53 protein-coding genes (1 of these 53 only partly in view) are annotated in these 56,715 nt (G+C 70.9%); 39 read left to right on the top strand and 14 right to left on the bottom strand.

Going from position 1 to position 56,715, the window contains the following annotated elements:
- Positions 1 to 902, top strand: the 3' portion of a protein-coding gene (locus tag ACIO1C_RS08910; RefSeq protein WP_401860087.1) for a TerC family protein. It extends 94 nt beyond the left edge of the window; 902 of the gene's 996 nt are visible here — the last part of the coding sequence; its start codon lies off the left edge, out of view; its stop codon occupies positions 900 to 902.
- An 88-nt stretch (positions 903 to 990) separates the two neighbouring features.
- The gene (locus tag ACIO1C_RS08905) at positions 991 to 1,935 is read left to right on the top strand and encodes a cytochrome c oxidase assembly protein (protein WP_401860085.1); all 945 of its coding nucleotides are present in this window, start codon (positions 991 to 993) and stop codon (positions 1,933 to 1,935) included.
- A 26-nt stretch (positions 1,936 to 1,961) separates the two neighbouring features.
- Here the strand turns inward: ACIO1C_RS08905 and ACIO1C_RS08900 are convergent, their stop codons facing one another.
- Entirely contained in the window at positions 1,962 to 2,615 is a 654-nt protein-coding gene (locus tag ACIO1C_RS08900; RefSeq protein ID WP_401860083.1) for an MBL fold metallo-hydrolase, read from the bottom strand.
- 10 nt (positions 2,616 to 2,625) lie between these two features.
- On the bottom strand, positions 2,626 to 3,324 hold the full coding sequence (locus tag ACIO1C_RS08895) for a maleylpyruvate isomerase family mycothiol-dependent enzyme (protein ID WP_401860081.1): 699 nt from the start codon (positions 3,322 to 3,324) through the stop codon (positions 2,626 to 2,628).
- Between the two features lie 251 nt (positions 3,325 to 3,575).
- On the opposite strand from ACIO1C_RS08895, the gene uvrA reads away from it, so the two are divergent.
- Complete coding sequence (gene uvrA, locus ACIO1C_RS08890) at positions 3,576 to 6,479, top strand: excinuclease ABC subunit UvrA (RefSeq protein WP_401860079.1); 2,904 nt, start codon at positions 3,576 to 3,578, stop codon at positions 6,477 to 6,479.
- Between the two features lie 600 nt (positions 6,480 to 7,079).
- Here uvrA and ACIO1C_RS08885 read toward each other — a convergent pair.
- Entirely contained in the window at positions 7,080 to 8,006 is a 927-nt protein-coding gene (locus ACIO1C_RS08885) for a carbohydrate kinase (RefSeq protein ID WP_401860077.1), read from the bottom strand.
- Positions 8,007 to 8,195: 189 nt separating this feature from the next.
- Here ACIO1C_RS08885 and ACIO1C_RS08880 point away from each other — a divergent pair, with 189 nt between their 5' ends.
- The 15 genes from ACIO1C_RS08880 (at position 8,196) to ACIO1C_RS08810 (ending at position 26,304) form a co-directional block, all read left to right on the top strand.
- Positions 8,196 to 8,615, top strand: coding sequence for a Rieske (2Fe-2S) protein (locus tag ACIO1C_RS08880; RefSeq protein WP_401860075.1), 420 nt, complete (start codon positions 8,196 to 8,198; stop codon positions 8,613 to 8,615).
- A gap of 69 nt (positions 8,616 to 8,684) precedes the next feature.
- On the top strand, positions 8,685 to 10,730 hold the full coding sequence (uvrC, locus tag ACIO1C_RS08875) for an excinuclease ABC subunit UvrC (RefSeq protein ID WP_401860073.1): 2,046 nt from the start codon (positions 8,685 to 8,687) through the stop codon (positions 10,728 to 10,730).
- Positions 10,723 to 11,661, top strand: a complete 939-nt coding sequence (gene rapZ, locus ACIO1C_RS08870; protein ID WP_327237139.1) for an RNase adapter RapZ — start codon at positions 10,723 to 10,725, stop codon at positions 11,659 to 11,661. The genes uvrC and rapZ overlap by 8 nt, the downstream gene beginning before the upstream one ends.
- Positions 11,658 to 12,692, top strand: coding sequence for a uridine diphosphate-N-acetylglucosamine-binding protein YvcK (gene yvcK / locus ACIO1C_RS08865; protein WP_401860071.1), 1,035 nt, complete (start codon positions 11,658 to 11,660; stop codon positions 12,690 to 12,692). The genes rapZ and yvcK overlap by 4 nt, the downstream gene beginning before the upstream one ends.
- Positions 12,683 to 13,672, top strand: coding sequence for a DNA-binding protein WhiA (gene whiA / locus ACIO1C_RS08860; RefSeq protein WP_041990916.1), 990 nt, complete (start codon positions 12,683 to 12,685; stop codon positions 13,670 to 13,672). The genes yvcK and whiA overlap by 10 nt, the downstream gene beginning before the upstream one ends.
- 177 nt (positions 13,673 to 13,849) lie before the next feature.
- Positions 13,850 to 16,801: a M14 family zinc carboxypeptidase gene (locus ACIO1C_RS08855; protein WP_401860069.1), complete on the top strand. Its 2,952-nt coding sequence runs from the start codon at positions 13,850 to 13,852 to the stop codon at positions 16,799 to 16,801.
- Between the two features lie 211 nt (positions 16,802 to 17,012).
- Entirely contained in the window at positions 17,013 to 18,017 is a 1,005-nt protein-coding gene (gene gap / locus ACIO1C_RS08850; protein ID WP_401860067.1) for a type I glyceraldehyde-3-phosphate dehydrogenase, read from the top strand.
- A 114-nt stretch (positions 18,018 to 18,131) separates the two neighbouring features.
- Positions 18,132 to 19,343, top strand: coding sequence for a phosphoglycerate kinase (locus tag ACIO1C_RS08845; protein ID WP_401860065.1), 1,212 nt, complete (start codon positions 18,132 to 18,134; stop codon positions 19,341 to 19,343).
- A gap of 7 nt (positions 19,344 to 19,350) precedes the next feature.
- Complete coding sequence (gene tpiA / locus ACIO1C_RS08840; RefSeq protein WP_401860063.1) at positions 19,351 to 20,145, top strand: triose-phosphate isomerase; 795 nt, start codon at positions 19,351 to 19,353, stop codon at positions 20,143 to 20,145.
- Between the two features lie 125 nt (positions 20,146 to 20,270).
- Positions 20,271 to 20,501 carry a preprotein translocase subunit SecG gene (gene secG / locus ACIO1C_RS08835; RefSeq protein WP_327238748.1) on the top strand — a complete coding sequence of 77 codons (231 nt, stop codon included), beginning with the start codon at positions 20,271 to 20,273 and terminating at the stop codon, positions 20,499 to 20,501.
- A gap of 175 nt (positions 20,502 to 20,676) precedes the next feature.
- Positions 20,677 to 21,012: an RNA polymerase-binding protein RbpA gene (locus ACIO1C_RS08830; protein ID WP_078615979.1), complete on the top strand. Its 336-nt coding sequence runs from the start codon at positions 20,677 to 20,679 to the stop codon at positions 21,010 to 21,012.
- Between the two features lie 184 nt (positions 21,013 to 21,196).
- Positions 21,197 to 22,417 carry an MFS transporter gene (locus ACIO1C_RS08825; protein WP_401860061.1) on the top strand — a complete coding sequence of 407 codons (1,221 nt, stop codon included), beginning with the start codon at positions 21,197 to 21,199 and terminating at the stop codon, positions 22,415 to 22,417.
- Positions 22,418 to 22,474: 57 nt separating this feature from the next.
- Positions 22,475 to 24,127, top strand: coding sequence for a glucose-6-phosphate isomerase (gene pgi / locus ACIO1C_RS08820; protein ID WP_401860059.1), 1,653 nt, complete (start codon positions 22,475 to 22,477; stop codon positions 24,125 to 24,127).
- Positions 24,128 to 24,271: 144 nt separating this feature from the next.
- Positions 24,272 to 24,775 carry a PH domain-containing protein gene (locus tag ACIO1C_RS08815; protein WP_401860970.1) on the top strand — a complete coding sequence of 168 codons (504 nt, stop codon included), beginning with the start codon at positions 24,272 to 24,274 and terminating at the stop codon, positions 24,773 to 24,775.
- Positions 24,772 to 26,304 (top strand): PH domain-containing protein, encoded by a 1,533-nt coding sequence (locus ACIO1C_RS08810; protein ID WP_401860057.1) that lies wholly within the window; start codon positions 24,772 to 24,774, stop codon positions 26,302 to 26,304. The genes ACIO1C_RS08815 and ACIO1C_RS08810 overlap by 4 nt, the downstream gene beginning before the upstream one ends.
- Before the next feature lie 16 nt (positions 26,305 to 26,320).
- Here the strand turns inward: ACIO1C_RS08810 and ACIO1C_RS08805 are convergent, their stop codons facing one another.
- A complete protein-coding gene (locus tag ACIO1C_RS08805; protein WP_401860056.1) occupies positions 26,321 to 27,130 on the bottom strand; it encodes a class I SAM-dependent methyltransferase in 810 nt (269 codons plus the stop codon).
- Between the two features lie 59 nt (positions 27,131 to 27,189).
- Between ACIO1C_RS08805 and ACIO1C_RS08800 the strand changes: the two genes are divergently transcribed.
- The 3 genes from ACIO1C_RS08800 (at position 27,190) to ACIO1C_RS08790 (ending at position 29,640) form a co-directional block, all read left to right on the top strand.
- Positions 27,190 to 27,906 carry a GntR family transcriptional regulator gene (locus ACIO1C_RS08800; protein WP_401860054.1) on the top strand — a complete coding sequence of 239 codons (717 nt, stop codon included), beginning with the start codon at positions 27,190 to 27,192 and terminating at the stop codon, positions 27,904 to 27,906.
- A gap of 154 nt (positions 27,907 to 28,060) precedes the next feature.
- On the top strand, positions 28,061 to 28,741 hold the full coding sequence (locus tag ACIO1C_RS08795; RefSeq protein ID WP_401860053.1) for a hypothetical protein: 681 nt from the start codon (positions 28,061 to 28,063) through the stop codon (positions 28,739 to 28,741).
- Positions 28,742 to 28,800: 59 nt separating this feature from the next.
- Positions 28,801 to 29,640, top strand: coding sequence for a poly-gamma-glutamate hydrolase family protein (locus tag ACIO1C_RS08790; protein WP_401860051.1), 840 nt, complete (start codon positions 28,801 to 28,803; stop codon positions 29,638 to 29,640).
- A gap of 75 nt (positions 29,641 to 29,715) precedes the next feature.
- Here the strand turns inward: ACIO1C_RS08790 and pgl are convergent, their stop codons facing one another.
- The 5 genes from pgl to tkt are packed head-to-tail and all read right to left on the bottom strand — an operon-like array spanning position 29,716 to position 36,276.
- The gene (gene pgl, locus ACIO1C_RS08785) at positions 29,716 to 30,498 is read right to left on the bottom strand and encodes a 6-phosphogluconolactonase (RefSeq protein WP_401860049.1); all 783 of its coding nucleotides are present in this window, start codon (positions 30,496 to 30,498) and stop codon (positions 29,716 to 29,718) included.
- A complete protein-coding gene (gene opcA / locus ACIO1C_RS08780) occupies positions 30,495 to 31,514 on the bottom strand; it encodes a glucose-6-phosphate dehydrogenase assembly protein OpcA (protein ID WP_401860047.1) in 1,020 nt (339 codons plus the stop codon). The genes pgl and opcA overlap by 4 nt, the downstream gene beginning before the upstream one ends.
- Positions 31,511 to 33,043 carry a glucose-6-phosphate dehydrogenase gene (gene zwf / locus ACIO1C_RS08775; protein ID WP_401860045.1) on the bottom strand — a complete coding sequence of 511 codons (1,533 nt, stop codon included), beginning with the start codon at positions 33,041 to 33,043 and terminating at the stop codon, positions 31,511 to 31,513. Before zwf ends, opcA begins: the two co-directional genes overlap by 4 nt.
- A 4-nt stretch (positions 33,044 to 33,047) precedes the next feature.
- A complete protein-coding gene (gene tal / locus ACIO1C_RS08770; protein ID WP_401860043.1) occupies positions 33,048 to 34,166 on the bottom strand; it encodes a transaldolase in 1,119 nt (372 codons plus the stop codon).
- Between the two features lie 34 nt (positions 34,167 to 34,200).
- Positions 34,201 to 36,276: a transketolase gene (gene tkt, locus ACIO1C_RS08765; RefSeq protein ID WP_401860041.1), complete on the bottom strand. Its 2,076-nt coding sequence runs from the start codon at positions 36,274 to 36,276 to the stop codon at positions 34,201 to 34,203.
- Between the two features lie 294 nt (positions 36,277 to 36,570).
- On the opposite strand from tkt, the gene ACIO1C_RS08760 reads away from it, so the two are divergent.
- The 3 genes from ACIO1C_RS08760 (at position 36,571) to ACIO1C_RS08750 (ending at position 39,243) form a co-directional block, all read left to right on the top strand.
- Entirely contained in the window at positions 36,571 to 37,518 is a 948-nt protein-coding gene (locus tag ACIO1C_RS08760; RefSeq protein ID WP_401860039.1) for a heme o synthase, read from the top strand.
- Between the two features lie 109 nt (positions 37,519 to 37,627).
- Positions 37,628 to 38,041 carry a hypothetical protein gene (locus ACIO1C_RS08755; protein ID WP_401860038.1) on the top strand — a complete coding sequence of 138 codons (414 nt, stop codon included), beginning with the start codon at positions 37,628 to 37,630 and terminating at the stop codon, positions 38,039 to 38,041.
- Positions 38,042 to 38,118: 77 nt separating this feature from the next.
- Entirely contained in the window at positions 38,119 to 39,243 is a 1,125-nt protein-coding gene (locus tag ACIO1C_RS08750; protein ID WP_401860036.1) for an amidohydrolase, read from the top strand.
- On the opposite strand, the gene ACIO1C_RS08745 is transcribed toward ACIO1C_RS08750, so the two are convergent.
- From ACIO1C_RS08745 to ACIO1C_RS08735, 3 genes are all read right to left on the bottom strand, one after another.
- Positions 39,220 to 40,191, bottom strand: coding sequence for a heme A synthase (locus tag ACIO1C_RS08745; protein WP_401860034.1), 972 nt, complete (start codon positions 40,189 to 40,191; stop codon positions 39,220 to 39,222). The genes ACIO1C_RS08750 and ACIO1C_RS08745 overlap by 24 nt on opposite strands.
- Positions 40,192 to 40,308: 117 nt before the next feature.
- Positions 40,309 to 41,115, bottom strand: a complete 807-nt coding sequence (locus tag ACIO1C_RS08740) for an ABC transporter permease (protein ID WP_401860032.1) — start codon at positions 41,113 to 41,115, stop codon at positions 40,309 to 40,311.
- The gene (locus ACIO1C_RS08735) at positions 41,112 to 42,047 is read right to left on the bottom strand and encodes an ABC transporter ATP-binding protein (protein ID WP_401860030.1); all 936 of its coding nucleotides are present in this window, start codon (positions 42,045 to 42,047) and stop codon (positions 41,112 to 41,114) included. The genes ACIO1C_RS08740 and ACIO1C_RS08735 overlap by 4 nt, the downstream gene beginning before the upstream one ends.
- 178 nt (positions 42,048 to 42,225) lie before the next feature.
- Between ACIO1C_RS08735 and ACIO1C_RS08730 the strand changes: the two genes are divergently transcribed.
- The 8 genes from ACIO1C_RS08730 (at position 42,226) to ACIO1C_RS08695 (ending at position 48,908) form a co-directional block, all read left to right on the top strand.
- The gene (locus tag ACIO1C_RS08730) at positions 42,226 to 42,996 is read left to right on the top strand and encodes a helix-turn-helix transcriptional regulator (RefSeq protein ID WP_401860028.1); all 771 of its coding nucleotides are present in this window, start codon (positions 42,226 to 42,228) and stop codon (positions 42,994 to 42,996) included.
- Positions 42,993 to 44,414, top strand: coding sequence for a Fe-S cluster assembly protein SufB (sufB, locus tag ACIO1C_RS08725; RefSeq protein ID WP_401860026.1), 1,422 nt, complete (start codon positions 42,993 to 42,995; stop codon positions 44,412 to 44,414). Before ACIO1C_RS08730 ends, sufB begins: the two co-directional genes overlap by 4 nt.
- Positions 44,415 to 44,499: 85 nt before the next feature.
- A complete protein-coding gene (gene sufD / locus ACIO1C_RS08720; RefSeq protein WP_401860024.1) occupies positions 44,500 to 45,681 on the top strand; it encodes a Fe-S cluster assembly protein SufD in 1,182 nt (393 codons plus the stop codon).
- A 2-nt stretch (positions 45,682 to 45,683) separates the two neighbouring features.
- On the top strand, positions 45,684 to 46,007 hold the full coding sequence (locus ACIO1C_RS08715) for a non-heme iron oxygenase ferredoxin subunit (protein ID WP_401860967.1): 324 nt from the start codon (positions 45,684 to 45,686) through the stop codon (positions 46,005 to 46,007).
- 7 nt (positions 46,008 to 46,014) lie between these two features.
- Positions 46,015 to 46,779, top strand: coding sequence for a Fe-S cluster assembly ATPase SufC (sufC, locus tag ACIO1C_RS08710; protein WP_327237162.1), 765 nt, complete (start codon positions 46,015 to 46,017; stop codon positions 46,777 to 46,779).
- Positions 46,776 to 48,062 (top strand): cysteine desulfurase, encoded by a 1,287-nt coding sequence (locus ACIO1C_RS08705; protein WP_401860022.1) that lies wholly within the window; start codon positions 46,776 to 46,778, stop codon positions 48,060 to 48,062. The genes sufC and ACIO1C_RS08705 overlap by 4 nt, the downstream gene beginning before the upstream one ends.
- Before the next feature lie 10 nt (positions 48,063 to 48,072).
- A complete protein-coding gene (gene sufU / locus ACIO1C_RS08700; RefSeq protein WP_401860020.1) occupies positions 48,073 to 48,573 on the top strand; it encodes a Fe-S cluster assembly sulfur transfer protein SufU in 501 nt (166 codons plus the stop codon).
- Positions 48,570 to 48,908 carry a metal-sulfur cluster assembly factor gene (locus ACIO1C_RS08695; RefSeq protein ID WP_161310764.1) on the top strand — a complete coding sequence of 113 codons (339 nt, stop codon included), beginning with the start codon at positions 48,570 to 48,572 and terminating at the stop codon, positions 48,906 to 48,908. Before sufU ends, ACIO1C_RS08695 begins: the two co-directional genes overlap by 4 nt.
- Before the next feature lie 89 nt (positions 48,909 to 48,997).
- Here ACIO1C_RS08695 and ACIO1C_RS08690 read toward each other — a convergent pair whose 3' ends face one another.
- Positions 48,998 to 50,095, bottom strand: a complete 1,098-nt coding sequence (locus tag ACIO1C_RS08690) for a hypothetical protein (protein WP_401860018.1) — start codon at positions 50,093 to 50,095, stop codon at positions 48,998 to 49,000.
- A 57-nt stretch (positions 50,096 to 50,152) separates the two neighbouring features.
- Here ACIO1C_RS08690 and ACIO1C_RS08685 point away from each other — a divergent pair, with 57 nt between their 5' ends.
- The 4 genes from ACIO1C_RS08685 to dapD all read left to right on the top strand — a co-directional run bounded on the left by ACIO1C_RS08685 (position 50,153) and on the right by dapD (position 52,403).
- On the top strand, positions 50,153 to 50,473 hold the full coding sequence (locus tag ACIO1C_RS08685) for a multidrug efflux SMR transporter (protein WP_161310765.1): 321 nt from the start codon (positions 50,153 to 50,155) through the stop codon (positions 50,471 to 50,473).
- Between the two features lie 28 nt (positions 50,474 to 50,501).
- The gene (locus tag ACIO1C_RS08680) at positions 50,502 to 51,038 is read left to right on the top strand and encodes a TetR/AcrR family transcriptional regulator (protein ID WP_401860016.1); all 537 of its coding nucleotides are present in this window, start codon (positions 50,502 to 50,504) and stop codon (positions 51,036 to 51,038) included.
- An 82-nt stretch (positions 51,039 to 51,120) separates the two neighbouring features.
- On the top strand, positions 51,121 to 51,324 hold the full coding sequence (locus ACIO1C_RS08675) for a hypothetical protein (RefSeq protein WP_161310767.1): 204 nt from the start codon (positions 51,121 to 51,123) through the stop codon (positions 51,322 to 51,324).
- An 80-nt stretch (positions 51,325 to 51,404) separates the two neighbouring features.
- On the top strand, positions 51,405 to 52,403 hold the full coding sequence (gene dapD, locus ACIO1C_RS08670; protein ID WP_401860014.1) for a 2,3,4,5-tetrahydropyridine-2,6-dicarboxylate N-succinyltransferase: 999 nt from the start codon (positions 51,405 to 51,407) through the stop codon (positions 52,401 to 52,403).
- A gap of 52 nt (positions 52,404 to 52,455) precedes the next feature.
- On the opposite strand, the gene dapA is transcribed toward dapD, so the two are convergent.
- Positions 52,456 to 53,355 (bottom strand): 4-hydroxy-tetrahydrodipicolinate synthase, encoded by a 900-nt coding sequence (gene dapA, locus ACIO1C_RS08665; protein ID WP_401860012.1) that lies wholly within the window; start codon positions 53,353 to 53,355, stop codon positions 52,456 to 52,458.
- 142 nt (positions 53,356 to 53,497) lie between these two features.
- Here dapA and ACIO1C_RS08660 point away from each other — a divergent pair, with 142 nt between their 5' ends.
- The 3 genes from ACIO1C_RS08660 to ACIO1C_RS08650 all read left to right on the top strand — a co-directional run bounded on the left by ACIO1C_RS08660 (position 53,498) and on the right by ACIO1C_RS08650 (position 56,588).
- Entirely contained in the window at positions 53,498 to 54,178 is a 681-nt protein-coding gene (locus tag ACIO1C_RS08660) for a hypothetical protein (RefSeq protein ID WP_401860011.1), read from the top strand.
- 49 nt (positions 54,179 to 54,227) lie between these two features.
- Positions 54,228 to 54,803 carry an SMI1/KNR4 family protein gene (locus ACIO1C_RS08655; RefSeq protein WP_401860009.1) on the top strand — a complete coding sequence of 192 codons (576 nt, stop codon included), beginning with the start codon at positions 54,228 to 54,230 and terminating at the stop codon, positions 54,801 to 54,803.
- Positions 54,804 to 55,100: 297 nt separating this feature from the next.
- Positions 55,101 to 56,588, top strand: a complete 1,488-nt coding sequence (locus ACIO1C_RS08650; protein WP_401860007.1) for a hypothetical protein — start codon at positions 55,101 to 55,103, stop codon at positions 56,586 to 56,588.
- Positions 56,589 to 56,715: the final 127 nt, after the last annotated feature.

The raw sequence follows: 56,715 nt of genomic DNA, 5'->3' as shown, positions 1-56,715 counted from the left end.
TGTCGATGAAGGAGGCGGGCATCTGGACGGGTGTCTGGATCGCCCTCGCCGCGCTGTTCGGCCTCGGCCTGATGGTGTTCGGTACGGGCCAGGCCTCCGGCGAGTTCTTCGCGGGCTTCATCACCGAGAAGTCGCTCAGCGTCGACAACCTCTTCGTGTTCGTCCTGATCATGGCGAAGTTCTCGGTGCCCACCCACCTCCAGCAGCGGGTGCTGCTGATCGGGGTGCTGATCGCCCTGGTGCTGCGCGCCATCTTCATCGCCGCCGGGGCCGCGATCATCGCCAGCTTCTCGTGGGTGTTCTTCATTTTCGGCGCGTTCCTGATCTACACCGCCTGGAAGCTCGTCCAGGAGGCGCGCTCGGACGACGAGGAGGAGGAGTTCGAGGAGAACCGCCTGCTCAAGTCCATCGAGCACCGCTTCGGTGTCGCCGACAAGTACCACGGCACGAAGCTCTTCATCCGGAAGAACGGCAAGCGGGTGCTGACCCCGCTGATGGTGGTCATGCTCGCCATCGGCACCACCGACGTGCTGTTCGCGCTGGACTCCATCCCCGCGATCTTCGGCCTGACCCAGGACCCGTACATCGTGTTCACCGCCAACGCCTTCGCCCTGATGGGGCTGCGACAGCTGTACTTCCTGATCGGCGGACTGCTCAAGAAGCTGGTCCACCTCAGCTACGGCCTGTCGGTCATCCTGGGCTTCATCGGGGTGAAGCTGGTGCTGCACGCGCTGCACGAACAGGGCGTCGGTGTGCCGGAGATCTCCATCCCGGTGTCCCTGGCGGTCATCTGCGGTGTCCTGATCATCACCACGATCACCAGCCTCATCGCCTCCAAGAAGCAGGCCGAGCGGGACGCGGCGGAGGCCGCCGGCCCGGACAAGGACAGCATCGAGGCCTGACCCGACCCGCCTCCGAACTTCCGCCGCCCCCGGTCTACCGTGGGCGGCGGAATCGTACGCCGGGGGCGAAAAGGGAAGAAGGCGCGCCGTGCTGCCCGAGCTGACGGTCGCCCGGGGCCTGTCCTCGTGGCGGCTGGACCCGGTGGCGCTGGCCGCCGTGGCCGTCCTGGGAGGGGCGTACGGCACCGGAGTGGTGCGCCGCCGGCGCGCGGGAAAGCGCTGGCCCGTCGCCCGGACCGGCGCCTTCGTGGTGATCGGGCTCGGCACGATCGTGGTCGCGACGATGTCGTCCCTCGCGGTCTACGACCGGGTGCTGTTCTGGCCGGCGGCCGTGCAGAACGTCCTGCTGGACCTCCTCGCGCCCCTCGGCCTGGCCCTCGGCGACCCGCTGGGACTGGCCGCGCCCGACGGCCCGCTGCACCGGGCGGTGACCTCACCACCGGCGAAGGTGCTGACGTACCCCCTGGTCAGCTCGCTCGTGGTGCTCGCCTCGGAGCTGACCATCTACTTCACGCCCTACTTCACGGCGTCATTGCACAGCGATGCGGTCCGCCGGCTGATGCAGGCCCAGCTGCTGCTCACCGGCTGTCTGTTCGTCCTGCCCATGCTCAGCGGCCGGGACCTGCTGCCCCGCTGGTGCACCCACCCCGTCCGGGCCGCGCTGGTCTTCCTGGACGGGCTGTTCGACTCCGTCCCCGGCATCGTGGTCATGACCAGCGGTACGTCGGTCGCCGGGCGCTGGTACGCGGCCCAGGGACGGACCTGGGGGCCCGGTGTGCGGCAGGACCAGCGGCTCGGTGGCGGGCTGATGCTGAGCCTCGCGGAGCTGGTCGCGCTGCCGTTCCTGATCGCCGTCTTCGCGGAGTGGTGGCGCGCGGACCGGGCGAAGGCCCGGGACCTGGACGCCCGCCTCGACCGCGAACTGGCCCCGGCGGCGCCGACCGGGGCCGGCGTACCGGGACCGGATCTCGTACGCCCCTGGTGGGAGACGGAGGACGGCGAGGTCGGCCGGCGCATGCGCGACGGCCGCTGACCGGGCCGCCGTACAGATGTGATCGGCTACCAGCCCCGCGCGCGCCAGTCCGGCAGGTGCGGGCGCTCGGCGCCGAGGGTGGAGTCGTCGCCATGGCCGGGGTAGATCCAGGCCTCGTCGGGCAGCGCCGCGAAGATCTTCGATTCGAGGCCGTCCATCAGCGTCCCGAAGTCCGTGGGGTTCCCGGTGCGCCCGGGACCGCCGGGGAAGAGGCAGTCGCCGGTGAAGACGTGCGGGTGGCCGTGCGGGTCGTCGTAGACCAGCGCGATCGAACCCGGTGTGTGCCCCACCAGGTGGACGGCGGTCAGGGCGACCGCCCCGACCCGGATCGTGTCCCCGTCCTCGACCAGCACGTCGGTCGGGACGGGGATGGCCTCGGCGTCGTACCGCCCCGCGTACGTGCGGGCTCCGGTGGCCGCCACGACCTCCGCGAGCGCCTGCCAGTGGTCCTGGTGGCGGTGGGTGGTGGCGACGGAGGCGATGGAGTCCTCGCCGATCAGGGTCAGCAGCGTCGCCGCGTCGGCCGCCGCGTCGATCAGCAGTTGCTCACCGGTGGCCCGGCAGCGCAGCAGATAGGAATTGTTGCCCATCGGGCCGACCTCGACCTTGGAGATCACCAGGTCGGGCAATTCGTGCACATCCGCAGGTCCGCCGACCTTCACCGCTCCGCTGTACGTCATACGGCTCAGCCTATAGCGGGGGCAGGACGGGCAGGGGGCCGCTCGCGAACTCCAGTGCGGACCCGTCGCGGCGCCCCGAGAGCCACCCCATCAGGTCCGGCGCGGGGCCTGTGACGACCGCCACGGTCTCGTCCCCGCCGACGGGAGCACGGCCCGTGCGCCAGGTGCGCCCCCCGGGCGTGGCCAGGGTCAGCGGCGGGACGGCGGCGGCCCCCGAGAAGCGGTCCGCCAGGAAGCCGATCTCCCGCTCGGTGAACTCCTCGGAGAGATCTTCGAGCGTCCGGTCGAGCCCCAGGTCGACGTGGTGCAGCTCGACCTCGATCCAGCGCCGGAAGGGCACCCGCGCCGCGGTGTCGGTCACCCCGTTGCGCAGGGTGACGGTACGGGTCCAGTCGGCGGGGACGGCCGCGGAATGATGGAAGCGGGCCGCGGCGTTACGTACATCGGCGAGGTGGACGTCGAGGGCCCTGGACGCGTCCCGCTCGATGTCCGCGTCCCGGGTGGCGCCGTCGGCGTACATGGGCCGGCCTTCGAGGACGTTGACCAGAGCGTCCGCGTTCCGCGCGAGGTGGGCCAGTACGTGCCCCCGGCTCCAGCCCGGCAGCCGTGACGGCGCGGCGAGGCTCGCGTTGTCCAGTGAGGCAGCGGCGTGGAGGAGCCGTTCGTCCGCCTCCCGCAGAGAGGCCAGGTCCCGTACGTGATCAGTCATGACGCCGACGATAGCGACCGCCAGGGACAGCGCCGCCACCCGATCGGGTGAAGGCGGCGGAGAACGGCCGTAAATCGAATGCACGTGCTATAAGCTCGGAAGAGGCATCCTGGCATGTAGGCAGAATCGCGCGGGCACCCGAAAACAGGGCTCCCCGTGCACCCCATCGCTCTGGCGCGAACCCTCCGGGCCCCCGAAGCCCGGAAGGGGCGAGCGCCCCTGCTTCTCTCCTCAGAAAGGTGCGGACCGGCGTGGCCGACCGTCTCATCGTCCGTGGCGCGCGCGAGCACAATCTCAAGAACGTCTCGCTCGACCTCCCCCGTGACTCCCTCATCGTCTTCACCGGGCTCTCCGGGTCGGGCAAGTCCTCCCTCGCGTTCGACACGATCTTCGCCGAGGGGCAGCGCCGGTACGTGGAGTCGCTGTCCTCGTACGCCCGGCAGTTCCTCGGTCAGATGGACAAGCCGGACGTGGACTTCATCGAGGGGCTGTCCCCGGCCGTCTCGATCGACCAGAAGTCGACCTCGCGCAACCCGCGCTCGACGGTCGGCACGATCACCGAGGTGTACGACTACCTCCGGCTGCTCTTCGCCCGGATCGGCAAGCCGCACTGCCCCGAGTGCGGCCGTCCAATCTCCCGCCAGTCGCCGCAGGCCATCGTGGACCGGGTCCTGGAGCTGCCCGAGGGCAGCCGCTTCCAGGTCCTCTCGCCGCTCGTCCGCGAGCGCAAGGGCGAGTTCGTGGACCTCTTCGCCGATCTCCAGACGAAGGGGTACAGCCGCGCACGGGTCGACGGGCAGACCGTCCAGCTCACCGAGCCCCCCAAGCTCAAGAAGCAGGAGAAGCACACCATCGAGGTGGTCATCGACCGCCTCACGGTGAAGGACAGCGCCAAGCGGAGGCTGACCGACTCGGTCGAGACCGCGCTCGGCCTCTCCGGCGGCATGGTCGTGCTCGACTTCGTGGACCTCCCGGAGGACGACCCCGAGCGCGAGCGGATGTTCTCCGAGCACCTCTACTGCCCGTACGACGACCTCTCCTTCGAGGAGCTGGAGCCCCGCTCCTTCTCCTTCAACTCGCCCTTCGGCGCCTGCCCCGAGTGCAGCGGCATCGGTACGCGCATGGAGGTCGACCCGGAGCTGATCGTCCCGGACGAGGACAAGTCCCTGGACGAGGGCGCCATCCACCCCTGGTCCCACGGCCACACCAAGGAGTACTTCGGCCGGCTGATCGGCGGGCTCGCGCAGGCCCTCGGCTTCCGTACGGACATCCCGTGGGCCGGACTGCCCGCGCGCGCCAAGAAGGCCCTGCTGTACGGCCACAAGACGCAGGTCGAGGTCCGGTACCGGAACAGGTACGGGCGGGAGCGCGCGTACACCACCCCCGCCTTCGAGGGCGCGGTGTCCTTCGTCAAGCGGCGGCACAGCGAGTCCGAGACGGACTCCAGCAGGGAGCGCTTCGAGGGGTACATGCGCGAGGTGCCCTGCCCGACCTGCGAGGGCACGCGCCTCAAGCCGATCGTCCTCGCGGTCACGGTCATGGACAAGTCCATCGCCGACATCGCGGCCCTGTCGATCAGCGACTGCGCCGAGTTCCTGGGCCGCCTCAAGCTGAACGCCCGCGACAAGAAGATCGCCGAGCGGGTGCTCAAGGAGGTCAACGAACGGCTGCGGTTCCTGGTCGACGTCGGCCTGGACTACCTGTCGCTGAACCGCGCCGCGGGCACCCTGTCCGGCGGCGAGGCCCAGCGCATCCGGCTCGCCACCCAGATCGGCTCCGGCCTGGTCGGCGTGCTCTACGTCCTGGACGAGCCCTCCATCGGCCTCCACCAGCGGGACAACCACCGGCTGATCGAGACCCTGGTCCGGCTGCGGGACATGGGCAACACCCTGATCGTCGTGGAGCACGACGAGGACACCATCAAGGTCGCCGACTGGGTGGTCGACATCGGCCCGGGGGCCGGTGAGCACGGCGGGAAGGTCGTGCACTCGGGCCCGTTGAAGGGGCTGCTGACCAACAAGGAATCACTGACCGGCCAGTACCTGTCCGGGAAGCGGGCCATCCCGACCCCGGAGATCCGGCGGCCCGTGGACGGGACCCGGCAGCTCACGGTGCAGGGCGCCCGGGAGAACAACCTCCAGGACATCGACGTGTCCTTCCCGCTGGGCGTGCTCACGGCGGTCACCGGGGTCTCGGGCTCCGGGAAGTCGACCCTGGTCAACGACATCCTCTACACCCACCTGGCCCGGGAGCTGAACGGCGCGAAGTCGGTGCCGGGGCGGCACACCCGGGTCGACGGGGACGACCTGGTCGACAAGGTCGTCCACGTCGACCAGTCGCCCATCGGCCGCACACCGCGGTCCAACCCGGCCACGTACACCGGCGTCTTCGACCACGTCCGCAAGCTCTTCGCGGACACGATGGAGGCGAAGGTCCGGGGCTATCTCCAGGGGCGCTTCTCCTTCAACGTGAAGGGCGGCCGCTGCGAGAACTGCTCCGGCGACGGCACGATCAAGATCGAGATGAACTTCCTGCCGGACGTGTACGTCCCCTGCGAGGTCTGCCACGGGGCGCGCTACAACCGGGAGACGCTGGAGGTCCACTACAAGGGCAAGTCCATCGCCGAGGTCCTCGACATGCCGATCGAGGAGGCGCTGGACTTCTTCGAGGCGGTGCCGGCGATCTCGCGCCACCTCAGGACGCTCAACGAGGTGGGCCTGGGGTACGTACGCCTGGGCCAGTCCGCCCCGACCCTCTCGGGCGGCGAGGCGCAGCGCGTGAAGCTCTCCAGCGAGCTCCAGAAGCGCTCCACGGGCCGCACGGTCTACGTCCTGGACGAGCCGACGACCGGGCTGCACTTCGAGGACATCAGCAAGCTGATCAAGGTGCTGTCCGGGCTGGTCGACAAGGGCAACACGGTGATCGTGATCGAGCACAACCTGGACGTCATCAAGACGGCGGACTGGGTGATCGACATGGGCCCGGAGGGCGGGAACGGGGGCGGCCTGGTGGTCGCGGAGGGGACGCCGGAGCAGGTGGCGGGGGAGGCGTCCAGCCATACGGGCAAGTTCCTGCGCGAGATCCTTGACGCGAACCGAATCCTTGACGCGGCCCCGAAGAAGCCGACGCGTCGCCGTAAGCCGGTCTCTCGTTGACCGTGGCGGTCGGCTTTTGTCCTCAATCGCCGGACGGGCGTTCTGGGGCCGGTGGGCCGCGCGTTCTCGGTGACCGCGTTCTCGGTGACCGCGTTCTCGGTGACCGCGTTGCGGTCAGGGTTGTCCTCAATCGCCGGACGGGCTTGATTTTGCCGCTGCGGGCCGGCTTCTATCCGCAGGCCGGTTGCCGGGGGCCGGGCAGGGGCCGTGTCCTGCACTGCATGTTTTACGTCGCGTTCAGCAACTCCCATTTCTAACGTTCGCCATGCGACACAAAACACGCTTTACGTTCCGGACACGACCCCTGCCCGTCCCCCTTCCAGGCCCGCGCTACTACCTGGCCCGCTCCGGGGCGGGCGGGGTCGTTCACTTTCCCCGGCGGCGTGAGGGGGGTGGGGTCGTAGGAGGTGCGTGTGTCCGGACGTAGAGCGTGTTTTGTGTCGCATGGCGAACGTCAATCAAAACGAGCTGCTGAACGCGACGTAAAACATGCAGTCCGGACATACGTGCCTCCGGAGGCCCCGCCCCCCGTCACCACGGCACCCCCAGCCCGTCCGGCGATTGAGGACATCAGTAAGCCGCGCCAAACGCACCGGGGCGCTACGCTCCCGCCCGAGCGCAGACCTCCGCCGCCGCGTGCGACGCGAAGTCAAGGACCTCGCGCCACCCCGAGGCCCCAAGCGCCACCAGCCCCGAAGGGGACAACGCGTCCCGCACAGACAGCGCATGCAGCACCGCCGCGTTCACCGTGTCGCCCGCCCCGATCGTGTCCACCACGGACACCGGAGCCGCCGGCACGGACACCTCCGTGCCGTCCGCCGTCCACACGCTCAAACCCTCCGCGCCGCGGGTCAGCACCACCGCCGCCGGCCCCCGCGCCGTCCACTCCGCCGGGACGCCGCCCAGCCACGCCGCGTCGTCCACGGAGAGCTTCAGCAGCGTCACGGACGGCAGCCAGCCGGTGAAGCGGGTCCGGTAGGCGTCCGGGTCCGGGATCAGTCCCGGTCTGATGTTCGGGTCGAGCAGGGTGAAAACCCCGCGCGCCGACTCCCTCCGCAACAGCGCCTCGTACGCGCTCGCGCCCGGCTCCAGCACCAGCGAGCACGTGCCCAGGGCGAGAGCCCGGACCTCGGGGGGCAGTGTGTGCGGCAGTTCGAACAGCCGGTCCGCGCTGCCCTCCGCGTAGAAGCCGAAGCCCGCGGACCCGTCCGGGCCGAGGGCTGCGACGGCGAGGGTCGTGGGCTCGTGGCCCCGCTGTACCAGGGACGTGTCGACGCCCGACGCCTTCAGCCCCTCCATCAGCATGTCCCCGAAGACGTCCGTCGAGATCCGCGAGCAGAAGGCGGCGGGCGACCCGAGCCGGCCCAGCGCGACGGCCGTGTTGAACGGCCCGCCACCGAGGCGCGGCAGCAGCGCCGCGGGCGCGGTGCGGTCCGTGCGGTCCCGGTCCCCCGCAGCGGCGGCAGCGGCAGCAGCGGTCTGCTGCGGCACCAGGTCGATCAGAGCTTCTCCGGCGACGACGATCACAGATCCGAACGTAACGCATACCCGCCGTACGCGGCGGCGACGACGGCGACGGCGGCGCGGACACGGCGGACAGAGACCCCGCGCCTCCCGGACCCCCCGGGCCGACGCCCGGCACCGCGCCGGTATCGTCACGTATGCCACCCCCGCCCGCGCCGCGGGCCCCGTACCACCCTGACCCGTGGAGACACCATGCCCGCCCCCCGCCGAACCGTGCTGAAGGGGGCCGCGCTCGCCGGCGCCGCCGGACTGGGGGTCGCCGCCTGCTCCACCGAGTCGAAGCTGGGCCACGCCGAGACGCCCACCCCCACGGCCCCCGAGCCCCTGGGCGCGGCGTCCGAGGTGCCCGTCGGGGGCGCCAAGCTCTACCGCGAGCAGCGGGTGATCGTGTACTGCCCGGCGAAGGGCGAGTACAAGGGGTTCAGCGCCCAGTGCACCCACGCGGGCTGCCTCCTGGAGAAGCTCGAAGGCACGATCGGTGACTGCCCGTGTCACGGCAGCCGCTTCGACGTCACCACCGGCGAGGCGGTGCACGGCCCCGCCACGGTGCCGCTGCCGAAGGTCCCCGTCAGGCTGGAGGGCGACAACCTGGTGGCGGGCCCGAAAGCCTGACGCGCAACCAACGGCGACCACCCCCGCGCGCGTCCCGCGCTGTCGGCGCTCGCAAGTAGGGTGGACAGCATGGCCGACCCCTCCAGCTACCGCCCCAAGCCGGGACAGATCCCCGACTCGCCGGGGGTCTACAAATTCCGCGACGAACACCACCGGGTGATCTACGTCGGGAAGGCGAAAAGCCTGCGCCCGCGCCTGTCCAGCTACTTCCAGGACCTGGCCGGCCTGCACCCCCGTACCCGCACGATGGTCACTACCGCCGCCTCCGTCGAGTGGACCGTCGTCTCCACCGAGGTCGAGGCGCTCCAGCTGGAGTACTCCTGGATCAAGGAGTTCGACCCCCGCTTCAACGTCAAGTACCGCGACGACAAGAGCTATCCGTATCTCGCGGTCACCCTCAACGAGGAGTTCCCGCGCGTCCAGGTGATGCGCGGCGCCAAGCGCAAGGGCGTGCGGTACTTCGGTCCGTACGGACACGCCTGGGCGATCCGCGAGACGGTCGACCTGATGCTCCGGGTGTTTCCCGTACGGACCTGCTCCGCCGGGGTGTTCAAGAACGCGGAGCGGACGGGCCGCCCCTGCCTGCTCGGCTACATCGGCAAGTGCTCCGCGCCCTGCGTCGGCCGGGTCACCCCGGAGGAACACCGCGAACTGGCCGAGGAGTTCTGCGACTTCATGGCCGGCCGCACCGGCGCGTACATCCGCCGCCTGGAGCGGCAGATGACGGTCGCCGCCGAGGACATGGAGTACGAGAAGGCGGGCCGGCTGCGCGACGACATAGGGGCGCTGCGCCGGGCGATGGAGAAGAACGCCGTCGTGCTCGCCGACGCCACCGACGCGGACCTGATCGCGGTGGCCGAGGACGAGCTGGAGGCCGCCGTGCAGATCTTCCACGTCCGCGGCGGCCGGGTGCGCGGCCAGCGCGGCTGGGTCACCGACAAGGTCGAGGAGGTCGGCACGGCCGGCCTGGTCGAGCACGCGCTCCAGCAGCTGTACGGGGAGGAGACCGGCGAGTCCGTACCGAAGGAGGTCCTGGTCCCCGCGCTGCCCGGCGACGACGCGGAGACGGCCGCCGTCACCCAGTGGCTGAGCGAGCGCCGCGGTTCGCTGGTGTCCCTGCGGATCCCGCAGCGCGGCGACAAGAAGGACCTGATGGCGACGGTCGAGCGCAACGCCCAGCAGGCGCTCGTCCTGCACAAGACCAGGCGGGCCAGCGATCTCACGACCCGCTCCCGGGCGCTGGAGGAGATCGCGCGGGCCCTGGACCTGGACAGTGTGCCGCTGCGGATCGAGTGCTTCGACATCTCCCACCTCCAGGGGGACGACGTCGTCGCCTCCATGGTGGTCTTCGAGGACGGCCTCGCCCGTAAGAGCGAATACCGCCGCTTCCAGATCAAGGGCCGGGTCGGGGACGCCCAGGTCTGGCACGGCGAGGGACAGGACGACGTCCGGTCGATGCACGAGGTGATCGCCCGCCGCTTCCGCCGCTACCTCCTGGAGAAGGAGAAGACGGGGGAGTGGACGGAGCAGGACCTCGCGGGCGAGACCGACGCGGCGGGCGAGGTGCCCGCCGCGCCCGAGGACGACGGCCGCCCGAAGCGCTTCGCGTACCCGCCCCAGCTGGTCGTGGTCGACGGCGGACAGCCGCAGGTCGCGGCGGCCAAGCGGGCCCTGGACGAGCTGGGCATCGACGACGTGGCGGTCTGCGGGCTCGCCAAGCGCCTCGAAGAGGTCTGGCTCCCCGACGACGACGATCCGGTGGTCCTGCCCCGCTCCAGCGAGGGGCTCTACCTCCTCCAGCGCGTGCGTGACGAGGCGCACCGGTTCGCGATCACCTATCAGCGGGCGAAGCGGGCCAAACGCATCAGGACCAGCCCGCTGGACGACGTCCCCGGTCTCGGTGAGACCCGGAAGCACGCGCTCATCAAGCATTTCGGCTCGGTGAAGCGGCTGCGGCAGGCGACAATCGAGCAGATCTGCGAGGTCCCGGGGCTCGGCCGCAAGACGGCCGAGGCCGTTGCCGTGGCCCTCGCCCAGGCGGCCCCGGCCGCACCCGCCGTGAACACGGCAACAGGAGAGATCATGGATGACGACGGGGGCAGCACGCATGACTGAGCACGACCGGGACGGAGCGGAGCACGTGAGTACGGGCACCACGAAGGAGGCCGGTGATGCCGTCGAGGCGGCCATCCCCGAGCTGGTGATCATCTCCGGCATGTCGGGCGCGGGGCGCAGCACCGCGGCGAAGTGCCTGGAGGACCTCGGCTGGTTCGTCGTCGACAACCTGCCACCCGCGCTGATCCCCACCATGGTGGAGCTGGGCGCCCGCTCGCAGGGCAACGTGGCCAGGATCGCGGTGGTCGTGGACGTCCGCGGCCGGCGGTTCTTCGACAACCTCCGCGAGTCCCTGGCGGACCTCGACGCCAAGGGCGTCAACCGCAGGATCGTCTTCCTGGAGTCGTCCGACGAGGCGCTGGTCCGCCGGTTCGAGTCCGTCCGGCGTCCGCACCCCCTCCAGGGGGACGGCCGGATCGTGGACGGCATCGAGGCCGAGCGTGACCTGCTGCGCGAGCTGCGCGGCGACGCCGACCTGGTGATCGACACGTCCAGCCTCAACGTGCACGAGCTGCGCGCCAAGCTGGACGCCGGGTTCGCCGGGGACGAGAAGCCGGAGCTGCGGGCGACGGTGATGTCGTTCGGCTACAAGTACGGCCTGCCGGTCGACGCCGATCTGGTGGTGGACTGCCGCTTCCTGCCGAACCCGCACTGGGTCCCGGAGTTGCGGCCGTTCACCGGCCTCAACGAGGAGGTGTCCGCGTACGTCTTCAACCAGCCGGGCGCCAAGGAGTTCCTCGACCGCTACACCGAGCTGCTCCAGCTGATCGCGGCCGGGTACCGCCGAGAGGGCAAGCGGTACGTGACGGTCGCGGTCGGCTGTACGGGTGGCAAGCACCGTTCCGTGGCCATGTCCGAGAAGCTCGCCGCCCGCCTCGCCGCCGAAGGTGTCGAGACCGTCGTCGTCCACCGGGACATGGGGCGCGAGTGACCGGACGCACCTTCCGCATGCGGCGCCTGCGCAGGGGCACCCCCGCGCCGGCGTCGCGGGCTCGCGGTGCCCAGCCCAAGGTCGTCGCCCTGGGCGGCGGCATGGGCCTGTCCGCCTCGCTGGCGGCCCTGCGCCGGATCACCGGCGACCTGACCGCCGTCGTCACGGTCGCCGACGACGGCGGCTCCAGCGGCCGGCTCCGCGACGAGCTGGGTGTCCTGCCGCCGGGCGACCTGCGCAAGGCGCTGGCGGCGCTCTGCGGGGACGACGACTGGGGCCAGACGTGGGCCCGGGTCATCCAGCACCGCTTCGTCTCCCGGGGCGATCTCCACGACCACGCCGTCGGCAATCTGCTGATCGTCGCCCTGTGGGAGCAGCTGGGCGACCATGTGCAGGCCCTGGACCTGGTCGGCAAGCTGCTCGGCGCGCACGGCCGGGTGCTGCCCATGTCCGCGGTGCCGCTGGAGCTCCAGGCGCTCGTACGGGGGCACGACCCGGCCCGCCCGGACGACGTCGACACCGTGCGCGGCCAGGCCACGGTCGCGCTCACGCGCGGTGAGGTGCAGTCCGTGCACCTGGTCCCGAACGACCCGCCGGCGGTCCCCGAGGCCGTCGCGGCGGTGCTGGACGCCGACTGGGTGGTGCTCGGCCCCGGCTCCTGGTTCTCCTCGGTCATTCCGCACCTGCTGGTGCCCGAGCTGCTCGACGCCCTGGTCGAGACGAAGGCCCGCCGGGTCCTGTCGTTGAATCTCGCACCACAACCCGGTGAAACCGATGGCTTCTCACCGCAGCGTCATTTGGAGGTTTTGGGGCGACACGCCCCTAAACTCGCCCTGGACGTGGTGCTCGCCGATGAGGCCGCCGTGCCTGACTGCGAGTCACTCGCCGATGCCGCCAAACGGTTCGGTGCCGCGGTCGAGCTGGCGCCGGTGGCAGCGACCGACAGTTCCCCGAAGCACGATCCGGAGCTGTTGGCAGCCGCGTACGACCGTATTTTTCGGATGCATGGAAGGATCGGCCCATGGCGATGACGCCAGCGGTGAAGGACGAGATCGCCCGCCTCCCCGTCACCCGGACGTGTTGTAGGAAGGCTGAGGTCTCGGCGATTCTTCGGTTCGCGGGCGGGCTGCACCTGGTGAGCGGCCGCATCGTGATCGAGGCGGAGCTGGACACCAGCATCGCCGCGCGCCGCCTCCGCAAGGACATCCTGGAGATCTTCGGGCACAACTCGGAGCTGGTGGTGATGGCCCCGGGCGGCCTGCGCAGAGGCAGCCGTTACGTCGTACGGGTGATCACCGGCGGTGACCAGCTGGCCCGGCAGACCGGTCTGGTCGACGGCCGGGGGCGCCCGATCCGCGGACTGCCCCCGCAGGTCGTCTCCGGTGCCACCTGTGACGCCGAGGCGGCCTGGCGCGGGGCGTTCCTCGCGCACGGTTCGCTCACCGAGCCCGGCCGCTCCTCCTCGCTGGAGGTGACCTGCCCGGGCCCCGAGGCCGCCCTCGCCCTGGTCGGCGCGGCCCGCCGGCTCCAGATCGCCGCCAAGGCCCGTGAGGTACGGGGCGTGGACCGGGTGGTCGTACGGGACGGGGACGCGATCGGCGCCCTGCTGACCCGGCTCGGCGCGCACGAGTCGGTGCTGGCCTGGGAGGAGCGGCGGATGCGCCGCGAGGTCCGCGCCACGGCCAACCGCCTCGCCAACTTCGACGACGCCAACCTGCGCCGTTCCGCCCGCGCCGCCGTCGCGGCGGGGGCCCGGGTGGGACGCGCCCTGGAGATCCTCGGCGAGGAGGTGCCCGAGCATCTCGCCGCCGCCGGCCGGCTCCGTATGGAGCACAAGCAGGCGTCGCTGGAGGAGCTGGGCGCGCTCGCCGACCCGCCGCTGACCAAGGACGCGGTCGCGGGCCGGATCCGACGGCTGCTGGCCATGGCCGACAAGCGGGCGCAGGACCTGGGCATTCCGGGTACGGAGTCGACGCTCAGCGAGGAGATGGCCGACGGTCTCGTCGGCTGAGGTTCTCCGCCACGTACCACCGGGTGCTGCCGGCCTTCTGAGGAGGCCGGCAGCACCCTTTTTTAGGTGTCCGCAACACCTATCCCGCGCCGCTCCGGTGGGCCCTTGACATGATCATGGAGCATGGTCAACCTGACGTCTGGTCACGTACGTGACGGACAACGGCAAGGGGGGCACATGAGACGCAGAGCGAGATCGATCCTCGCGGCGGGCGCGCTGCTGGTGGGCGGAGTGACACTGGCGCCGCTCGCCGAGGCGCAGACGGCGCCGGGCGCGGACGCCGGCGCGGACGCCGTGAAGGTGTTCGACGCCCAGGTCACCAAGGAGCAGGTGCCGCTGCTCATAGCCGCCGGCCAGGACTCGCACGAACTGGGCGAGCTGGCACCGGAGAAGGGCACGGCGAAGGTCGAGCTGTTCCTCACCGACGCGCAGGCGCGCGGCCTGGAGCAGCAGGGTGTCGACGTCACCGAGCGCAAGGTCGCGGACAAGGCCGAGGCCAGGATCCAGGCGGCCGGCGACGGCGTCTTCCGCCCGTACAGCGGCAAGGGCAACCTGAAGGAAGAGATCGTCAAGACCGGGCAGGCCAACCCCGGCATCACCAAGGTCGTCTCCATCGGCAAGACCGTCCAGGGCCAGGACATCCTCGCGCTCAAGATCAGCAAAGGCGCGAAGAAGACGAAGGACGGCGCCAAGCCGTCCGTGCTCTACATGTCCAACCAGCACGCCCGGGAGTGGATCACTCCCGAGATGACGCGCCGGCTGATGCACTACTACCTCGACAACTACGGCAAGGACCGGCGGATCACCAAGATCGTCGACTCCACCGAGCTGTGGTTCGTCCCCACCGCCAACCCGGACGGCTACGACTACACGTTCAGCCCCGACGGCGACCGGCTGTGGCGCAAGAACCTGCGGGACGTCGACGGCGACGGGAAGATCACCGCCGGCGACGGCGTCGACCTCAACCGCAACTTCGCCTTCAAGTGGGGCTACGACGACGAGGGTTCGTCGCCCCGCCCCACCAGCGAGACCTACCGCGGCGCGGGCCCGGGCTCCGAGCCCGAGACCAAGGCGATCGACCGCTTCCAGAAGAGCATCGGCTTCGACTACGGCATCAACTACCACTCGGCCGCCGAGCTGCTCCTCTACGGCGTGGGCTGGCAGGTCGCCACCCCCACCCCCGACGACGTGCTCTACGAGGCCCTCGCCGGTACGCCCGAGAACTCCGCGGTCCCCGGCTACTACCCGCAGGTCTCCTCCGAGCTGTACACCACCAACGGTGAGGCCGACGGGCACGCGGCGAACGTCAACGGCACGATGATGTTCACCCCGGAGATGACGACCTGCCAGACCGCCTCGGCGATCGACCCGGCCGACGCGTGGGAGGCGAGGGACTGCCAGTCCGGCTTCAACTTCCCCGACGACGAGAAGCTGATCCAGGGCGAGTTCGCCAAGAACATCCCCTTCGCGCTCTCCGTCGCCGAGACCGCCGTCCACCCCGACCAGCCGGTCTCCTCGGTCGGCCTGACGGCCCCCGACTTCACCCTGGACCCCTTCACCACCTCGTACGCGCGCGGTGAGGACCAGGAAGTCGCCGTCACCGTCCGCAAGTCCGTCCGGGACAAGGAGCTCAACTACCGGATCAACGGCGGCCGTACGCACGACGAGGACCTCAAGGCCTGGAAGGGCGGCGAGACCTACGGCGGCGACGACAACCTCCACTTCGACGAGTACCGCGCCGAGGTCGAGGACGCCGACCCGGGCGACACGGTCGAGGTCTGGTTCACCGGCCGCACCGCGGCCGGCCGCTCCACGGCCAGTGAGCACTTCACCTACACCGTCGCCGAGCGCCCCCGCGCCGACACGATCGTGATCGCCGAGGGCGCCGGATCCGCCCAGAACGCCGCCGTGTACGTCGACGCCCTCCGGGCCAACGGCCGTACCGCCGTCGTCTGGGACGTCCCCACCCAGGGCGCCCCGCACCCGCTGGCAGTCCTGAGCCACTTCTCCACCGCCGTCCACTACACCGGGGCCACCGCCCCGACCGGCGACACCCAGCTGGCCGTCAGGGACTTCATCAACGAAGGCGGCAAGCTGGTCGAGACCGGCGAGCTGGCCGGCGGCAACGCCCAGGTCGGCCGCGCCCAGACCAACGACTTCAGCCAGTACTACCTGGGCGCGTACGGCCGTACGTCCCTGGGCGGCGCCACCGGCTTCACCGGCGCCGGCGCCCTCGCGGGCGCGGCGGGACCGCTGGCGGCCGCACCCGGCAACCCGCTGAACGCCGCCGGGGTCTACAACATCACCTCCGAGAACCTGGACCCGGAGACCTTCCCCCAGTTCCGGAGCGCGCAGGCCGGCACGTACGCGGGCATCGTCAACCCGTACGCCCCCTACCAGGGCGCCTGGATGGCGGCGGCCACCCACGAGGACGACGACTGGCGGCGCCTGAGCCGGACCGTCGACCTCACCGGGGTCACCGCGGCCGACAAGCCCGAGCTGCGTCTCGCCCTGAACTGGAACACCGAGCCGGGCTACGACCACGCCGTCCTGGAGGCGCACACCACCGGCGCCGAGGACTGGACCACACTCCCCGAGGCCGGCGGCGCCACCACCGCGGCCGTCCCCGACGAGTGCGAGGCCGGGTTCTTCGTCGCCGGGCACCCGTTCCTGGAGCACTACCTCACCCTCGGCGACGACGGCTGCCGGGCGACCGGCACCACCGGCGCCTGGAACAGCTTCACCGGCACCTCCAACGGCTGGAAGCAGGTCGCCTTCGACCTGAGCGCCTACGCCGGGAAGAAGGTCGACCTGTCGCTCAGCTACATCACCGACCCCAGCACGGGTGGCCGCGGACTCTTCGCGGACAACACGCGCCTGGCCGTCGGCGGCACCGAGCAGCAGGCCGAGGGCTTCGAGACCTCTCTCGGCGCCTGGACCACCCCGGGAGCCCCGGCGGGCAGCCCGGCCGTGGAAGGCGACTGGACGCGCGTCCAGGAGCTTTTCAAGGCCTACTCCGCCGTGACCACCCGTGACACCGTGCTGCTCGGCTTCGGCCTGGAGCACGTGCAGGACGCCGGACAGCGTGCGGCGATCCTCGGCAAGGCACTGCGCGGCCTGCGTCACTGATCCGCGACGCCGGGGTCACCGGTGGTTCACCACCCGATCACCCCGGCGTCGACGGCCCGTGCCCGCTACCCGCGGGTACGGGCCGTTGTCGACTTCGCGGCAGCTCGATGTCACTCCGCCCTCGTCAGGAGGGTAGGGTCGTAAGCGGTCGGGGACATCCCATACAACTCGCCGGCGTCGAAAACCGGCGTACCAACGAGGAGATCGGTTCGTGACGATCCGCGTAGGCATCAACGGCTTTGGCCGCATCGGTCGTAACTACTTCCGCGCGCTGCTGGAGCAGGGTGCAGACATCGAGATCGTGGCTGTCAACGACCTGGGTGACACTGCGACCACCGCGCACTTGCTGAAGTACGACACCATCCTGGGGCGCCTGAAGGCACAGGTGACCCACACCGCCGACACCATCACGGTCGACGGACACACCATCAAGGTGCTCTCCGAGCGCAACCCGGCCGACATCCCCTGGGGTGAGCTGGGCGTCGACATCGTCATCGAGTCGACCGGCATCTTCACCAAGAAGGCCGACGCGGCGAAGCACCTCGCGGGCGGCGCCAAGAAGGTCCTCATCTCGGCTCCGGCCAAGGACGAGGACATCACCATCGTGATGGGCGTCAACGAGAACAAGTACGTCGCGGCCGACCACCACATCATCTCCAACGCCTCCTGCACCACCAACTGTGTGGCGCCGATGGCCAAGGTTCTCCTGGAGAACTTCGGCATCGTCAAGGGCATGATGACGACGGTCCACGCGTACACGAACGACCAGCGGATCCTGGACTTCCCGCACAGCGACCTCCGCCGCGCCCGTGCCGCCGCGGAGAACATCATTCCGACCACCACCGGTGCCGCCAAGGCCACCGCGCTGGTGATCCCGGAGCTGGCGGGCAAGCTCGACGGCATCGCGATGCGCGTCCCGGTCCCGACCGGCTCGGTCACCGACCTGGTCATCGAGCTGGAGCGCGAGGTGACCAAGGACGAGGTCAACGCCGCCTTCCAGAAGGCCGCCGAGGGCCAGCTCAAGGGCATCCTCGACTACACCGAGGACGCCATCGTCTCCTCGGACATCGTCAACTGGCCCGCCTCCTGCACCTTCGACTCCTCCCTGACCATGGTCCAGGGCAAGAGCGTGAAGGTCATCGGCTGGTACGACAACGAGTGGGGTTACTCCAACCGTCTGGTCGACCTGACCGAATTTGTCGGCGCGCAGCTCTAGGCGACACGACATGAACGACAGGGCTCGGTGGGCGCACACTGCGCCCGTCGAGCCCTGTCGGCCTGTGTGGCCCGCCCGGAAACCGCCCAGACGTTCCAAGGAGTCCAGCACCGGATGAAGACGATCGACGAACTTCTCACCGAAGGGGTCGGCGGCAAGCGGGTATTCGTCCGCGCCGACCTCAACGTGCCGCTCGACGGCACGACGATCACCGACGACGGCCGCATCCGCGCCGTCCAGCCGACGATCGCCCGGCTCGCCGAAGCCGGCGCGCGGGTGATCGTCGCGTCCCACCTCGGCCGCCCCAAGGGCGCGCCGGACCCCGCCTTCTCGCTCGCCCCCGCCGCCGCCCGCCTCGGGGAACTTCTCGGTACGGACGTGGCCTTCGCGACCGACACGGTCGGCGACTCCGCCAAAGCCGTCGTCGCGGGCCTCGCCGACGGCCAGGTCGCCGTGATCGAGAACCTTCGCTTCAACCCCGGCGAGACCTCCAAGGACGACGCCGAGCGCGGCGCCTTCGCCGACCAGCTGGCCGGCCTCGCCGACCTGTACGTAGGCGACGGCTTCGGAGCCGTCCACCGCAAGCACGCCTCCGTCGTGGACCTCCCGGCCCGCCTCCCGCACGCCGCGGGCGGCCTCATCGCCACCGAGGTCGGTGTCCTCAAGAAGCTCACCGAGGACGTCGCCCGCCCGTACGTGGTGGTCCTCGGCGGCGCCAAGGTCTCCGACAAGCTCGGGGTCATCGACCACCTGCTGGAGAAGGCCGACCGCATCCTCATCGGCGGCGGCATGGCGTTCACCTTCCTCAAGGCCCAGGGCCACGAGGTCGGCTCCTCGCTGCTCCAGGAGGACCAGATCCCGGCCGTCCAGGGCTACCTCAAGCGCGCCGAGGAGCGCGGCGTGGAGTTCGTGCTCCCCGTCGACCTCCTGGTCGCCGAGCAGTTCCCCGACCTCAAGACCAAGGCGCCCGCGCACCCCGAGACGGTCGCGGCCGACGCGATGCCCGCCGGGAAGATGGGCCTGGACAACGGGCCCGAGACCTGCGCGCTCTACGCCTCGAAGCTCGCCGACGCGGCCACCGTCTTCTGGAACGGGCCCATGGGCGTCTTCGAACACCCCGACTACGCGGAGGGGACCCGGGCCGTCGCCCAGGCCCTCCTCGACTCGTCGGCCTTCACCGTCGTCGGCGGTGGCGACTCCGCCGCCGCCGTCCGGATCCTGGGCTTCGACGAGAACGCATTCGGCCATATCTCGACCGGTGGCGGCGCGAGCCTCGAATACCTCGAAGGCAAGACGCTTCCCGGCCTCGCCGCACTGGAGGACTGACCGTTCCATGACCGCTTCATCCGAAACAGCCGGCCGCCTTCCGCTGATGGCGGGCAACTGGAAGATGAACCTCAACCACCTTGAGGCCATCGCCCACACCCAGAAGCTCGCCTTCGCCCTGGCGGACAAGGACTACGACGCCGTCGAGGTCGCCGTCCTGCCCCCCTTCACCGACCTGCGGTCCGTACAGACCCTCGTCGACGGGGACAAGCTCAAGATCAAGTACGGCGCCCAGGACATCTCCGCCCACGACTCCGGCGCCTACACCGGCGAGATCTCGGGCCCGATGCTCGCCAAGCTCAAGTGCACGTACGTCGCCGTGGGGCACTCCGAGCGCCGGCAGTACCACGCCGAGACGGACGAGCAGTGCAACGCCAAGGTGAAGGCCGCGTTCCGGCACGGCCTGACCCCGATCCTCTGCGTCGGCGAGGGCCTGGACATCCGCAAGGCCGGTGACCAGGTCGCGTACACGCTGGCGCAGCTCGACGGCGGCCTCAAGGACGTCCCGGCCGAGCAGGCCGAGACGATCGTGATCGCGTACGAGCCGGTCTGGGCGATCGGCACCGGCGAGGTCGCCACCCCCGAGGACGCCCAGGAGGTCTGCGGGGCGATCCGCGGCCGGCTGGCCGAGCTGTACTCCCAGGAGCTGGCCGACAAGGTCCGCATCCAGTACGGCGGCTCGGTGAAGTCCGGCAACGTGGCCGCGATCATGTCCCAGCCCGATGTGGACGGCGCACTGGTCGGCGGCGCGGCGCTGGACGCCGAGGAGTTTGTCAAGATCGTCAGGTTCCGCGACCAGTGAGTATGCGGTAGCACGGATCCGTCGTACCCTTGCGGGGGCCAGGTGGCTTGCCATCCGGCCCCCGCAGTCCTTGAGCAGTCCGAATTCAGTCCTGTCAGTCCGAGGAAGTTGGTCCAGCCGTGGTTATGGGGTTCTCGATCGCCCTCATCATCTTCAGCCTGCTGCTGATGCTGCTGGTGCTGATGCACAAGGGGAAGGGCGGCGGCCTCTCCGACATGTTCGGTGGCGGAATGCAGTCGTCCGTCGGTGGGTCCTCGGTCGCGGAGCGTAACCTCGACCGCATCACCGTGGTTGTCGGTCTGCTGTGGTTCGCGAGCATTATCGTACTTGGCCTGCTGCTCAAGCTGGACAGCTGACCGCACGTACGGTACGGCGCCGCGGGCGCGGCCTATCATGAGGTTCCGCGCCCGGCGGCAGGGGGTAACTCCCCTCTCTGGACGCGCGTTGGGCCTTACGTAGACTGGGGCGCCACCCGGCAGCGGGAGCTGCCTATCGATGCTTCGCGGCACCATCACGCAGGGAGTTACGACCGTGGCAAGTGGCAACGCGATCCGGGGAAGCCGGGTCGGAGCGGGGCCGATGGGTGAGGCCGAGCGTGGCGAGTCCGCGCCACGCCTGCGCATCTCCTTCTGGTGCTCCAACGGGCACGAGACGGTGCCGAGCTTCGCCAGTGACGCGCAGGTTCCGGAGACGTGGGACTGCCCGCGCTGCGGTTTCCCGGCCGGCCAGGACCGGGACAACCCGCCGGACCCGCCGCGCACCGAGCCGTACAAGACGCACCTCGCCTACGTACGTGAGCGGCGGAGCGACGCGGACGGCGAGGCGATCCTCGCGGAGGCGCTCGCCAAGCTCCGCGGCGAGATCTAGGGCCTGTCCCCAGAGCCGCGAGTTCAAGACAATCCGGTCCGGCCGGGTCACCTGCGTCAGGTGGCCCGGCCGAGCTGTTTCCCGGCCTGTTTCCCCGGCCGCCTTTCCCGGCCCCGTTGTCAGTGCCTCCGTCTACGGTTCTGAGCATCGGATTTCTCGAAGCACCGGGCCGGAGGGGGACGTGGTGTCGGCTGTCGGAACGGCGGAGGCGGCGGAGGTACGGGCGCCCGCGTGGCGCGGCGGGTTCGGGCGGCTGTGGTCCGCCGCGGTCGTCTCCCGGTTCGGGGACGCGCTGCGGACGGCCGCGATGCCCCTCCTCGCCACCACGCTCACCGACGACCCGCTGCTGATCGCGTCGGTGACCGCCTGCGGCTACCTGCCGTGGCTGCTGTTCGGGCTGCTCGGCGGGGCCGTCGCCGACCGGGTCGACCAGCGGCGGGCGATGTGGGGCGTCGACCTGCTCCGGGGTGCCCTGATGGCGGCCTTCGCGGTGGCCGTCGCCCTGGGCCACGCCTCCATCGCCCTGCTGATCACGCTCGCCTTCGTGCTCACCACCTTCCAGACGCTCTTCGACAACGCGGCGACGGCCCTCCTGCCCTCCCTCGTGCCGGCCGGGGCGCTGGGGAGTGCCAACGCCCGGCTGATGACCGGACAGCAGATCGCCGGCACGTTCCTCGCCGCGCCCCTGGTGCCGGTGCTGCTGCTCGGCGGCGCCTCCCTGCCGTACGCGGCCGACGCGGCGACCTACGGCGTGGCGGCGCTGCTCATCGCCTCCCTGCGGGCCGAACCGGCGCCACGGCCCGCGCGCGAGGCCGGCTCCACCCTGCGTGGCGAGATGGCCGAAGGGCTGCGTGTCCTGTGGCAGGACCGGACCCTGCGCGGGCTGTGCGTGGCCACGACCCTCTGCAACATCGGGATGGGCGCCCTGATCGCCACCCTCGTCCTGCACGTCACGGGCTGGCTGGACGCGGGCGACGCCGGGTACGCGCTCGCGGTCGCCGGGTACGGGGCGGGGAGTGTGCTGGGCGGCCTGCTGGCCCGGCGGCTCGCGGAGCGGACGGGGCGGATACGGGCGGTCCTCCTCGCGGGCACCGTCCAGACCGGGGTGCTGGTCGCCCTGGGGACGGTCCGGGAGCTGTGGGTGGCCGTGGTGTGCCTCGCGGTCTTCGGCCTGGGCGGCATGGTGTGGAACGTCAACCAGACCACGCTCGTGCAGGAGCGGAGCCCGGCTCCCGCGCTGGGCCGGATCAGCGCCGCCTTCCGTACCCTCGCCGTCGCCGGGGCCCCGCTCGGCGCGCTGCTCGGCGGCGCGGCGGCGGCCGGATGGGGGCTCAACACACCCGCCCTGGTGGCCGCCGCGCTCTTCGTACCGGCCGTCGCGTCGCTGGCACGTCTGATCAATTAGGTTGGAGGGGCAGCAGGGGCAGCACGCAAGCACGAGCAGAAGTGGGCTGATGTCCGAATGAACGCAGAAAGCCGTAGCAGGCTCAATCGCACGCCCGAGTGGGCCGCACTGGGCAAGCACCGGGAGCAGTTGGGCCAGACCGGTCTGCGGGAGCTGTTCGCCGCGGCACCGGCGCGCGGCACCGACTACACCCTCCGGGTAGGCGATCTCCGCCTGGACTACTCGAAGCACTTGGTGACGGACGAGACGCTGGCGCTGCTGCGCGAGCTGGCCGCGGCCACCGGGGTGAGCGAGCTGCGGGACGCGATGTTCCGCGGCGAGAAGATCAACACCACCGAGGACCGCGCGGTCCTGCACACCGCGCTGCGCGCCCCCCGGGACGCCGTCGTCGAGGTCGACGGGGAGAACGTCGTACCGGCCGTGCACGCGGTCCTCGACAAGATGGCCGCCTTCTCCGACCGGATCAGGGGAGGCGAGTGGACCGGCCACACGGGCCGGCCCATCAAGAACGTCGTCAACATCGGCATCGGCGGCTCCGACCTGGGCCCCGCGATGGCGTACGAAGCCCTCAAGTCCTTCACGGACCGCGGCCTCACGGTCCGCTTCGTGTCGAACGTGGACGGCGCCGACCTGCACGAGGCCGTACGGGACCTGGACGCGGCCGAGACGCTCTTCATCGTCGCCTCCAAGACCTTCACCACCATCGAGACCATCACCAACGCCACGTCGGCCCGCGACTGGCTGCTGACCGAACTGAGGGCCGGCCAGGAGGCCGTGGCCAAGCACTTCGTGGCGCTCTCCACGAACAGCGAGAAGGTCGCCGACTTCGGCATCGACACGGCCAACATGTTCGAGTTCTGGGACTGGGTCGGCGGGCGGTACTCGTACGACTCCGCCATCGGCCTCTCCCTGATGATCGCCATCGGCCCCGGCCGCTTCCGCGAGATGCTCGACGGCTTCCACCTCGTGGACGAGCACTTCCGCACCGCACCGCCCGAGTCCAACGCGCCGCTCCTGCTGGGCCTGTTGGGAGTCTGGTACGGAGCGTTCTTCGACGCGCAGTCGCACGCCGTCCTGCCGTACAGCCACTACCTCTCCAAGTTCACCGCGTACCTCCAGCAGTTGGACATGGAGTCCAACGGCAAGTCCGTGGACCGCGACGGCACCCCCGTGGACTGGCAGACGGGCCCGGTGGTCTGGGGCACGCCCGGCACCAACGGCCAGCACGCGTACTACCAGTTGATCCACCAGGGCACGAAGATCATCCCGGCCGACTTCATCGGCTTCGCCCGGCCCGTCGGGGACCTGGCGCCGGGTCTGGTCGCCCAGCACGACCTGCTGATGGCGAACTTCTTCGCGCAGACGCAGGCGCTGGCGTTCGGCAAGACCCCCGAAGAGGTACGGGCCGAGGGGGTGCCCGAGGAGCTGGTGCCGCACAAGACCTTCCGCGGGAACCACCCCACGACCACGATCCTCGCGGACGAGCTGACCCCGTCCGTCCTGGGCCAGTTGATCGCCCTGTACGAGCACAAGGTCTTCGTCCAGGGCGCGGTCTGGAACATCGACTCGTTCGACCAGTGGGGCGTCGAGCTGGGCAAGGTCCTCGCCAAGAAGATCGAACCGGTCCTGACGGGTGACGAGGCCGGTGACCACCTCGACTCGTCGACGGCGGCGCTGGTCGCCACGTACCGCACCCTGCGCGGCCGCTGAGAGATGAGCGCACCCGGCACGGCGAACGAAGCGAACGAAGCGGATGACGCGGACCGCGCGGACGACGCCGGCTTCGCGGCGGACGCGGGCTCCGTGGACGAGGCGGACTCGGCGGACGCGGGCTCCGCAGACGACCCGGACGGGATAGGCCGGCCGCAGGTGGTACGACACCTGCGGCCGCCCCGCAACACGCTCGACCCCCGCGCCGTCGCCTGGTGGCGTACGCGCGTGCTGCTGTTCACCCTGGTCCCCGTCGTGCCGCTCGCCGCGCTGGGGGCGCTCATCGCCCCCGCGCGGACCTGGCTGCTCACCCCGGCCGCCGCCCTCGCGGTGCTCGGGCTGCTCTGCGCGGTGTTCCTGCCCGTGTGGTGGTTCCGGGTGCACCGCTGGGAGGTGACCGACGAGGCGGTCTACGTACGCACGGGCTTCTTCCGGCAGGAGTGGCGGATCGCGCCCATGTCCCGGATCCAGACCGTGGACACCGTGCGCGGTCCGCTGGAGCAGTTGTTCCGGCTCTCCACCGTGATCATCACCACCGCGTCCGCCAAGGGCGCGGTGTCCGTCGAAGGGCTCGACCACCGGCTCGCCGCCGACCTGGCGGAACGGCTCACGCACCTCACCCAGGCCACCCCTGGCGACGCCACATGAGCGGTGCGGGGGATCCGGGGGAGGGCTCGGTGGAGGTTCCGGCGGCGGGGGAGTGGCGGCGCCTGGACGCGCGCACCCTGCTCGTCACTGCCCTCGTGCTGATCGGGATCGCCCTGGGCGCCGGCCTGCCCACCGCCGTCGGCATGACCGGAGGCATGCCCCTGCGCGAGGCGCTGGCCTGGGTGCTGGCCGGTACGGTCCTGCTGACCGTCTGCGGCACCGGCGGCGAGTACGTGCGCTGGCGCCGCACCCGCTACCGCATCGGCCCCGAGCGGGCCGAACTCCACACGGGCCTGTTCCTGGTCAAGCGCCGGTCCCTGGCCCGCGAACGCATACGCAGCGTCGACCTCACCGCCAGCCTCCTGCTGCGGTCCTTCGGCCTGGTCAAGGTCAGGATCGGCACCGGCGAGCACACCGGGAACGAATCCACCCTGGAGCTCGACGCGGTCCGCAGGGCCGAGGGGGAGCGGCTCCGCAGGGAACTGCTCGACCGGCCCCCGGGGGAGCCAGGACCGCACCGCGAGGGCATGCTGGCCGTCCTCGACCCCGCCTGGATCGGATACGCCCCGGTCTCCTTCCTCGCGCCCCTGCTCGGCGGCACGGCGGCCGGCGGCCTCCTCCAGGTCAGCGACTGGTTCGGCGCGCAGGCCGAGGTGATCGACTGGGTGGCGGACCGGCTGCGGGACACCCCGCTGCTCTGGTCGGTCGCCGCGCTCGTCGCGGCGGCGGGGCTGGCCGGGATCGTGGGCACCCTCGGCCTGTGGGTCGAGATGTGGTGGAACTACCGGCTGGAGAGGGAGCCCGGCGGCACCCTGCGCGTGCGCAGAGGGCTGCTCACCTCCCGGTCCGTCTCCATCGAGGAACGGCGGCTGCGCGGGGTCGAGCTGGTCGAACCGATCGGCGTACGGCTCGTCGGCGCGGCCCGGCTGGACGCCGTCGCCACCGGCCTCGTCCACGACGACGAGGACAAACACGCCGACCACAAGACGCTCCTGCCCGCCGCGCCGACCTCCTTCGTACACGCACTGGCGGCGCGGGTCCTCCGGGAGCCCGTGTCCCCGACCCGCACGGCCCGGCTGATCCCCCACCCGAGGGCGGCCCGCTCCCGCAGACTGCGCCGCGCCCTGGCAGCCGTCCTGCTGCCGGCCGCACTCCTCACGGTCCTCGGCCTCCTCCTGACCAAGGCACTCCTGTACGCGGCGGCGGCCACGGCGATCCTGCTCCCTCTCGCCGTCGTGCTGGCCCTGGACGCGGCCCGCAACCTGGGCCACGCCACCACCGGCGCCTACCTGGTGGCCCGCTCGGGAACACTCCGCCGCACGACGGTCGCCCTCCAGCGGGGCGGCGTGATCGGCTGGACGATCAGCCAGTCGTACTTCCAGCGCAGGGCCGGCCTGATCACCCTGACGGCGACAACGGCCGCCGGAGAAGGCGCGTACTCCATCAAGGACGCGGCGCAGTCCGAGGCCCTGACCTTCGCGGCCCACGCCGTTCCCGGCCTGCTGAAACCGTTCCTGGAGCCCGAGTGACGCACGGCCGCGTGGTTCACCCCGGCACGTGGCCGACCGCGAGGAGGTGTGAACTGGCCGCCAGCAGTTCGGGATACGGCTCCGCCAGCCGCGCGGCCGTCAGCGCCGACTGGAAGAGCGCCTCGCTCGGTGGGGCGCCGGAGCTCTGCTCCACCGCTTTGAGCAGCGACCACGCGGGCCCTTCGATGCCGAAGACTTCAACCTGTTGGAGCCCGGTTTGCCTCAACTCGGTGGCCAGTTCCTCGGCGCGGTGGAAGTACGCGACGGTGAAGCCGCGGCGGCCGTCGTGGACCGAAGACGCGAGAATCCTGGAAATCGACTCCCGCACGGGTTCGGCGTGCAGATGGGCCAGGGCGGTGTGCTCGAAGACCGAGGCGTAACGGTTGATGGCCGCCGCCGCGACCAGCCCTCCCGGGCGGGCCACCCGTGCGGCCTCTCCCAGTGCCCGCAACCGGTCCTCGCGGTCCGTCAGATGGTAGAGAGGGCCCATCAGTTGTACGACGTCGTAGGAGGCGTCTTCCGCCACGAGGTTCCGAGCGTCTCCGAGCGTCGCGTGGCACACCTCGCCGGCTTGCCGGACGTGGCGGGCGATGGGATCGACAAGGTCCACCTGGTATCCGTCCTCCACCAGCCAGCGGGCGTGCACCCCGGTCCCGCCTCCCACATCGAGGACGCGAGCAGGCGCCGGTGGCAGGAAGCGTCGCAGCAGTTCCCGGGTCCGGAGCAGTTCCAGCCGTCCGTCGGCGGAGGAGGACAGGCGAGTCCCCTCATCTACCACCTGCGAATAGAACGCTGTGACTTCGGGCGAGAGCTCGGGAAGAACCATCGGAGCAGTATCCTTCGCACCGGTGGACCAGTCCACTCCGACAACCTCATCGAGGAGCCATGGCACTGCTGAAGTACGAGGAGATCGCGGACTCTTTGCGCTCCCGCATCACGTCCGGCGAGTTCCCGCCCGGAGCGATGCTTCCGTCGGGCCGCGATCTCGCCGAACAGTGGCAGGTGTCACGGGCGACCGTGGTCAAAGCCATGGACGTCCTCCGGAACGACGGGGTCGCCGAGGCGAAGCAGGGTTCCGGGTTCATCGTGACCAGAACCGCGATCGGTCGCCCCGCCGGCAACCGAAGGTCCGGATCGGCCCGGGTGACGGGAGGAATGCCCTTCGAGCGGATCGGGGATCCCGAGCGCGTCGCCCCGCCGGCGCGCGTGGCGGTGGCACTCAACCTGCCGGCAGGGGCGGAAGCCCTGCGGCGCGCCCGGCTGATGAGGCAGCCGGACGGTACCCCCGTCAGTTATGTGGAGGCGTGGTTCCCGCCGGACGTGGCGGATCGGTCGCCCCGTTTGGAACACCGCGCGCCGATCGCGGAGGGGACCACGAGGTACGTGGGACGGCAGACCGGTCGTCTCCCCACCGAAGGGACGGACGTGACCACCGTGCGCCTCGCCACGGAGTACGAGTCGCACCACCTCGAACTGAGAGTTCCCACCGCCGTGGCTGTGGTGCTCCACCTCGCCTACGACCAGAACGGGATCCCCCTGATCTGCGAGGAAGGTGTCACGCCGGGGTCCTTCTGGGAGCGGACAGAGACCTACCCGATGTAGTTCACCGACTGCGAGGTCCGTTCGCCGCCGCCCCTTGATGGTCAGGGATGTCTCTCGGGCGCTTGACTGGACCGGTCCACCGGTCCAGACTCTCCTCTGTGGCATTCGGGTGCCGACCGGCAGGTCCGGGACATCCCACGAAGGAGCAAGTGCGATGAACGTGCGCGTGGACGGCAAAACCTCCGCCCGCGAAACGGGTACGGCTCTCCTTGGAGCACGTCGTTCAGCCCAACAGCGGGGCGGCTCGGTGCCGTACATCGCGCGGTGGAGCGGTGAACGCGACAGCTCCATGCCGGTCGTGTTCCGCCGGGACCGGCGAGGCATCGCGTACGCGGACGAGCGGTTCTACGACCGCGACGGGTACGGCGTTCTGTGGAGCCGGACGCCCTCCCAGCCAGGCCGAGGCACACCCGAGTACGGCAAGGTGCACAGCCTGCGGCAACGCCTCTGCATGACCGACCTGCGCTGCCAGGTCTGCGGCGGACCCGCGGACCGCAATCCGAACGGGGTTCTCTGGCTGATCGACGCCGGGCCCCAGGACCTGCCGCATGGACCTGAGCACACGGCCCACCCGCCGGTCTGTCGACACTGCGCTTGTCGCTCCCTGCGGGCTTGCCCTCATCTGCGCGTGGAGCACGTCGCCTTGCGCGTGCGTACCTTCACTCCGTATGGCGTCAGCGGCGCCCTCTTCCACGCCACCAGCAGCGGCCCCCGCCCGTACGACGCCGGTACCGTGCCTCTGGCGGATCCACGGCTCCCGTGGCTCCGCGCGGGCCAACTCCTCATGTCGTTGGACGACTTCACCGTCATCGACCTCACCGACCTGGCCGCCTGACACCGTCCGCCCAGGCGACCCGCTGGCGTGTCGTGTTCGGGGGGCGCGATCATGAGCGTATGACAGCAACCAGTCGCCGTACGGTACTTGCCGCTCTCGCCACCGCCGCCGTGAGCGGGTCCGTGACGGTCGGGCAGGCGCGGGGCGCCGTGGCGGCGGGGGACCTCTATGCCTCCTCCACCGACCTCTACACCCGGCTCGCGGGGCGGGAAGGGACCGACTTCGCACGTCGTCACCGGCGCCACGAGCGCGTCGACAGCAGCCTCGCGTCGGGGGTTCCGTACCTCCGCACCGCCGTGATGGCGCCGCACGGCGGCGGGATCGAGGCCGGGACCTCGGAGCTGTGCCTCGCGGTCGCCGGGTACCACCCCGCCACCCTCGCCCCGGCGCCGGGCGGGGGCGCGCTCCACGACTACTGGATGTTCGAGGGGCTGCTCAACTCCGGCAACGGGGACATGCACATCACCTCGTCCCACATCGACGACCGCGTCGCCCTCTCCCTGGCGGCCGGCAGCCTCAACGTGGTGACCCTGCACGGCTGCACGCCCGAACAGGCCGGCGCGCCCGTGTCCCGGCCCGAGGCCGTGGTCGTGGGCGGGCTCAACGCCACGTTCAAGCAGTACCTGCACGACGCGCTGCGGGCGGCCGGGTTCCAGACGATCGACGGGTCGGCCGTACCGGATCTCGCCGGGGTGGACCCGGAGAACCTGTGCAACCGCACCCTGCTGGGCAAGGGCGGACAGCTGGAACTCACCACCGACCTGCGGAGGAGCATGTTCGGCACCTTTACCCGGGCCGGGCGGCCGGGCTCCACCAACGAGATCTTCGACGCCTTCACCGCCGCCGTCCGCACCGCCGTCACGCGCCTGGAGGCGGGCGCGGACCAGGTCATCCTCTGAGGGGGGAGAGAGTGTGGAAGGCCCGGTTCGCCGGGGAGGCGGACCGGGCCTTCACGTAAAGGTGGTGACGGGACGTCAGGCCAGTGACGGGGGATACAGGTCACGCGGCAGCTTCGACGCCGCGTCCGCGTCCAGGAGCCAGAGGGTGCGGCTCCTGCCGTACGCGCCCGCCGCCGGGGCCTGGATCTCGCCCGCGCCCGACAGGGCGATCTCCGCCGCCTCCGCCTTGTCCCCGCCCGCCGCCAGCAACCACACCTCGTGCGCCGCGCGGATCGCGGGCAGGGTGAGGGAGATACGCAGCGGCGGGGGCTTGGGAGCGCCGTGCACGGCGACGACCGTGCGCTCGGTCTCCCGTACCCCGGGCAGCTCGGGGAAGAGCGACGCCACGTGCGTGTCGGGTCCCACCCCCAGCATCAGGACGTCGAAGGACGGCACCCGGGCGTGGTCCTCCGGCCGGGAGGCCGCGGCCAGTTCGGTCGCGTACGCGGCGGCGGCCGCCTCCACGTCGTTGCCGTACGGGCCGTCCGACGCCGGCATCGCGTGCACCCGGGCGGGGTCCAGCGGAACCGAGTCGAGCAGCGCCTCACGGGCCTGGGTGATGTTGCGCTCCGGGTCGCCCTCCGGCAGGAAGCGCTCGTCGCCCCACCACAGGTCAAGCCGCGACCAGTCGACCGCGTCCCGCGCGGGCGCCGCCGACAGGGCGGCCAGCAGGCCGTTGCCGTTGCGCCCGCCCGTGAGCACCACCGAGGCGTAGCCGCGGGAGGCCTGGGCGTCCACGATCTTCGTGATCAGCCGGGCCGCCGTGGCCTGCGCCATCAGCTCCTTGTCACGGTGGACGACCAGTTGCGGAGTGGTCACTTCGAGGCCGCCTTCTTCGCCGGGGCCTTCTTCGCCCCGGACGCCGGTGCCGTCGGTGTCGCTTCGGGGGTGGGGTCCGCCTGCCCCGACGCGTCCCCGAGCTTCTCCACGCCGTACCGCAGGGCCGACGCGTAGATCTCGTCCGGGTCGAGCCGGCGCAGCTCTTCCGCGATCAGCTCCGAGGTGTCACGCCGGTTGAGCGCCACCGCCCGGTCCGGCTGACCGTCGATGGACAGCGTCGCGAGGGTGCCGTCCAGGCGCTTGAGCGTGATCGGCCCGCAGTCGGTCTCCATCCTCACGGACGTCAGGCCGGGACCGGCCGAGACCGAGCGCTTGACCGGTACGTGCAGCCGGTCGGCGAGCCACATGCCGAGCAGCTCGCCGCTCGCGTTCAGCTCCTCGCCCTCCACCTCGACCTCGGTGACGGCGCACTCGACCTGGTCCAGGGCCGCCGCGAGCATCGAGCGCCACGGGGTGATCCTGGCCCACGCGAGATCCGTGTCGCCGGGGGTGTAGACGGCGGCGCGGGACTTGAGCTCCTCGATCGGGTGCTCCGCGGCGTACGTGTCCGTCACCCGGCGCTGGGCCAGCGTGCCCAGCGGGTCCTTCGCCGGGTTGAGGGGCGCGTTGACCGCCCACCACACGACGACGGGCGCGTCCGGCAGCAGCAGGGGCAGGACCACCGACTGGGCGTGGTCGATGACCTCGCCGTACAGCCGTAGGACGACCGTCTCGCCGGTGCCGGCGTCCACGCCCACCCGCACCTCGGCGTCCAGGCGCGCCTTCGCGCGGTCGCGCGCCGAGCGGGAGACCCGCTTGATGATGACGAGCTTGCGCGAGGGGTGCTCACGGGACGCGTCGTTGGCGGCCTTGAGCGCGTCGTACGCGTTCTCCTCGTCGGTGACGAGGACCAGCGTCAGGACCATGCCGACGGCGGGGGTGCCGATCGCCCTGCGCCCCTGCACCAGCGCCTTGTTGATCTTGCTGGACGTGGTGTCCGTAAGGTCGATCTTCATGGCCGACGCCAGCTCCGTCCGTGTCGTGCGAGCATTTCGTCCGCCTCGACCGGACCCCAGGTCCCGGACTCGTACTGCGCGGGCTTTCCGTGCGCGTCCCAGTACTGCTCGATCGGGTCGAGGATCTTCCAGGACAGCTCGACCTCCTCCGTGCGCGGGAAGAGGTTCGAGTCGCCGAGCAGCACATCGAGGATGAGACGCTCGTACGCCTCGGGGCTGGACTCCGTGAAGGACTCGCCGTACGCGAAGTCCATCGAGACGTCCCGCACCTCCATCGCGGTGCCCGGCACCTTCGAGCCGAAGCGCATGGTCACGCCCTCGTCCGGCTGGACGCGGATGACCAGGGCGTTCTGCCCCAGCTCTTCCGTGGCCGTGTGGTCGAAGGGGGAGTGCGGGGCCCGCTGGAACACCACCGCGATCTCGGTGACCCGGCGGCCGAGGCGCTTGCCGGTACGGAGGTAGAAGGGGACGCCCGCCCAGCGGCGGTTATCGATCTCCACCTTCACCGCGGCGTACGTGTCGGTCTTTGACGCGGGGTCGATGCCGTCTTCCTGGAGATAGCCGACGGCCTTCTCGCCGCCCTGCCACCCGGACGCGTACTGCCCGCGTACCGTGTCCGCGCCGAGGTCCGCCGGCAGCCGTACGGCGCCCAGGACCTTGGTCTTCTCCGCGGCCAGCGCGTCCGCGTCGAAGGAGGCGGGCTCCTCCATCGCGGTCAGCGCGAGCAGCTGGAGCAGGTGGTTCTGGATGACGTCCCGGGCCGCGCCGATGCCGTCGTAGTACCCGGCACGGCCGCCGATCCCGATGTCCTCGGCCATCGTGATCTGGACGTGGTCGACGTACGACCGGTTCCAGATCGGCTCGAAGAGGGTGTTGGCGAAGCGGAGCGCCAGGATGTTCTGGACGGTCTCCTTGCCGAGGTAGTGGTCGATCCGGAAGACCTCGTTGGACGGGAAGACCTCGTGCACGACCTTGTTGAGGGCCTGCGCGGACTTGAGGTCGTGTCCGAACGGCTTCTCGATGACCGCGCGGCGCCAGGAGCCCTTCTTCTGGTCGGCCAGCCCGTGCTTCTTGAGCTGCTGGACGACCTGCGGGAAGAACTTCGGCGGTACGGAGAGGTAGAAGGCGAAGTTGCCGCCCGTCCCCTGCTTCTTGTCGAGGTCGTCGATCGTCGCCTTGAGGTTCTCGAACGCCTCGTCGTCGTCGAAGTTGCCCTGGACGAAGCGCATCCCCTGGACGAGCTGCTGCCAGACCTCCTCGCGGAACGGCGTGCGCGCGTGCTCCTTGACGGCGTCGTGGACCTCTTGTGCGAAGTCCTCGTCCTGCCATTCGCGGCGGGCGAAACCGACGAGCGAGAAGCCCGGCGGCAGCAGGCCGCGGTTGGCGAGGTCATAGATGGCGGGCATCAGCTTTTTGCGGGACAAATCGCCCGTGACGCCAAAGATGACCAGGCCCGACGGCCCCGCGATGAGCGGGAGCCGTCGGTCCGCGGCGTCACGGAGCGGATTCGCTCCGTGGGTTGCGGTCAAGGGATCAGCCCTCCGAAGGGGCGAGGCGCTTGAGCTCCGCCTCGGTCGACTTGAGCAGGTCAATCCAGGCGCTCTCGAACTTCTCGACGCCCTCGTCCTCCAGCAGCTGGACGACCTCGTCGTACGAGATCCCCAGCTTCTCGACGGCCTCGAGGTCCGCGCGTGCCTGGTCGTACGTGCCGCGCACCGTGTCGCCGGTGATCTGCCCGCTGTCCGCGGTGGCGTCCAGCGTGGCCTCCGGCATGGTGTTCACCGTGTTCGGCGCGACCAGCTCGTCGACGTACAGGGTCGCCTTGTACGCCGGGTCCTTGACGCCCGTCGAGGCCCACAGCGGACGCTGCTTGTTGGCCTGCGCGCGGTCCAGGGCCGCCCAGCGGTCGGAGGAGAAGACCTCCTCGTACGCCTCGTAGGCCAGCCGGGCGTTGGCGAGGGCGGCCTTGCCGCGGGCCGCCTTCGCCTCGTCCGTGCCCAGCGCGTCGAGCCGCTTGTCGATCTCGGTGTCCACCCGGGACACGAAGAAGGACGCCACCGAGTGGATCTTCGAGAGGTCCAGGCCCGCGGCCTTCGCCTTCTCCAGACCCGACAGGTAGGCGTCCATGACCTTGCGGTAGCGCTCCAGCGAGAAGATCAGCGTGACGTTGACGCTGATGCCCCGGCCGATGGTCTCGGTGATCGCCGGCAGGCCGGCCTCGGTCGCCGGGATCTTGATGAGCGTGTTCGGCCGGTCCACCAGCCACGCCAGCTGCTTGGCCTCGGCGGTGGTCGCCGTCGTGTCGTGGGCCAGACGCGGGTCCACCTCGATGGAGACCCGGCCGTCCTGGCCCTGCGTCCGGTCGAAGACCGGGCGCAGGATGTCGGCGGCGTCGCGGACGTCCGCCGTCGTGATCATGCGGATGGCCTCTTCGACCGTGACCTTGCGGGCGGCCAGCTCGGTCAGCTGGGTGTCGTACCCGTCGCCCTCCGAGATCGCCTTCTGGAAGATCGACGGGTTGGTGGTGACACCCACCACGTGCTGCTGGTCGATGAGTTCGGCGAGGTTGCCGGACGTGATGCGCTTGCGCGACAGGTCGTCGAGCCAGATCGCGACGCCTTCGTCGGAGAGGCGCTTGAGTGCGTCTGTCATGAGAAATACATCTCCTACGGTTCGTATATCGGCGTCAGCGCGCGGAGGCTTCCAGTGATTCCCGGGCGGCGGTGGCGACCGCCTCGGCGGTGAAGCCGAACTCGCGGAACAGCACCTTCGCGTCCGCGGATGCCCCGAAATGCTCCAGCGACACAATGCGCCCCGCGTCGCCCACAAAACGGTGCCAGGTGAGCCCGATCCCGGCCTCGACCGCCACGCGCGCCTTCACGGACGGCGGCAGCACGGAGTCCCGGTACGCCTGGTCCTGCTCCTCGAACCACTCCACCGACGGCATCGACACGACCCGCGTGGGGATGCCGTCCGCCTGGAGCCGCTCACGGGCCTCGACGGCCAGCTGCAGCTCGGAGCCCGTACCGATCAGCACGACCTGCGCGGGGCCGCCCTCGGCCTCGAAGCGGACGTAACCGCCCTTGGCCGTATCGGCGTTGGCCTCGTACGTCGGCACACCCTGGCGTGTCAGCGCCAGACCGTGCGGCGCGCGCCGCGGGTGCCGCTTGAGGATCTCCGCCCACGCGATCGCCGTCTCGTTGGCGTCGGCGGGACGGACGATGTTGAGACCCGGGATGGCCCGCAGTACGGACAGGTGCTCGACCGGCTGGTGCGTCGGGCCGTCCTCGCCCAGGCCGATGGAGTCGTGCGTCCATACATAGGTGACGGGCACCCGCATCAGCGCGGCGAGCCGGACGGCCGGCCGCATGTAGTCGGAGAACACCAGGAAGGTGCCGCCGTAGATACGGGTGTTGCCGTGCAGCGCGATGCCGTTCATCGTCGCGCCCATGGAGTGCTCGCGGATGCCGTAGTGCACCGTGCGGCCGTACGGGTCCGCCTCCGGCAGGGGGTTGCCCTCCGGGAGGAACGACGACGTCTTGTCGATGGTGGTGTTGTTCGAGCCCGCGAGGTCGGCGGAGCCGCCCCACAGTTCGGGGATGACCTCACCGAGCGCCTGGAGCACCTTGCCGGACGCGGCGCGCGTGGCAAGGGACTTGCCGGTCTCGAAGACCGGCAGCTCTTCCTCCCAGCCGGTGGGCAGCTCGCCCGCGCGGACCCGGTCGAACGTCGCGGCGCGCTCGGGATTGGCCGTACGCCACGCGGCGAACAGCTTCTCCCACTCGCCGCGCGTCTCGCGGCCGCGGTCGAGGGCCTCGCGGGTGTGCGCGAGCACCTCGTCGTCGACGGCGAAGGACTTCTCCGGGTCGAAGCCGAGCACGCGCTTCGTGGCCGCGACCTCGTCGCCGCCCAGCGCCGAGCCGTGCGCCGCCTCGGTGTTCTGCGCGTTCGGGGCGGGCCAGGCGATGATCGAACGGGCCGCGATGAACGACGGGCGCTCGGTCTCGGCCTGCGCCGCCCTCAGCGCCTCGTACAGGCCCTGCGGGTCCAGGTCGCCGCCCGGCAGCTGGTCGACGCGCTGCACGTGCCAGCCGTACGCCTCGTACCGCTTGAGGGTGTCCTCGGAGACGGCAGTCTCCGTGTCGCCCTCGATGGAGATGTGGTTGTCGTCCCACAGCACGACGAGATTGCCCAGCTTCTGGTGGCCGGCCAGCGAGGACGCCTCCGCGGAGACACCCTCCTGGAGGCAGCCGTCGCCGACGATCACCCAGATGGTGTGGTCGAACGGGGAGGTGCCGGCCGCCGCCTCCGGGTCGTACAGTCCGCGCTCGTAGCGGGCGGCCATCGCCATGCCCACCGCGTTCGCCACGCCCTGTCCGAGCGGGCCCGTCGTGGTCTCGACACCGACGGTGTGGCCGTACTCCGGGTGGCCGGGGGTCCTCGAACCCCAGGTCCGGAAGGCCTCCAGGTCGGCCAGGTCCAGGCCGTACCCGGCGAGGAAGAGCTGGATGTAGAGGGTCAGGGAGGTGTGCCCCGGCGAGAGGACGAACCGGTCACGACCGGTCCACTGGGCGTCGGCCGGGTCGTGCCGCATGAGTTTCTGGAACAACAGATAGGCAGCGGGCGCCAGGCTCATGGCCGTACCGGGATGGCCGTTGCCGACCTTCTGTACGGAATCCATGGCCAGGACGCGGACGGTGTCGACAGCCCGACGGTCCAGATCGGTCCACTCGAGGTCTGTGGTGGTCGGCTTGGTGCTCACCCTGAGTCAGGGCTCCTCTCCACATGTCGAATCCCGGTGCTCTGAGGGCGCACCGGTTCGCTGTCGAGCCTACCCTCGCGGCAACACCCATCTTTTCGAGTGCCTTTCCAGGGTGCGGCGCGTGCGGACACTTCGCCTCCCGGCACGGCGAAAGGGGGCGGAGGAGGGCCTCCAACACGACCCCACCCCCGCGAAGAACGGCATCTGGGCAACGTCTAGAGTGACGTGGTACGCGCAAGCCTTTACCGGGTCTTCACGCCCGGAGCTTGCTGGGTTTCTCTGTCAGGGGTGTACGTGACAGCCGTCGAGTCCCGACCCGCAGGGGTCGTCCAGACTCCGATCCCGGGGGGCCGCCGGCCGCTCAGAGCCCGCGTCCTGGCGTTTGTGGCGCTGACCAAGCCGAGGATCATCGAGCTGCTCCTCATCACCACGGTCCCGGTGATGTTCCTGGCCACGCAGGGGGTGCCGAATCTCTGGCTCGTGGTCACCACGTGTGTCGGCGGTTATCTCTCCGCGGGCGGCGCCAACGCGCTGAACATGTACATCGACCGTGACATCGACGCGCTGATGGACCGTACGTCGCAGCGTCCCCTGGTCACCGGCATGGTCTCGCCGCGCGAGTGCCTGGCCTTCGGCTTCACGCTCGCCGTGGTCTCGACGCTGTGGTTCGGGCTGCTGGTCAACTGGCTGTCGGCGGCGCTCTCGCTGGGCGCGCTGCTCTTCTACGTCGTCGTCTACACGATGATCCTCAAGCGCCGTACCTCGCAGAACATCGTCTGGGGCGGCATCGCGGGCTGCATGCCGGTGCTGATCGGCTGGTCGGCGGTGACCGACTCGGTCTCCTGGGCCGCGGTCATCCTCTTCCTCGTCATCTTCTTCTGGACGCCTCCGCACTACTGGCCGCTGTCCATGAAGGTGAAGGACGACTACGCGCGGGTGGGCGTCCCGATGCTCCCGGTCGTCGCGTCCAACCGGGTGGTGGCCCGCCAGATCGTCGCCTACAGCTGGGTGATGGTCGCCGTCTCGCTGCTGCTGACGCCCCTCGGTTACACCGGCTGGTTCTACACGTCGGTGGCGCTGGTGGCCGGCGGGTACTGGCTCTGGGAGGCCCACGGCCTCCAGACGCGGGCGAAGTCCGGGGTGACGGGCGCGAAGCTCAAGGAGATGCGACTGTTCCACTGGTCCATCACCTATGTCTCCCTGCTCTTCGTGGCCGTGGCGGTCGATCCGTTCCTGCGGTAGCGCGGTCCTGCTTCCCGCGATACTCCGGGCTTCCCGCGATGCTCAGGCTTCCCGCGATACTCCGGGCCTGCGGTAGCCCGATTCGTTACCCATCGGTAGCATCGAGGCCATGGCAGAGACAGACGACGGCACGGCACACACCGGAGCAGACACCGGACAGGTCGACGCCCGCGACGAGCGGCGCGCCGCACGCCTGGCCAAGCACATCGGCGCGTTCGCCAGGAAACACGGTGGCGCCGAGGGACAGCTCGCGTACCTCGGACAGGCAGGCACCCGCATCGTGCTCGTCGGCGAGGACGGCGGCTGGGGCGACCTCGTCGCCCCCTCGCACGGCGTCGCGCTGAGCGCGGCGGAGAAGGCCGGTCTCACCCTGCACGAATCCTTCGACGGCGAGTTCGCCGCGAAGGTGCGCACCGGGCGGTACGAGTGGTCCCGCATGGCGGGCATCCAGGTCGGCGGGCGCGCGAACCCCGGCGGAGACGCCAACAGCGGCGGAGACCCCGGCGGAGACGCGAACAGCTGAGCCGGTCCCGGGGCCGCGACCGGATCGCCCCTCACCCGTTAGGACGGGTAGGAGTACGGTCCACGACGGGAACCCCGATGATCGAAACAGTGTCCCTCGTGGACCAGTACTGCCACGGCGTGCTCCGCACGGAGCTGGGCCTCGGCACCTTCGAGGCCCAGCTCGGCGGCCGGGTGGGCCCCGCCGCGCCGGGCACCACCTTCTTCGACACCCAGGCCGGCTTCGCCGTACGGCGCTGGTGCCCGCCGCTCCTCGACCTCGAACCGCACTGCCCGCCCGCGCACTACCTCGCGCGCCGCCGGGAGCTGGGCGTCCTGGAATCCGGCAGACGGCTGCTGCGCTCCACCGGCGTCACCACCTACCTGGTGGACACCGGACTGCCCGGCGAACTGACGGGACCGGGGGAGATCGCCGCCGCCGGGGCCGCCGACGCCCGGGAGATCGTCCGGCTGGAACCCCTCGCCGAGCGGGTCGCGGACACCTCCTGCGGGGTCGCCGACCTCCTGGCCCGGCTCGCCCAGTCCGTCCACGACGCCGCCGCCACGGCGGTCGCCTTCACCTCGGTGGCGGGGGTGCGGCACGGGCTCGCCCTGGCCCCCGAGCCGCCCGGGCACGCCGAGGTACGGGCGGCGGCGGGGAGCTGGCTCGCGGTGCGGGGCCCCGGCGGGCCGCTGGACGACCCGGTGCTGCTGCGGCACCTGCTCTGGCTCGCCCTCGGCTCCGGACTGCCGCTGCAACTGCACACCGGCGCGCGCGACGCCCGCGCCCCGGCGGGCGGCGCCGACCCGGCGCTGGTCACCGCCTTCGCGAGCGCCACGGCCGGGCTCGGCACCGATCTGGTGCTCCTGGGCGCCTACCCGTACCACCGGCACGCGGCGCAGCTGACCAGCGTCTTCCCGCATGTGTACGCCGACCTCGGGCCCGCCCTCGCGCACACGGGCGCGCGGGCCGCGGCCGTACTGGCGGAGATCCTGGAACTGGCGCCGTTCGGGAAGCTGTTGTTCTCCAGCGGGGCGCGGGCCCTGCCCGAACTGCACGTCGTGGGTGCCCGGGTGTTCCGGGAGGCGCTGGTCCGCGTGCTGGGCGGCTGGGTCGCCGACGGGGCGTGGTCGCTCGCCGACGCGCAGCGGGTCGCCGGGATGATCGCGGCGGGCAACGCCCGCCGGCTCTACGGTCTGTCAGACGGCCGCGGACAGCCGTGAGCCGGGCTGCGCGGGGATCTCCGCGGCGGTCACCGGACGCTCGCGCAGGCTCATCGCGACCCGTACGACCCCGACCCACACCAGGCACGACCCGAGCATGTGGAAGCCGACCAGCACGGCGGGCACGTCCGTGAAGTACTGCACATAGCCGATCCCGCCCTGCGCGAGCAGCACCAGCAGCAGGTTGCGGGCGATCGCCCGGGTGTCCGGCGGGGCGTCCACCACGCGCAGCACCAGCCACAGGGCGACGGAGAGCGCGCAGACCACCCAGGCGGCGGCGGTGTGGACATGGGCGGTGGTCGTCCAGTCGAACGGCATCCGCGGTACGTCGCTGCTGTCGCCCGCGTGCGGCCCGGAGCCGGTCACGACCGTGCCCGCCACGACCAGGACGACCGTGGAGGCGGTCAGCGCCCAGGACAGCTTCCGTACGGGACCCGGCACGCGCGGGCGGGGGGTGCCGTCGCCCTCGCGGGTACGCAGCCAGGTCACCGTGGTGACGGTGAGGAGCGTCATGGCGAGCAGCAGATGCCCCGCCACCGTCCAGGGGTTGAGGCCCGCGAGCACCGTGACCCCGCCGAGCACGGCGTTGCCCATCACGATCCAGAACTGCGACCAGGCGAGCCGGGTGAGCCCGCGCCGCCGGGGCTTCGCGGAGCGCACCGCGATGATCGCCCAGCCGACGGCCGCGCACAGCACGTACGTCAGCATGCGGTTGCTGAACTCGATGGCGCCGTGGATCCCCTGCTCGGGGGTGGCGACCAGGCTGTTGTCGGTGCACTTGGGCCAGGTGTCGCAGCCGAGCCCGGAACCGGTCAGCCGTACCGCGCCTCCGGTGACGACGATCACCACGCTCATCAACACGGCGCCGAGGGCGGCGCGCTGGAGCGTACGGGGCGAAGGCGTCCAGCGCCGGGCGATGTAGGCGAGGGGGGTCAACACGCGAACCATCGTAGGCGGGAGCTTGTGCGGGTTTTCACGAGGGGTACGTAAGCCGCGTCTTGGGGCCGGCGCCGCGGGGGGTGTCCTCAAGCGCCGGACGGGCTGGGGTGTGCCGGGGCGGAACGCTCACTCCCAGCGGAAGAACGTGCCCGCCGCCCCCAGCCCCACGGCCGCCCACGCCGCCAGGATCCCGAGGTCCCCCCACGGGGTCGCGGCGCCGTGCTGGAGCACGTCCCGCAGGCCGTCCGAGAGCGCCGAGATCGGCAGGAGCCCGAGCACGCTCTGCGCCCCCTCCGGGAACCTGTCCAGCGGCACGATCACCCCGCCGCCCACCAGCAGCAGCAGGAAGACCAGGTTCGCCGCGGCCAGCGTCGCCTCCGCCCGGAGCGTGCCCGCCATCAGCAGGCCGAGGCCCGAGAAGGCCGCCGTGCCCAGCACGAGCAGCAGCAGGACCACCAGCGGGTTGCCGTGCGGCGACCACCCCAGGGCGAAGGCGATCACGGTCAGCAGGACGACCTGGAGCACCTCGGTGACCAGGACGGAGAGCGTCTTGGCGGTCATCAGGGCCCAGCGCGGCAGCGGTGACGCGGCGAGGCGCTTGAGCACTCCGTACCGCCGCTCGAAGCCCGTGGCGATGGCCTGGCCGGTGAACGCCGTGGACATCACGGCCAGCGCCAGGACGCCGGGCGCCAGGAAGTCCACCGCCTCGCCCGCGCCCGTGTCCACGACGTCGACCGTCGAGAACAGCACCAGCAGGAGCGAGGGGATGATCACGGTGAGCAGCAGCTGTTCGCCGTTGCGCAGCAGCAGCTTCGTCTCGAACGCCGTCTGCGCGGCGATCATGCGCGCCAGCGGGGCCGCGCCGGGCGCCGGGGCGTAGGTGGAGCCGCCGCCCGCGCGCAGGCCGGTCCCCGGGCTCGTACCGGTGCTCATCGACGCAGCTCCTTGCCGGTCAGTTCGAGGAAGACGTCCTCCAGCGTGTGCCGCTCCACGGCGATCCCCGACGCCATCACGCCGTGCTGCGCGCACCAGGAGGTGACCGTGGCGAGCAGCTGCGGGTCGATCGTGCCGCCGATGCGGTACGCGCCCGGCGTCAGCTCGGCGGCCGCCGAGCCGTCGGGCAGCGCCTTGAGCAGCGAGCCGAGGTCCAGCCCCGGGCGGCCGGTGAAGCGCAGGGTGTTCTCCGCGCCGCCCCGGCACAGGTCCTCCGGGCTGCCCTGGGCGATCACCCGGCCCGCGTTGACGATCACGACGTCGTCGGCGAGCTGTTCGGCCTCGTCCATGAAATGCGTGGTGAGTACGACTCCGACCCCGGCGGCCCGCAGCTCGCGGACCAGGTCCCAGGTGGAGCGGCGGGCCTGCGGGTCGAGCCCGGCGGTCGGCTCGTCCAGGAAGACCAGCTCGGGGCGGCCCACGACGGCCAGGGCCAGGGCGAGCCGCTGCTGCTGGCCGCCGGAGAGGCGCCGGTAGGCCGTACGGCCGCAGTCGCCGAGGCCCAGGCGCTCGATGAGCGTGTCCACGTCCAGCGGGTGGGCGTGCAGCCGGGCCATGTGGCGGAGCATCTCACCGGCGCGCGCGCCCGAGTAGACGCCGCCGGACTGGAGCATCACGCCGATGCGGGGGCGCAGCCGCGCCGCGTCGGCGACGGGGTCGAGCCCGAGGACCCGTACCGTGCCGGCGTCCGGCCGCCGGTAGCCCTCGCAGATCTCGACCGTGGTGGTCTTGCCGGCTCCGTTGGGGCCGAGGACCGCGGTGACCGTACCGGCCCCGATCCGCAGGTCCAGGCCGTCGACCGCGGTCTTCCCGCCGTACCGTTTGATCAGTCCCCGGATCTCGACCACGGGTTCACCGGCGACGCTGTGCATGTCGGGGAGTCTAGGCAGGGCCGAACGGCCCTGGGTCCCCGGGGCCGAAATGCGACTGCCGGAACCGCCCGGACCGGCTGAAAAGCCCTTTCTTAGGTAACCCTAAGTGATCAATTCCACCGCGCCCGGTTCTGGACAGTAGTTGTCAGTGCCGAGGGAATTACGCAACAATGGCGTTGTGAAATACCTGGGCGAGGCTCCGCAGGAGGAACTCGCGACCGGCGAGCGCTCCACGCGCAACCGCGTCGCGCGCTCCATCCTGGACCACGGTCCGTCCACCGTCTCCGATCTGGCGGGGCGGCTGGGGCTCACGCAGGCGGCGGTCCGCCGCCATCTCGACGCCCTCGCGGCCGATGCCGTCGTGGAGGCGCGTGACCAGCGGGTCTACGGCTCGCGCGGCCGCGGCAGGCCCGCCAAGGTGTTCGCCCTGACTGACTGCGGCCGGGACGCCTTCGACCAGTCGTACGACAAGCTCGCCGCCGAGGCGCTGGGCTGGATCTCCACCGCGGCCGGCGGCGGGGAGCAGGGTGAGGCGGCCGTCGCCGCGTTCGCCCGCGCCCGGATCGCCGCACAGGCCGAGGCCGGGCGGTACGCCGACGTGGTCGAGGCCGCCGGGCCGGGCGGACGTACCGAGGCGCTGGCCAAGGCCCTGAGCGCCGACGGTTACGCTGCCACGGCGCGCGGCGCGGCGAACCAGCAGGGCGAGCAGCTCTGCCAGCACCACTGTCCGGTCGCGCACGTCGCGGAGCAGTACCCCCAGCTGTGCGAGGCGGAGACGGAATTTTTCTCCCAGCTGCTCGGTACGCATGTACAGCGGCTGGCCACGATCGCCCACGGCGACGGGGTCTGCACGACGTTCATCCCCCGAGCCACCGCGTCCCCGCAGAGCCCGTCCCCGCACACCACTGAGCAAGCATCCGAAAGCAACGCCGGGAGGAACCCCGCATGACGCTCCCCACGGAGACCGCCCACCCCGAACTCGATGGCCTGGGCACGTACGAATTCGGCTGGGCCGACTCGGACGCCGCCGGCGCCGCCGCGAAGCGCGGTCTTTCCGAGGCCGTCGTGCGCGACATCTCCCAGAAGAAGAACGAGCCGGAGTGGATGCTCAAGCTGCGGCTCAAGGGCCTCAAGCTCTTCGGCAAGAAGCCGATGCCGAGCTGGGGTTCCGACCTCTCCGGCATCCACTTCGACAACATCAAGTACTTCGTGCGGTCCACGGAGAAGCAGGCGGAGTCCTGGGAGGACCTGCCCGAGGACATCAAGAACACGTACGACAGGCTCGGCATCCCCGAGGCGGAGAAGCAGCGCCTCGTCGCCGGTGTCGCCGCGCAGTACGAGTCGGAGGTCGTCTACCACCAGATCCGCGAGGACCTGGAGGAGAAGGGTGTCATCTTCAAGGACACCGACACCGCGCTCAGGGAGAACCCGGAGCTCTTCCAGGAGTACTTCGGCACGGTCATCCCGGTCGGCGACAACAAGTTCGCGTCGCTGAACTCGGCCGTGTGGTCCGGCGGATCGTTCATCTACGTGCCGAAGGGCGTGCACGTCGACATCCCGCTCCAGGCCTACTTCCGTATCAACACGGAGAACATGGGCCAGTTCGAGCGGACGCTGATCATCGTCGACGAGGACGCGTACGTCCACTACGTCGAGGGTTGTACGGCCCCGATCTACTCCTCGGACTCGCTGCACAGCGCCGTGGTCGAGATCATCGTCAAGAAGGGCGGCCGCTGCCGCTACACGACCATCCAGAACTGGTCGAACAACGTCTACAACCTCGTCACCAAGCGCGCCGTGGCGTACGAGGGCGCGACCATGGAGTGGGTCGACGGCAACATCGGCTCCAAGGTCACCATGAAGTACCCGGCCGTGTACCTGATGGGCGAGCACGCCAAGGGCGAGACGCTGTCCATCGCCTTCGCGGGCGAGGGCCAGCACCAGGACGCCGGCGCCAAGATGGTCCACATGGCCCCGAACACCTCCTCGAACATCGTCTCCAAGTCGGTGGCGCGCGGCGGCGGCCGTACGTCCTACCGCGGTCTCATCGAGATCGGCGAGGGCGCTCACGGCTCCAAGTCCAACGTGCTGTGCGACGCGCTGCTGGTCGACACCATCTCGCGCTCCGACACGTACCCGTACGTGGACGTCCGCGAGGACGACGTGTCCATGGGGCACGAGGCGACCGTCTCCAAGGTCTCCGAGGACCAGCTCTTCTACCTGATGAGCCGCGGCCTCTCCGAGTTCGAGGCGATGGCGATGATCGTGCGCGGATTCGTCGAGCCGATCGCCAAGGAACTGCCGATGGAGTACGCGCTGGAACTCAACCGGCTGATCGAGCTCCAGATGGAGGGCTCCGTCGGCTGACGGACCCGCCACCAGGCCGGGCGGCGACCCGCCCGGCCCCCTCGTTCCCCCGTCCCAGAGGCAGAGAGTGAGCACCACGACAGCCATGGCTGAGGCTCAGAACATTCCGGCGGGATCCACCACCGCCGGTTCGATCGCGGTGGCCGCCGAGTCGACCGTCGCCACGCGCATGAGCGCGCCCCCCTCCTTCGACGTGGCGGACTTCCCCGTCCCTCACGGCCGTGAGGAGGAGTGGCGGTTCACGCCGCTGGAGCGGCTGCGTGGTCTGCACGACGGCACCGCCGTCGCCACGGACGGCAGCGTCACGGTCGAGGTGACCGCCCCCGACGGCGTCACCGTCGAGACCGTCGGCCGCGACGACGCGCGCATCGGCAAGGCCGGTACGCCGGTGGACCGGATCGCCGCCCAGGCGTACTCCTCCTTCGAGAAGGCCTCGGTCGTCTCGGTGGCCAAGGAGACCGTCCTGGCCGAACCGATCAGGATCGACGTCCACGGCGAGGGCGGCACCGCCTACGCGCACCAGGTCATCGAGCTCGGCGCCTTCGCCGAGGCCGTCGTGGTCATCGACCACACCGGTGACGCGGTGCTCGCCGGGAACGTCGACTACCTGATCGGCGACGGCGCGAAGCTCACCGTCGTCTCCGTCCAGGACTGGGACGACAAGGCAGTCCACGTCGCCCAGCACAACGCGCTGATCGGCCGGGACGCCTCCTTCAAGTCGATCATCGTCACCTTCGGCGGCGATCTCGTACGGCTCCACCCGCGCGTCCAGTACGCGGGCCCCGGCGGCGAGGCCGAGCTGTTCGGCCTCTACTTCACCGACCGCGGCCAGCACCAGGAGCACCGCCTCCTGGTCGACCACAACGCGCCGAACTGCAAGTCCAACGCCGCTTACAAGGGCGCGCTCCAGGGCCAGGACGCCCACGCCGTCTGGATCGGCGACGTGCTCATCCGCGTCATGGCCGAAGGCACCGACACGTACGAGATGAACCGCAACCTCGTCCTCACGGACGGCGCCCGGGTCGACTCCGTGCCGAACCTGGAGATCGAGACCGGCGAGATCGCCGGCGCCGGACACGCCTCGGCGACGGGCCGGTTCGACGACGAGCAGCTCTTCTACCTGATGTCCCGCGGCATCCCGCAGGCCGAGGCGCGCCGCCTCGTCGTCCGCGGCTTCTTCGCCGAGCTGGTCCAGCAGATCGGGCTGCCCGACGTCGAGGAGCGCCTGCTGACGAAGATCGAGACGGAGCTGGAGGCGGCGCTGTGAGTGTGCCGACCACCTTCGTCCGCGCCTGCGGTCTCGGCGAGCTGGAGGAGGACACCCCGAAGCGGGTGGAACTCGACGGCACGCCCGTCTCCGTCGTCCTCACCGGGGGCGAGGTGTTCGCGATCAACGACATCTGCTCGCACGCGAACGTGTCGCTCTCGGAGGGCGAGGTCGAGGACTGCATGATCGAGTGCTGGCTGCACGGCTCCAGCTTCGACCTCCGTACCGGCAAGCCGTCGAGTCTTCCCGCGACGCGCCCCGTCCCCGTATACCCCGTACAGATCCAAGGGGACGATGTGCTCGTCTCCGTCACCCAGGAGTCTTGAGTCCCCTATGGCTACGCTTGAAATCACCGACCTGCACGTCACCGTCGAGGCGGAGGGCGGCCCCCGCGAGATCCTCAAGGGCGTCGACCTGACCGTCAAGCAGGGCGAGACGCACGCCATCATGGGCCCCAACGGCTCCGGCAAGTCGACCCTCGCCTACTCGCTGGCGGGCCACCCCAAGTACACGATCACCGGTGGCACGGTGACCCTCGACGGCGAGGACGTCCTCGCGATGACCGTCGACGAGCGCGCCCGCGCCGGCCTCTTCCTCGCCATGCAGTACCCCGTCGAGGTCCCCGGCGTCTCCGTGTCGAACTTCCTGCGGACGTCGGCCACCGCGATCCGCGGCGAGGCCCCCAAGCTGCGCACCTGGGTGAAGGAGGTCCGGGAGACCATGGAGCGTCTCCAGATGGACCCGGCCTTCGCCGAGCGCAACGTCAACGAGGGCTTCTCCGGCGGCGAGAAGAAGCGCCACGAGATCCTCCAGCTCGAACTGCTCAAGCCGCACATCGCGATCCTCGACGAGACCGACTCCGGCCTCGACGTGGACGCGCTGCGGGTCGTCTCCGAAGGCGTCAACCGCGTCAAGGAGACCGGCGAGGTCGGCACCCTGCTGATCACGCACTACACGCGGATTCTCCGCTACATCAAGCCCGACTTCGTGCATGTCTTCGCCCAGGGCCGTATCGCCGAGTCCGGCGGCGCGGAGCTGGCCGACAAGCTGGAGAACGAGGGCTACGAGGCGTACACGAAGGGTGGCGTCACCGCGTGACACAGCTGCCGGGCCTCCTCACACCGACGAGCACGCCGTCGAGCCGGCTGCTCGACGAGGCGATCCGCAAGGACTTCCCCCTGCTGGATCGTGTGGTCCATGACGGGAAGAAGATCGTTTACCTGGACAACGCGGCGACGTCCCAGAAGCCGCGCCAGGTGCTCGACGCCCTCAACGAGTACTACGAGCAGCACAACGCCAATGTCCACCGTGGCGTGCATGTGCTCGCCGAGGAGGCCACGGCGCTGTACGAGGGCGCGCGCGACAAGGTCGCCGCCTTCATCAACGCACCCAGCCGCGACGAGGTGATCTTCACCAAGAACGCCTCGGAGTCGCTCAACCTCGTGGCCAACATGCTCGGCTGGGCCGACGAGCCCTACCGGGTGGACCACGAGACCGAGATCGTCATCACGGAGATGGAGCACCACTCCAACATCGTGCCGTGGCAGCTGCTCTCGCAGCGCACCGGCGCGAAGCTGAAGTGGTTCGGCCTCACCGACGACGGCCGGCTCGACCTCTCCAACATCGACGAGGTCATCACCGAGAAGACGAAGATCGTCTCCTTCGTGCTGGTCTCCAACATCCTGGGTACGGTCAACCCGGTCGAGGCGATCGTCCGGCGGGCGCAGCAGGTAGGCGCCCTGGTGCTGATCGACGCCTCGCAGGCCGCGCCGCACATGCCGGTGGACGTCCAGGCCCTCCAGGCCGACTTCGTGGCCTTCACCGGCCACAAGATGTGCGGTCCCACCGGCATCGGCGTCCTCTGGGGCCGCCAGGAGCTGCTGGAGGACCTCCCGCCGTTCCTGGGCGGCGGCGAGATGATCGAGACCGTGTCGATGCACTCGTCCACGTACGCCCCCGCGCCGCACAAGTTCGAGGCGGGTACGCCCCCGATCGCCCAGGCCGTCGGCCTCGGCGCGGCCGTGGACTACCTCTCCGCGATCGGCATGGACAAGATCCACGCGCACGAGCAGGCGATCACCGAGTACGCGGTGCGGCGCCTGCTGGACGTGCCCGGCCTGCGCATCATCGGCCCGGCCACGGCCGAGGAGCGCGGCGCCGCGATCTCCTTCACCCTGGGAGACATCCACCCCCACGACGTGGGGCAGGTGCTCGACGAGCAGGGCATCGCGGTCCGGGTCGGCCACCACTGCGCGCGGCCGGTCTGCCTGCGGTACGGAATTCCGGCGACCACGCGGGCGTCTTTCTATCTGTACTCCACACCCGCCGAGGTCGACGCCCTGGTCGAAGGGCTGGAGCACGTCCGTAACTTCTTCGGATGAGGACTGAGCCGTGAAGCTGGATTCGATGTACCAGGACGTCATCCTGGACCACTACAAGCACCCCCACGGGCGCGGTCTGCGGGACGGCGACGCCGAGGTGCACCATGTCAATCCGACCTGTGGTGACGAGATCACCCTGCGGGTGCGGTACGAGGGCTCGCTGATCGCGGACGTCTCGTACGAGGGCCAGGGCTGCTCCATCAGCCAGGCCAGCGCGTCCGTACTGAACGACCTCCTCGTCGGCAAGGAGCTGGCCGAGGCGCAGAAGATCCAGGGCACCTTCCTGGAGCTGATGCAGTCCAAGGGCCAGCTGGAACCGGACGACGCGATGGAAGAGGTGCTGGAGGACGCGGTCGCGTTTGTCGGCGTCTCGAAGTACCCGGCACGCGTCAAGTGCGCCCTGCTGAGCTGGATGGCCTGGAAGGACGCGACGGCCAAGGCCCTCGCGGCCTCACCGGCCGGTGGCCAGGACGACGGCCCGAACGACCGCCCGACGAAGGAGACGGCATGAGCGACAACGAGACCGTGACCATGACCCCCGCCTCCGAGGAGGAGGTCCGCGAGGCCCTGTACGACGTGGTCGACCCCGAGCTGGGCATCGACGTCGTCAACCTCGGACTGATCTACGGCATCCACATCGACGACGCCAACATCGCCACCCTGGACATGACCCTGACGTCCGCGGCCTGCCCGCTGACCGACGTGATCGAGGACCAGGCGAAGTCGGCGACGGACGGCATCGTCAGCGAACTCAAGATTAACTGGGTCTGGATGCCGCCGTGGGGCCCGGACAAGATCACGGACGACGGCCGCGAACAGCTCCGCGCGCTGGGCTTCAACGTCTGAGCCGTATCGCCGGTGCGGCACTGTCGTATCGCCGCTGAGGGCCCCCGACCTGTCCGGTCGGGGGCCCTCACGCGTGAGGCGCGCGTGCCTCAGGGGGCGGGGGGCGTCGGTACGGTCGTGGACGCTTCGGCCAGGTGGGGGGCCAGGTTTTCGGTGCGGATGCGGCGGTCCATGTAGATCAGGCTCAGGACCAGCTGGGGGAAGACCGTGGTGGCGATCTGGGCGATCAGCTGGACCGCCAGGCCCAGGGGGACGAGGACCGCGACCAGCGCGAGTGCCGTGTCCGTCCCGTTGTCGGGGGCCGTCAGGGCCGTGCTCGCGAACAGGCCCAGGACGTTGAGCGCCTGCTGGACGACCATGGCGGCGGCGGAGGCCGCCGCGTACGCGAGCAGCGTGATGCCGAACGTACGCCACCAGGAGCCGCGGACCAGCAGGGACGAGCGGCGCAAGGACGTGAGCGGGCCCTGGGACTCGACGACCGCCGCCGTCGGGGCCAGGATGAAGCGGGTCCAGAGCCAGACGGCCGGCGGCGCGGTGAGTACGAAGCCCGCGAAGCCGAGTGCGATGAAGGCCGTCGCGTTCCCCGGGCCGTTCGTGCTGACGGCGGCCACCACGGAGGCCGCGACCCCCGTCACGAGGAGCAGCGCCGGGACCATGCCGATCAGGCCCGTCACCAGCACCACGCCGAGCACCGCGGGGACGCGGGCGGACGCCTGGCGCCAGAGCGTGCGGAAGGTGACCGGACGGCCCAGGACGGCGTTCTGGACGACCGCCGGGCAGGCGGCCGTGGTCAGCGCGGTCGCCGCCAGTACCGCCACCAGGGCGACGGCGCCGACACCGCACACCGCGACCAGAAGCCCGGCGGACCGGCCCCACTCCGCGTCCAGGTCGCCGAGGGTGGACAGGCCGGACAGACCCACCCCGGCCACCGCGATGCCCACCGCCACGCCGGCCACCAGCGCCGCCAGGCCGTACGCCGCGCAGGCCACGCCGAGCAAGGGCTTCCAGTAGCGCCCCACCGTCGCGAAGGCGCCGTTCATGATCTCCGACAGGCCGAGCGGGCCCAGCGGTATGACCCCCGGCTTGGGCGGCGCCCAGCCTCCCCATCCATACGGCCCGTTCCCGTACGTCCCCGTGCCCTGCGCCACTGCCCGGCCCCCCGCCTCGTGCTCACGTTCGAACGCCACACCGTAGCGGGTCCGCGCTGTGTACGGTCGTACGCATCGATGTGTACACTCGTACGCATGGGATATGGACTGCTCGCCGGGGCGATAGCGGCGGAGGTGGCCGGTACGACGGCCATGAAGTACAGCGAGGGATTCACCAGGCTCTGGCCCTCGCTGCTGACCGTGGCCGGCTATCTGATCGCCTTCAGCCTGCTCGCGCAGACGCTCAAGACCCTGTCCATCGGCACGGCCTACGCGATCTGGGCCGGTACCGGTACCGCCGCGATCGCCGCCATCGGCATGATCTTCATGAACGAGTCGGCGGGCCCCGTCAAGATCGCCGGGCTCGCCCTGGTGATCGCCGGGGTGGTTGTCCTCAACCTCGGAGGAGCCCACTGATGAGCCGCCACCCCGGAGGAGCCCGCCGATGAGCCGCCGCTACGACCCCGACCGGCGCCAGCGCATCACCGACGCCGCGTTGCGGGTGGTCGGGCACAGCGGGATCGCCGGGCTCAGCCACCGGACCGTGGCCGCCGAGGCCGACGTGCCCCTCGGCTCCACGACCTACCACTTCGCCTCCTTGGACGAGATGCTGGCCGCCGCCCTGCGGCAGGTCAACGAAGGCTTCGCGGCGGCCGTACGGGACAGCGAGGCGCTCGCCGACCCCACCTCCGACATGGCGGCGGAGCTGGCCAGGATCATCGGGGAGTGGCTCGCCGGGGACCGTACGGGCGTGGAGCTGGAGTTCGACCTCTACCTCGCGGCCCTGCGCAGGCCCGTACTGCGGCCGGTCGCCGCCGAGTGGGCGGACGCCGTCACCGAGATCCTGGCGCGGCGCACCGACCCCGTCACGGCGCGGGCGCTGGTCGCGCTGATCGACGGGATCTGCCTCCAGGTGCTGCTCACGGACGCGGTGTACGACGCGGCGTACGCGCGCGAGATGCTGGGGCGGCTCATCCCCTGACATCCCCTGATCCCGTGGCGGTCCGTCCGCGGTCCTTCGGTGCGCCGGTCCCGGTGCGCCGTCCCGGCGGTAGGTTGGGCCGGTGAGCATCCCTCCCTCGGGTCCCGAGATCACCTACGCCGAGTGCAGGCAGTGCGGCACGCTGATCGCCGGGCTGGACGGCCGCTACAGCTGCGGGGTCTGCGGCTGGGTCAACCACCACTCCGAGGGCCACCGCGAACTGCCGCGCGCCGAGGACGACGTCGACCACCCGGCGGGCGGCGCCGAGGGCAACAGGCTGAGCTGACGCCGCACCCTGTGCCGTGAGGGGCCGGTCGGCCCGGGACCGGTTGGCCCGAGCGGGCCCGGGACGGTTAGGTTCAGGGCATGACCGACACGTCTTCCTCCCCTTCCCCCCGTACCACCGGCGCCGCCGCCGCCGGGCTCGCCACGCTCACCGAGGACGGGACCGTCCTCGACACCTGGTTCCCCGCGCCCGAACTCCTCGCCGAGCCCGGTCCCGCCGGCACGGAGCGGCTGTCCGGCGCGCGCGCCGTGGAACTGCTCGGGGAGGGCGCGGCCAAGGCCGTCGGACCCGACCCGCGCCGCGGGGTCGAGGTGGTCGCCGTCCGTACGGTCATCGCCTCGCTCGACGACAAGCCGCTGGACGCGCACGACGCGTACCTCCGCCTCCACCTGCTCTCCCACCGCCTCGTCCCGCCGCACGGCCAGAGCCTCGACGGGCTGTTCGGCGTGCTCGCGAACGTCGCCTGGACCTCGCTCGGCCCGGTTCCCGTGGAGGGGCTGGAGGCGGCGCGGCTCAACGCCCGCGCCGAGGGGCTGCACCTCCAGGTGACCTCGGTGGACAAGTTCCCCCGCATGACCGACTACGTGGCGCCCAAGGGCGTCCGGATCGCCGACGCCGACCGGGTGCGCCTCGGCGCGCACCTCGCCGCCGGGACGACCGTCATGCACGAGGGCTTCGTCAACTTCAACGCGGGCACGCTCGGCACCTCCATGATCGAGGGGCGGATCTCCGCCGGTGTGGTCATCGGTGACGGCACCGACATCGGCGGCGGCGCCTCCACCATGGGCACGCTCTCCGGCGGCGGCAAGGAGCGCATCGTCATCGGCGAACGCTGCCTGATCGGCGCGGAGGCGGGCATCGGCATCGCGCTCGGCGACGAGTGTGTCGTCGAGGCGGGGCTGTACGTCACGGCCGGTACGCGCGTCACGCTGCCCGACGGCCAGATCGTCAAGGCGCGCGAACTGTCCGGCGCGAGCAACATGCTCTTCCGCCGGAACTCGGTCACGGGCACGGTCGAGGTCCGCCCGAACAATGCGGTCTGGGGCGGCCTCAACGACATCCTGCACCAGCACAACTGAGGGCGCGCGCGGCTGAGTTCGTACCACCGGCCGCGTTCGCACCACGGACGGTTCAGCGCCGCGCCGCGTGCAGCAGCTCCCCGTACGTGGCCAGCAGCCCGTCGGCCGTCTCCCGGCCGGCGGGCAGCAGCGGTTCGCGGACCGGTCCCGCCGGCAGCCCCAGGCCGTCGAGGAGCGCCTTCGCGGTGACCGTGCCCGGGAGGCCCGACGCCATCATCGACTCGACCAGCGGCAGGGTGAGTTGGTTCAGCCGTACGGCCTCGGCGCGGGCACCGGAGTCGTACGCGTCGAGCACCGCCCGCATCTGCCGGGGCGCGACACCCGCCACCGTACTGACGTATCCGGCCCCGCCGACCGCGTACAGCGGCAGATTCAGCTCCTCGCAGCCCGAGTAGTACGCGAGTGACGTCCGGGCGATCGCCAGGGAGCTGCCGAGCAGGTCGTACGCGCAGTCCTTCACCGCCACCACCCGCGGGTGGGCGGCCAGCGCCAGCATCGTGGCGGGCTCGATACGGGTGCCCGTGCGGCCCGGGATGTCGTAGAGCATCAGCGGCACACCCGTCGCGTCCGCGACCCGCAGGAAGTGCGCCTCGACGGCGGCCTGCGGAGGGCGGCTGTAGTACGGCGTCACGACCAACAGGCCGTCCGCGCCCGCCTGTTCGGCCTCACGCGCCAGCGCGACGGTGTGCCGCGTGTCGGCGCTGCCCACCCCGGCCACCACAAACGCGCGGTCGCCGACCTCCTCGCACACGACCCGGACGAGCGTGGTCTTCTCCGCGTCCGTGGTGGTGGGGGACTCACCGGTCGTGCCGTTCAGGACCAGCCCGTCGCACCCCTCGGCCACCAGACGCGCCGCGAGCTCGCGGGCGCCGTCCAGGTCCAGGGCGCCGGTGGCGGTGAACGGAGTGATCATCGCGCACAGGGCGCGGCCGAACGGACGCGGAGTGGTCATGTCCGCAGTCTCCGCCACCCCACCGTGAAGGTCCACTTAGATTTTCTTCGTTCCACAATGAAGTAAAGCTGAACAGAAAACGCCCGACATTGGCGTCGAATGGGGATCGATAACGCGTTCGGAATGGGGCAGGATGCACGGCATGACTCGTTCGCTCCGCGCTCCACTGCTCCTGCCGGCACTGACGCTCGTCCTCGCGTCGGCCGGCTGCGGTACGGAGAAGGCGGGCACGGCGGACGACGGCGGCAAGCCCAAGGCGTCCGCGGACCCCACCCCGCCGACGGCCCGGCCCATCGTCGACCGGTCCGAACTGGAGGCGCGGGCGCGGTACTCGCAATCCGCGATCGAGCTGATCCGGGTGACCGACGTGGCCGGCTTCGCGGTCGCCCCGCAGTCCGCCGGCGTCCTCGGCGACGACGGCTTCCACAGCGTGTACGTCACCCCGCGGGGCGGGACCCAGATCGAACTGGCCGTGGAACGCGGCACGTTGACCGCGAGCACCTGCCCCGGCACCCCCATCGGCGGGACGGGCGGAGTTGTCGCGTGCGAGAAGGACGGCGCCGCCTGGTACCGCACATCCGGCCAACTCCACGAATACGCACGGCCCGAGGACGGCCACGTGGTACGCCTCACCGCCCGGCGCCACACCGTGGACCGCGACACCCTGCGCCGCGCCGCGGCGGCCGCCCGCCCCGCGAACGACGCGGAGCTGGACGCGCTGCTGCCCAAGAACCTCCCGACCGCGCCCGTGGAGCGGGGCGATCTGCCGCCCGTGGGCGACGGGGCACCGAACAACTCGGTGCCGGAAGGGGCGTCGGGCTGACCGGTGCGCCGATGGTCCACAACCGTCCCGCACTGGTCCAATGGAGAACATGGAGAGTATGGACAACGAACACGCCTACAGGGGCGAACTGGACGCGCTGCGCGCGGCTTTCCCGGCGGAGCACTGTCTGCCGCCGCTGGGCTGGGACGGGGTCCGCGCCTTCGAGCGCGCCCACGACATCGTCCTCCCGGAGCCGTACCGCACGCTGGTCGCGGAGATATGCGACGGATGCAGCGAGGGACCACCCGACATCGACGGCCTCATACCGCTGGCGGCGCTGCCCGCCGACTGGGGCCCCGACGAGACCCAGCGGGTGCTCGCCGAGCCCTTCCCGCTGACCGAGGCCTGGGTGTGGGAGGACGACCCACGCCCGTACGAGGAGATAGAGCCGCTGATCGACGCGGTCAGCAACCACGGCAGCGTGGTGCTGGGCACGGACGGCTGCGGCATGTACTGGCACCTCGTCGTCACCGGCCCGCAGCGGGGCCGGCTCTGGAACATCAGCGACGTGGGCGCGGCACCGTTCGGGGCGGTGTTCGGGGCCACCGCCGCGGGTGACGGTTTCGCCGGCTGGGTCGGACTCTGGTCCACCACCCGCCGGCCCTGGTACGACGTCGTGGTCTGACCACCACGACCACCTCGGGAGCGTTGAGTTCCACCGCACGGCACGGTCGGACTTCAGGGTCGGACCGGGTGATGAGGGCGCGCGTCAGGGGGCGTGCGCCGACAGGCCATCACCGCGAACGTGCGGGACCACCGCTCCCGAGAACACCACTCCGGGGTGCCGGCCCTCAGGATCGGCCGGGGCGCCCGGTGAGCCGGTGGCGAGGGGCCGAATACGTCTACGCTGGGGGCCCGCCCCGACCGTGTACGCCGCGCTGGGGCCTGCCCCGACCGTGTACGCCGCGAGGAGAACCACCAGATGCCCGGAGATCGCACCTCCCTGCCGCCGGTGCGGCTGCCCTCGGACGCGGAGCTGGCGCGGGACGCGCTCGCCGCGCCGCTGCTCGCCCGCGCCGTACGCCTCGCCCGCTGGGCGGGACCCGGCACGCGGGTCGGCGCCGGCGGCGAACTCGTCGACGAACAGCTGCCCGCCGCGGCGGAGGTGCTCGGGCTCGGCGAGCCCGGCGACGACCTGGAGGAGGGGGACGGTGAGGCGTACGCCAGCGAGGCGTGGCGCGTCGCCGTCGACACCGGGCTGGTGGCGGTCGAGGACCCGGACGACTCCGGTGAGGAGGCCTCCGAGGCGGGGGAGGCGACCGGGAGCGTCACCGCGGGCGCCCAGCTCGGGCTGATCACCTCCGGCGCCCCGCAGGACATCCTGCCGCTCTGGCTGGAGGCCCTCGACGTGGTCTTCGCCGACGCGACCGCGCCGATCCTGGACGACCTGGCCGCCGTCATCGGCGACGACGGCGAGATCGACTTCGAGGCGCTCGACTGGGACCCGGAGGCGGAGGCGGAGTTCCTGGAGGGCGTCCTCGGCAACCTCTACCTGCTCACCGTCGCGGACGGCGGCGCGACCGAGGGGCCCGTACCGCTGCCCGTGCTCGCGGCGTCGATGATCGTCCCCGACGACATGGGCGAGCCGACCGACGACATCCTGGAGCAGGTCTCCGAGGCGATGATGAGGCTGGACGACCAGTTCCAGCTGCTGGAGCCGATCGGGCTCGTCACGTACACGCCCGTGGACGAGGCCCTGATGGTCGAGGACGCGGAGGGAGCCGAATCCGCCCTGCCCGTCGATGAGGACGACGTCTCCCGGTACGGCATGGTCCGGCTGACGCCCCTCGGCCTCTACGGGATCAGGTCCCGCATGCTGGAGGCCGGCGTGGACGCGCCGGCGGTCGGCGACCTCGCCGACAAGGACGCACGCGCGCTGCTGGACGGGGTCGCGCACTTCCCCGAGCTTTCCGCGCGCGCCGAGACCGAACAGTGGCTGGCCCGCCGCGCCCCCGTCGACGCGGCGCGCGACCTGCTCGCGGCGGCCCGCGGCACGGACCCGGGGGCGCCGCTGCGCCGCCTCCACTGCCAGCAGGCGCTCTCCCTGGTCGGCGCGGAGGCGGAGCCCGCGGTGCGGGAGGTCCTGGACTCCCCGGAACTGGGCGGCCTCGCCCGCGTCTGGCTGGCGGAGCTGGGGGCGGGGGAGGTGCCGGCGCCGCCGGAGTCGATGATCTTCTGGCTGGCCATCGACACGATTGCCGCGCAGCTGTCGGCGGAGGGGGAGCCGGACGAGCTCCAGGAGCTCGTGGAGGGGCTCGTGGGGCAGCACAGTGGCTTCTTCGACGCGGCGTGGCGGGTGGATCATCCGGCGACGGCGGACGTTTTGGAGGCGATGGGGCGGTTGCATCGGGACAGGGGGGTTTCCAAGGAGGCCCGCAAGGCCGCGTTTCGCGCTCGGTCGCGCGTGTGATCGTTTTGCCCGGTGTGCGTTGCTGTTACTGATTGTCCTCAATCGCCGGACGGGCTTGGTTTGTCGTGGTGGCGGGGGGCGGGGCCTCCGGAGGCAGGGGTGTCCGGACTGCTATCCTCACCGCGCT

The sequence above is a fragment of the Streptomyces sp. NPDC087420 genome (assembly GCF_044744165.1).
Lineage (GTDB): Bacteria > Actinomycetota > Actinomycetes > Streptomycetales > Streptomycetaceae > Streptomyces.
This window is presented reverse-complemented; position numbering and strand designations above follow the sequence as displayed.

Bases quoted from the DNA above. Each gene is read 5' to 3' on its own strand.
- sufC (WP_327237162.1), top strand. From the start codon at position 46,015: ATGGCTACGCTTGAAATCACCGACCTGCACGTCACCGTCGAGGCGGAG.
- ACIO1C_RS08845 (WP_401860065.1), top strand. From the start codon at position 18,132: ATGAAGACGATCGACGAACTTCTCACCGAAGGGGTCGGCGGCAAGCGG.
- ACIO1C_RS08735 (WP_401860030.1), bottom strand. From the start codon at position 42,047: ATGCACAGCGTCGCCGGTGAACCCGTGGTCGAGATCCGGGGACTGATC.
- ACIO1C_RS08855 (WP_401860069.1), top strand. From the start codon at position 13,850: ATGAGACGCAGAGCGAGATCGATCCTCGCGGCGGGCGCGCTGCTGGTG.
- ACIO1C_RS08810 (WP_401860057.1), top strand. From the start codon at position 24,772: ATGAGCGGTGCGGGGGATCCGGGGGAGGGCTCGGTGGAGGTTCCGGCG.
- dapA (WP_401860012.1), bottom strand. From the start codon at position 53,355: ATGACCACTCCGCGTCCGTTCGGCCGCGCCCTGTGCGCGATGATCACT.
- ACIO1C_RS08680 (WP_401860016.1), top strand. From the start codon at position 50,502: ATGAGCCGCCGCTACGACCCCGACCGGCGCCAGCGCATCACCGACGCC.
- ACIO1C_RS08650 (WP_401860007.1), top strand. From the start codon at position 55,101: ATGCCCGGAGATCGCACCTCCCTGCCGCCGGTGCGGCTGCCCTCGGAC.
- whiA (WP_041990916.1), top strand. From the start codon at position 12,683: ATGGCGATGACGCCAGCGGTGAAGGACGAGATCGCCCGCCTCCCCGTC.
- tal (WP_401860043.1), bottom strand. From the start codon at position 34,166: ATGACAGACGCACTCAAGCGCCTCTCCGACGAAGGCGTCGCGATCTGG.
- ACIO1C_RS08900 (WP_401860083.1), bottom strand. From the start codon at position 2,615: ATGACGTACAGCGGAGCGGTGAAGGTCGGCGGACCTGCGGATGTGCAC.
- ACIO1C_RS08660 (WP_401860011.1), top strand. From the start codon at position 53,498: ATGACTCGTTCGCTCCGCGCTCCACTGCTCCTGCCGGCACTGACGCTC.
- ACIO1C_RS08790 (WP_401860051.1), top strand. From the start codon at position 28,801: ATGACAGCAACCAGTCGCCGTACGGTACTTGCCGCTCTCGCCACCGCC.
- ACIO1C_RS08745 (WP_401860034.1), bottom strand. From the start codon at position 40,191: ATGGTTCGCGTGTTGACCCCCCTCGCCTACATCGCCCGGCGCTGGACG.
- ACIO1C_RS08750 (WP_401860036.1), top strand. From the start codon at position 38,119: ATGATCGAAACAGTGTCCCTCGTGGACCAGTACTGCCACGGCGTGCTC.
- uvrC (WP_401860073.1), top strand. From the start codon at position 8,685: ATGGCCGACCCCTCCAGCTACCGCCCCAAGCCGGGACAGATCCCCGAC.
- ACIO1C_RS08685 (WP_161310765.1), top strand. From the start codon at position 50,153: ATGGGATATGGACTGCTCGCCGGGGCGATAGCGGCGGAGGTGGCCGGT.
- dapD (WP_401860014.1), top strand. From the start codon at position 51,405: ATGACCGACACGTCTTCCTCCCCTTCCCCCCGTACCACCGGCGCCGCC.
- pgi (WP_401860059.1), top strand. From the start codon at position 22,475: ATGAACGCAGAAAGCCGTAGCAGGCTCAATCGCACGCCCGAGTGGGCC.
- sufB (WP_401860026.1), top strand. From the start codon at position 42,993: ATGACGCTCCCCACGGAGACCGCCCACCCCGAACTCGATGGCCTGGGC.
- ACIO1C_RS08800 (WP_401860054.1), top strand. From the start codon at position 27,190: ATGGCACTGCTGAAGTACGAGGAGATCGCGGACTCTTTGCGCTCCCGC.
- ACIO1C_RS08895 (WP_401860081.1), bottom strand. From the start codon at position 3,324: ATGACTGATCACGTACGGGACCTGGCCTCTCTGCGGGAGGCGGACGAA.
- ACIO1C_RS08880 (WP_401860075.1), top strand. From the start codon at position 8,196: ATGCCCGCCCCCCGCCGAACCGTGCTGAAGGGGGCCGCGCTCGCCGGC.
- rapZ (WP_327237139.1), top strand. From the start codon at position 10,723: ATGACTGAGCACGACCGGGACGGAGCGGAGCACGTGAGTACGGGCACC.
- ACIO1C_RS08755 (WP_401860038.1), top strand. From the start codon at position 37,628: ATGGCAGAGACAGACGACGGCACGGCACACACCGGAGCAGACACCGGA.
- ACIO1C_RS08805 (WP_401860056.1), bottom strand. From the start codon at position 27,130: ATGGTTCTTCCCGAGCTCTCGCCCGAAGTCACAGCGTTCTATTCGCAG.
- ACIO1C_RS08695 (WP_161310764.1), top strand. From the start codon at position 48,570: ATGAGCGACAACGAGACCGTGACCATGACCCCCGCCTCCGAGGAGGAG.
- ACIO1C_RS08795 (WP_401860053.1), top strand. From the start codon at position 28,061: ATGAACGTGCGCGTGGACGGCAAAACCTCCGCCCGCGAAACGGGTACG.
- opcA (WP_401860047.1), bottom strand. From the start codon at position 31,514: ATGAAGATCGACCTTACGGACACCACGTCCAGCAAGATCAACAAGGCG.
- tpiA (WP_401860063.1), top strand. From the start codon at position 19,351: ATGACCGCTTCATCCGAAACAGCCGGCCGCCTTCCGCTGATGGCGGGC.
- sufD (WP_401860024.1), top strand. From the start codon at position 44,500: ATGGCTGAGGCTCAGAACATTCCGGCGGGATCCACCACCGCCGGTTCG.
- secG (WP_327238748.1), top strand. From the start codon at position 20,271: ATGGGGTTCTCGATCGCCCTCATCATCTTCAGCCTGCTGCTGATGCTG.
- ACIO1C_RS08655 (WP_401860009.1), top strand. From the start codon at position 54,228: ATGGAGAGTATGGACAACGAACACGCCTACAGGGGCGAACTGGACGCG.
- ACIO1C_RS08740 (WP_401860032.1), bottom strand. From the start codon at position 41,115: ATGAGCACCGGTACGAGCCCGGGGACCGGCCTGCGCGCGGGCGGCGGC.